Raw genomic sequence first — 55,047 nt, 5'->3', positions numbered from 1 at the left:
GCAGCCACGGCATCCACGCCGAGCCGATCACCTTCGGCCTCAAGCTCGCCCTCATGTATGACGAGTTTGGCCGCGCCATCGAGCGCCTCGAGCAGACCCGCGAACGCGTGCGCGTCGGCAAGCTCAGCGGCGCCGTGGGCACCAATGCCCACCTCGATCCCCGCGTCGAGGCCTACGTGATGGAGCGCCTTCACCTCAAGCCCGCGCCGATTTCCACGCAGGTCGTCCAACGCGACCGCCACGCGGAGTTCATGACCACGCTCGCGCTCATCGCATCGTCGATTGACCGCTGGGCCACCGAGTTCCGACACCTCCAGCGCACCGAGGTCCTCGAGGTCGAAGAATATTTCTCCGCCGGCCAAAAGGGTAGCTCCGCCATGCCGCACAAGCGCAACCCAATCACCGGCGAGAAGCTCACCGGCCTCGCTCGCGTCATTCGCAACAACGCCGGCGCCGCGCTCGAAAACGTCGCCCTCTGGCACGAACGCGACATCAGCCACAGCTCCGTCGAGCGCATCATCCTGCCGGACTCCTGCACGTTGCTCGATTACATGCTCGTCCTGCTCACGAAGCTCGTCGACCGCCTGCTCGTCTATCCCGAGAACATGCGCCGCAACATGGAGCTCACCGGCGGCCTCTACGCCAGTCAGGGCGCGCTGCTTCAGCTCACCGAGAAGGGCCTCGAGCGCAAGGTCGCCTACGAAGCCGTCCAGCGCGCCGCCATGCGCACCTGGGCCGAAAAAATTCCGCTCGCGCAGACTCTGGCCGAGGAGCCCGAAGTGGCCGCCCAGCTCAGTAAGGAAGACGTCGCCGAGGCCTGCGCGCTCGACCATCACTTCAAGCACATCGACGAGAAGTTCCGCGCCGTCGGCCTCGAGCCGTAGGCTTTATCGTTACGATAATTCATCTCGGGCGGCCTCGAAACATTCCAAGGCTTCTTGAAATCCCTCGCGAACATTTAAACAAAACGGCTTTTTTCTTTAAATCTCCACGAGAGATGGAAAGAGTTCTTTAAATGAAGCGGGGATTAAGCGGCCGGTATGAAGTGACCGCCGCGTTCGGCGAGCAGGTGCGGGCTTTCGTTCCGCACCCGCTGCCTCCCGCTCCACCCGTGGATTTGGATGGAGCGCTCGGCGCCTTACTGGACCGTGCAGCCGTCGCCATTGGCCGGCTGGACGGCATTTCGATTGTCCTGCCCGACCCGGACATCTTTCTTTACTCCTACATCCGCAAGGAAGCCGTTCTCTCCTCGATGATCGAGGGCACCCAATCCTCGCTCTCCGACCTGCTTCTCTACGAAATGGACGGCGCTCCCGGGGCATTGACCGAGGACGCCGCCGAGGTTTCCCGCTACGTAGCCGCCTTAGAAAAGGGCCTCCACCTGCTCCGCGAGGGAATGCCCATTTCCCTCCGCCTGCTTCGGGAGATCCATGCCGAACTCCTCGCGCATGGCCGGGGCAGCAACAAGGAACCCGGTGAGTTCAAGCGCAGCCAAAACTGGATCGGCGGCACGCGCCCCGGAAACGCCCGCTTCGTTCCCACACCGCCGGACCTCGTGCTCGAAACGCTTGGCGCCTGGGAAAAATTTCTCCACGACGACCCCGTGCCCACCCGCACCTTGGTGAAGGCCGCCCTCGCCCACGTCCAGTTCGAGACCATCCACCCCTTTCTTGACGGCAATGGCCGACTTGGCCGACTCCTCATCACCTTCCTGCTCTGCTCTGAAGGCGCCCTCCGGCAGCCGCTGCTCTATCTCTCGCTCTACCTCAAACAGCATCGAGCCCGTTATTACGAGCTGCTGCAGGAGGTGCGTCTGAACGGCGATTGGGAGGCATGGCTGGAATTCTTCCTGACCGGTGTTCGCGAAACCGCGGAACAGGCAGCCGCCACCGCCAGCGAGCTGCTCGCGCTTTTCCAGCGGGATCGCCAACGGCTTTACACTGAGGGCGGCTCCGGCGCATCGGTCCTCCGCCTGCACGAGCATCTTCAGCGCCGGCCCATCACGTCCGCTGCCCAAGCCGCCGGGGCCATCCAGGCTTCCATTCCCACGGCAACCAGCGCTCTCCGCAAACTCGAGTCTCTCGGCATTATTCGCGAACTCACGGGTGGCGCCTACCGCCGACTTTATGGATATTCCGCATATCTCGAAATCCTCAACGAAGGCACCGACCCAATCTTCGCATAATCTCATGCTCCTGAAATTTCTTCTGCCGACCAGCATGGTCGTCGCCACGCTCGTCCTTGCCGGCTGCGATAAACTGCCGAAGCCGCTCAAGGCCGCGACGCCGACGCCTGCTCCCACGGCCACGCCGACCCCGACCCCCACACCAACTCCGCCGCCCACTCCCACGCCGACCCCGACCCCGCCGCCCATCGACACCTCGGCGCAGGTTTCCGTGCTCGGTTACCACCGCTTCGAGGCGAAGCCGCGCGATCCGCTCGCCATCACGCCGGAGGCCTTCCGCCAGCAGATGGAGGCCGTGCGGGATTCCGGCATTCCCGTGATCCCGATGGCGGACTTTCTCGCGTGGCGGCGCGGGGAAAAATCCATCCCGCCCAAGGCGATCGTCATCACCATCGACGACGGCTACAACGACACCTACACCCTCGCGTGGCCGATCCTGAAAGAGTTCGGCTATCCGTTCACCTACTACGTCTACATCCGATACATCGGCGCCGGCGGCCGCTCCATCAAGTGGGAGCAGCTCGAGGAAATGCGCGACGCCGGTGTGGATATCGCCAGCCACACCGTCTCGCACGACAACCTCATCAAGCCGAAGGCCAAAAACCTCGCCGGCCAGCCCTACGACGCGTGGCTGCTCAACGAGCTCAAGGGCTCCAAGGAAGAGCTCGAGCAGCGGCTCGGCATCAGCGTCAGGACGCTCGCCTACCCTTACGGCATCCACAACGAGAAGGTCATGGAAGTCGCCCGGGAGGCCGGCTACGAAGCCGCCTTCACGGTAAACGGCCAGAAAGCGCTCCACAGTTCCGCGCCGGAAAATATTGGCCGTTACATCGTCCAGAGCACGATTCCATCCACGTTCACAAACGCCCTGAAATTCGGCGGCTCCAGCGGCACCACGGTCGCCGCCATGGGAAATCCCGCCGCCGCGGCGATGCTCACCGAGCCGATGCAGGGCGCGACGATTTCCGATCCCCGGCCGCTCATCAAAGTGAACCTGCAGACCTTCGGCGCCGTCGATCCGAAGTCCGTCGAGATGCGCATCAGCGGATTTGGCCTCGTGCCGGCGGATTACGATCCCGCCACGCAGCTCCTCACCTACCAGATGCATTCCCGCCTCCGCGAACCCCAGGTCACCGTGATCGTGAGCGGTCGCGCCGGCGGCAAGAAAGCGGTCGCAAGCTGGACCTTCAACTTCGATCCGAACGCAGCCCCCAGCCCGACTCCGGCGGCCACTCCCGCCGCTCCAGCGGCTTCTCCGGCTGCCGCGGACGATGAAGCTGGCCTGCCGCCGATGAAACCCGCGGAGTAAATTCGGACTTTCCTCGCGGTGCGTTTCCAACGAGGGTCGCCGACATGGGCGCAGGCCTCATCGAGTTTTTTCGGCGCAAGCTGGCGGGCGAACCGCCACTGCATCCGATCGATCGCCGCGCGGCCAGGCACTACGTGAAACAACGGCTCGTGCACATCTTCCCGGAGTTGCGCAACGATCCCGAGGCGCTCGAAAAGGCCTACCGGGAACTCGATCTCGAGCCGCGCGCCGGCGTCGGCAAGGGCGGCGCAACCGTCTTCGAGGCCATCATTCCCCGCGACCTGTAAATGATTCCCGCAATCCTCGGCGGACTCGTCCTCCTGGTCGCGCTCTGGCTCATCCTCACCTACAACCGCTTCATCAGCCTGCGGAATACCCAGCGCGAGGCTTGGAGCGGCATCGACGTCCAGCTCCGCAAGCGACACGACCTCGTCCCCCCGCTCGTCGAGTGCGTGCGCGGTTATCAGACGCATGAACGCGGCGCCTTCGAGGCAATCGCCGCCACGCGCGCGACCGGCGCCTCGCCATCCACCGTCGCCGAAAAGGAGAATCGGCTCACCGCCGAACTGCGCGGCCTCTTCGCCGTCGCGGAGCAATATCCCGAACTGAAGGCCGACGCAAATTTTCGCCAGCTCAGCGCGCAACTCGTCACGATCGAGGACGACCTCCAATACGCGCGACGCTACTTCAACGGCGCCGTGCGGGATTTTCGAAACGCGGCGGAGTCGTTTCCGGGCGTGATCGTGGCCCGGACTTTTGGATTCCATCCGGACGAATTCTTCGAAATCGAAACCGCCAGCGAACGCGCCGCGCCCACCGTCAATCTGTGAAATTTCTTTCCGCTCTCTGCGTCCTCGTTCTCGCCATTTCGAGCTCCCTGCAGGCGCAGGAGGAGCGGATCACCGACTTCGCGAGCTCCATCGAGGTGAAAGTCTCGGGCGATCTCGTCGTCACGGAGACCATCACGGTCATCGCCGCGGGAGACCAGATCAAGCGCGGCATCTACCGCGACTTCCCCACGCTTTACCGCAGCTCGCTGGGGCTGAAGCGCAGCGTCGCGTTCGACGTGCTCTCCGTGCGCCGGAACGGACGCGAGGAGCCGTGGCATTCCGAGAAGCGCGGCAACGGCGTGCGCGTTTACATCGGGTCGGCGGACGTGATGGTCACGCCCGGCCCGCACGTTTACACGCTCGCCTACCGCACGAATCACCAGCTCGTGCAGCGGGCGGACTTCGACGAACTCTACTGGAACGTCACCGGCAATGGCTGGGCGTTTCCGATCGATCACGCCGTGGCACGGGTGCAGCTCCCGGCCGGCGCGCGCGTGAAGGAAATCCATGGCTACACCGGCGCTACCGGCGCCCAGGGCAAGGCATGGCGGACGGTCTCGGAATCGGGCTGGAACGCGGTGGTCGAGACGACGCAGCCGCTGGCCGCCAGGGAGGGCTTTACCCTCTCGGTGACGTGGCAGAAGGGCATCGTCGACGCGAACGCGAACCCCGAGGGCATCCTCGAAATCGCGCACGACAATCCCGGCGTCGTGCTCGGGCTTGGCGGGATGGGCCTCGTCTTCATCTACTACGTCATCGCCTGGTTTCTGATCGGCCGGGATCCGCAGCGCGGCGTCATCATTCCGCTCTATCATCCTCCGAAGGGCTTCACCGCCGCCGCCGTGCGCTATCTCGCGGGCATGGGGACCTTCGACAACAAGAGCTTCGCGGGGGCCGTGCTGGAGCTGGCCGTAGCCGGCACGGCGACGATCAGGTGCAGTGCGAAGGACAGATTCTCGCTCGAGAAGCACGTCAAGGGCGCGGCCGTGCTGGCGCCGAGTTTGCGGGCGTTCTACAGTGATCTGCTCGGAACGCGCCAGACGCTGGAGCTGGTGCAATCGCAGCACAAGGTCTTCCAAAAGGCGCGAAACACGCTCCTCACCGGCCTGAAGGCGGAGATTGAAAAGCGCTTTTTTGTGCGGAACTCCGGCTGGTGGCTCGGCGGCCTCGTGCTTTCGCTGGTGCCGGCCGGCGTCGCGCTGATCGATTCCCCCGAAGGTGGCGGCACGCTGTTCATGCTCGTCTGGCTTTCGATCTGGTCCCTGGGCGTGATGGCACTGCTGATCACGGCGGGCACCGCCTGGAAGACCGGCAAGTTTCTCACCGCGCTGCCCATGACGCTGTTTGCGCTCCCGTTCATTGGCGCGTGGTTTTTCGGCGCCTGGCAACTTTACCGGCTGACGTCTCCCTGGGTCCTCGCGGCGTTCGTGCTGGCCTTCGTGCTGAACACCGTTTTCCACCATTTGCTGAAGGCGCCAACGATCGAGGGCCGGCGCGTGATGGACCAGATCGAGGGTTTTCGGCGCTACCTCAGCATCGGTGAACGCGATCGATTGAATCTCGAGAATCCGCCCGAGCGCACTCCGGAGCACTACGAGGCCTTCCTGCCCTTCGCGCTGGCGCTCGACGTCGAGCAGAAGTGGAGCGAGCAGTTTTCCGACGTGCTCGCGAATACCGAGTATCACCCCGAATGGTATCGAGATCGCGCCGACCGGCTTTTCACGCCGGCCGTGTTCGCCTCCACGATGGGCAGCGCGCTGGCAAGCGCCATTGCATCCTCATCGACCTCCCCGGGCTCGAGCTCGGGCAGCGGCGGCGGTGGATCCTCCGGCGGCGGCGGTGGGGGCGGCGGCGGCGGCGGCTGGTAGTCAGCGCGAGAGCGACTTCCAGCTCGGGCAGGTCACGAGGTGATCGTTCCTCAGGCCGACCGCCTGCATGTAGGCGTGACAAATCGTCGTGCCGACAAACTTGAAGCCGCGCCGGAGCAGGTCCTTCGAGAGCGCGTCGGATTCCGGCGTGCGCGTGGCGCCGTCGGCCATCGAGCGCAGGTTTCCCTGGATCGGCCTGCCGTTCACGAAGCGCCAGAGGTAGGCGTCAAAGCTGCCGAACTCCCCACGAATGGCGAGCGTTCCTCGCGCATTGAGCACGGTCGCCCGCACCTTCAGCCGGTTACGGACGATGCCGGGATCGAGCAACGCCGCGGCGACTTCCTCTTCGGTGAAACGCGCCACGCGGGCGGCATCGAAGTCGTGAAAGACGCGGCGATAGTGGGCACGCTTGCGAAGAATCGTGAGCCAGCTCAGGCCGGCCTGCGCACCCTCGAGGATGAGCATCTCGAACAAATGCCGGTCGTCGTGCGACGGCACACCCCATTCCTCGTCGTGGTAACGCACGTAGTCCGCGTCGCCTTCGCACCAGGGACAGCGCGCACTCATGGCTGGAGCAGCTTGCACTCGTTCATCCAGTAGAGGAGATCCCCGGTCCACGGATGGAGCGCGGCGGAATCGGCGGAGCGATGCCCGAGACCCATGCCATGACCGCCCTTTTCGTAGATGTGAAGATCGAACGGCACGTGATGCGCCCTCAGTGCGGACGCAAAAAGAAGGCTGTTTTCGACGGCAACGACCTTGTCTTCGGTGGTGTGCCAGATGAAGCACGGCGGCGTGTCATCGCGAACCTGCTTCTCGTTCGAGAGCAGCTCGACAAGTTCCGGCGAGGGATCCTTGCCGAGAAGATTATCCTTCGATCCCTGATGCGTGAACGGGCCCATCGTGATCACGGCATAGCAGAGGATGCCGAAGTCCGGCCGCGAGCTTTGCTTTTCGATCGGATCGGACGCCGCGGGATTTCCCGCATCGAAGTGCGTGAGCAGCGTGGCGGCAAGATGTCCGCCCGCCGACGAGCCCATGATGCCGATTCTCGCCGGGTCGACATGCCATTCGCCGGCCCGCGCACGAACGGTTCGCACGGCGCGCGCGGCGTCTTCGAGCATCGCCGGGTGGCGATAGCCTTTCGAGCCGAGACGGTATTTCAGCACGAAGGCGTTGATGCCATGCTGATTCAGCCAGCGCGCATAGCCCTCGCCCTCGTGCGAGGAGAGCATGCCGTAACCCCCTCCGGGGCAAACGACAATCGCGGGCCGCGCCGGAGCCGGAGTTTTCGCTGAGGGATGAGGAACCAGGTAGGGCGTGATCGTCGGAACGTCCTCGAGGCGGGTGCCCTTCGCGCCGGGTGCGCCATCGGGCCAGAGTGGAATTTCCGCGTCGGCCATGGCGAGCGGGAGCGGAAGCAAAAGAAGCGCGACGATGCGGGGGAGCATGATGCTCAAACCAATACCCGCCCCTGCGGCCACGGGGCGAGGGCGAAGTGGTGCGCGATCGTCGCGGCGACGTCCATGTAGGTTTCGCCCGGACCGAGCAGCGCCGGCGCCGCGTTCGGCGCGAAAACGGGAACGCGCTCGCGGGTGTGATCCGTCCCTCGCCAGGTCGGGTCGTTGCCGTGATCCGCGGTAATGAGCACGAGGTCGTCGGGCGCGATTCGCGGCAGGAACTTCCCCAGCCACGCATCGAATTCCTCGAGCGCCCCCGCGTAGCCTTCGACGTCGCGGCGGTGGCCGAAGAGCATGTCGAAATCGACGAGATTGGCGAAGACGAGGCCGTCGCGATGTTCGTTCCAAAGGCGATCGATTGCGGCCATGCCATCGACGTTCGACTTCGTGGGATGCGATTCCGTGACGCCGCTGCCCGCAAAGATGTCCGAGATTTTGCCAACGCCACGCACCGGGATGCCGGCGTCGGCGAGCGCGTTCAGGACGGTGGGCGGCGGGATCAGCGAATAGTCGTGGCGATTGGGCGTGCGTTGAAACCGGCCGACCGCGCCGATGAACGGCCGGGCGATCACGCGCCCGATGCGAGCGGCATTCGCGTGGCGCCGGGCGACGTGGCAAATCTCGGAGAGACGCTCGCACGGGACGATGTCTTCGTGCGCGGCGATCTGCAGCACGGAGTCGGCGGAGGTGTAGAGGATCGGCTTGCCGGTCGCGACATGCTCGGCGCCGAGTTCTTCGAGAACCGTCGTGCCGCTGGCCGCGCAGTTGCCGATGAACTCGATCCCGGCGTCGGCCTCGATGGCGCGGACCAACTCCGGCGGGAAGCTCTCGAATGTCGCAAAGGGCTCGGTGATCATCGCACCGGCGAGTTCCCAATGGCCGGTCGTGGTATCCTTGCCGGCGGAGCGTTCGGTGAGTGTGCCGACAGCACCCCGGAGCGGCAACGAACACGGCATCTCTCCACGGGCGATTGCGAGAGCCTGACACAGTCCCAGCGACTTGAGCGTGGGCAGGCGCGTGGCGGGACGCTGCTCGAGAATATGGCCAAGCGTGTTGGCGCCTTCGTCGCCGTAGGCGTCGGCGTCGGGAGCGTGGCCGCAGCCGACGCTGTCGAGCACAAGCAGGAGCGCCCGCGGCACGCTAGACTCCCATGGGATGCCAGGCGGTCTTCATCTCCACGGTATCGAGGATCCAGTAGGGATTTCCCGGGGCGGTTTTCCACTCCTTCGCGGTCAGGAAGTGATCGGCGAATCGCTTGAGGTTCAGCGCGCTGCCGGCCTCCAGCGTCTTTGCCGTGGCGGCATCGCCGGAGCCGTCGATCACGGCATTGACGTCCATGTGCTCGGCGAACTGCGGGGCGAGTTCGGCCCGGAGACCGGTGAGAATATTCACCACGCCGCCGGGCAGGTCGCAGGTCGCGAGGATCTCGGCAAACGTCACCGCGGCCAGCGGATGGCGCTCGGAGGCGAGCACGATGACCGTGTTTCCGGAGAGGATGACCGGCGCGATGAGGCCGACGAGGGCCAGCAGCGAGGGCGCATCCGGCGCGACCGCGCAGACGACGCCGGTTGGCTCGGGGAAGGTGAAATTGAAATGCGGCGAGGCGACGGGATTCACCGCCGAGAAGAGCGGGCCGTATCTGTCGGTCCAGCCGGCATAGTGGACGAGAAGATCGATGGCGGCGGTCACTTCGTCGGCCGCCCCAGCGCCGGTGGCGCGGGCGAGTTCCCCCTCGAGTTCGGCGCGCCGGCATTCGAGCACCTCGGCGGCGCGGTAGAGAATCTGGCCGCGGAGATAGGCGCTGACACCGGCCCATTTCGGCTGCGCGGCGCGGGCTTTCACGACGGCGTCGCGGAAATCCTTGCGCGAGGCGTGGGCGTAGTTGCCGAGAACGGTCACGCCGTCGGCGCCGAGGGCCGGTCGCACCCGGCCGCTTTCGCTGCGGGGAAAGGCACCCCCGATAAAGAGTTTGTAAGTCTTGAGAACGGAGAGGCGCTTGGCTTTCACGGGCGGGAACGGAAAAAGCAGGATACGGGCCGGGGAGGAGGCTGCCGATCAGAAATCACGCGGCATCCGTTCGAACCAGGCGAGCGGGATCACGCCGCAGCGGCGAGCGACTTCGACGATTCGTCACGGCTGACCGCCGCAAGTTTCGAGGCCTTGGCCAGCGCCTTGGCGACGAGCCGCGCCTCGGCCGGGCTCATTTCCCGGGCGTTCTGAACTTCCAGCGAAATGAACCCGGTGAGCGCACTCGTGCGCACGGCAACGAACGGAGCGGTGTCGTCCGCGCCAAACGGGCGAACGGTCACGATGTCGTCGCCAAGCCGCGGATCGTTCGAGCGCTGAATCCAGGGCAGGCGTGTCTCGTTCTCGCGAATGGCGATCGCGTGCGGCTGGAGCGAGGTTTCGTCGGTAATCACCGAACGGAGCAGGAGCTTGCTCTGCTTGAGGGGATTTCGGCCCTTGGCGAGAAAGGACGTGCGCAGCTCGCGACCGTCGTCGGACAGGCGGACATCGTAGCGACCTTTGGCAGTTTCCCCGCGCAGCAGCGTGGAGGTGGCAATTTGAACGCGAAGGGCAGGCACCAGCGCGCTGAGCGCGGGCACGAGAGTCGAGCTGAATGGAATCGGTTTGGGCATGGGAACAGAAGCGCCGAGTGAAAAGCTCACCCGCAAGAATCGTGCATTGTGTGACAAAATCGTCACTTTTTCAAATCGGAAGATGATTTCCGGGCTCCAGACGCAATGAGAGTGTCGGCACTTCGATAATCAATTTTATGGGTGCTGACTTGATTGTTTTGTCCGGAGGCTTAGCATCGAATTATGAAAATGCTGAGTCGCCATTTCCGGGCCGCCACGTTTTTCACCGTTCTCCTCGCCGCGATCGCGGCACCAGGCCCGGCCCGGGCTGGTTGGGAGGATCTGGCCGGCACTTATGCCGGACCCTGGAAGAGCACGGATACCGACGGAAAAAGTTACTCGGGCACGGCTACCGTGAAAATTGTCAGCGGACCGGGAAACAAGGTGACGCTGACGGTGAAGACGACGCTTCTGGGGAATCCCATCAAAGGCTCCGTGAAGTCGAACGCGGCTGGAAAGGCAACTTACGTGGTGAGCAACCCGATCCTCGGCACGGTGACGGGCACGGGCAAAGCGAAGGCTGGCGGCAGCAAGGGCAAGCTCACCGGCACCGCTCCGCTCTACTCGATCGGCACGGCCACGCTCGCGGCGAAGGTGCAGGCGAAGGACGACTCGCTGACGGCCAAGGGCACGCTGGTCCGGGCATTTCCGTTTGCGAGCGCGACCCTCACATTTTCCTTCAGCGGGAAAAAGAAATAGCGCGTCCAGCTTTTAACCGCGGTAGGTCCAGGGGCTTCCATCCGGCTGCCTCGCCTCGGCCAGCAGGGCATCCACCAGCGGACGATCCGGCGAAAGTTCGCAGACGGGATCCGTGCGGGCGGCATCCCCCGCGAGGAGTGCCGCCTGACAGCGACAGCCGCCGAAATCCCGTTCTCGCTCCGGGCAACTCCGGCAGGGTTCGTCCATCCACTCGGTGCCCCGGAACCGATTGAACGCTTCGCTCTCGCGCCAGATCCACGCGAGGCTGTGGGTGCGAACGTTCTCGAAGGCAAGATCGGGAATGGCATTCGCCGCCTGGCAGGGAAGCACGTCGCCGCGAGGGTTCACGGTGATCGAACGCGATCCCCAGCCGTGCAGGCAGGGCTTCGGCCGGCGCTCGTAATAATCGGGCAGCACGTAGACGATCTGCATCCGCCCCGCGAGTCGCGCCGTCTGCCGGCTGGCCGTCTGTTCCGCATGGCGGACCTGTTCGCGCGTGGGCAGCAGCGCGGCGCGATTGCGCCAGGCCCAGCCGTAGAACTGGGTGTTCGCGAGCTCGAGCCGCATCGCGCCGAGAGATTCGGCAAGTTCGATGATGGCTTCCAGTCGGTCGATATTCCGGCGATGCAGGACGACATTCAGCCCGAGCGGAAGGCCGGCCGCGACGACCTCGCGCGCCGCCGCGAGCTTGCGCTGGTGCCCCTTCGCGCCGCCAATCTCGTCGGCCAGCCCGGCCTCGTCGGCCTGGAAGCTGATCTGCACGGTATCCAGCCCTTCCCCGCGCAGTTCCCGCACCCGCTCGCGATCGAGGCCGATCCCACTCGTGATCAGGTTCGAATACATGCCCTCCGCCCGGGCGGCGGAGACCAGGCGAGGCAAATCGTTGTAGAGAAGCGGCTCGCCGCCGGAGAAGCCGACCTGCACGACGCCGAGCTGCGCGGCCTGCGCGAGCACCCGCACCCAGGCCTCGGCGGGCAATTCCTCGGCACGCGCCGCCAGCTCGACGGGGTTCGAGCAATACGGACATCCCAGCGGGCAACGGTGGGTGAGCTCCGCCAGCAATCCGTAGGGGCGCGGCCCGTTCATGCGAGCAGCCCCCTTTCGCGCAATCCCGCAAGGCAGGCGATCACGTCGTCCCGCAGCGCCTCTGGCGGCGCGTCGTATTCCGCGGCGAGCGTCCCGAGGATCTCGTCGATTCGGCGTTGTCCGTCGCAGAGCCGCACGATTGCATCGGCGGTTTCGCTAAGCTCCACCGCGCCTTCCGGATGCAGCAGTATCGGCGCGCCGGTAATGCGGTCGAGCTGATGCCGCACATGCGGCGCGAGCCGGGGGGACGTGGATTCAGGATTCATCGGCAGCAATCGCATCGAGCATGGACCACAGCACGTCGCACTTGAACCGCAGCGCATCCACCGCGCGCCGCTGGAGGTCCGGCGAATCGCACCACCGCAGCGTGAGCGCGAGCGCCTCCTCGGAATCCGTCCGGGCCTGCGTGACGCGGCTCTGGAAATAGGCGAAGGCCCAGTCCGGCACCCAGGTGTAATGCTTGCGAAAAGCCGCCAGCCGCTCCGCCATCAAATCCGGCGCAAACAGCTCCGTGAGCGAGGAGGCGATCGCCACCGGCCACGGCTGCGTGCGCGCAAAGGTCACGTAGGCATCTACGGCGAACCGCACTCCCGGCCGCAGGCTCTCGCCCGCCAGCACGCTCTCCCGCTTCAATCCGCAGCCTTCCGCAAGCCGCAGCCATGCCTCGATGCCCCCCGGGGCTTCGTCTCCGCCGTCATGGTCGGCCAAGCGGTGCCGCCAGATGCGGCGCACATCGCGCTCCGGGCAGTTGCTCAGGATCGCGGCATCCTTCAGCGGGATATTTCGTTGATAATAAAAGCGATTCGCCGCCCAACACCGAATTTCCTCCGGCGAGAGTTCCCCGGCATTCATCCGCACATGAAACGGATGCCGATGGTGATAACCGCTCTCCCCGACCGCGCGCAACGCGGCCAGAAACTCATCGGGGGACATGCCGTGAGACTACGAAATGTTCCCCGTCCTCGGCAATCCGAACGCCGGCCAATTCCACCGCCCGTCGCTCGTCCGAATCCGGCCGCAAAATGGGGTTGGTATTGTTGATGTGGAGGTAAGCCGCGCGCCCTTCGCCGAGGCTGGCCAGCACGGCAAGGCTGCCATCCTCCCCGCCGATCGACACATGGCCCATCGCGGAGGCCATGCGCCCCGTCAACGCGAGCATCTCGTCCTCTGCCCAGAACGTGCCGTCGAACCACACTCGGTCGCATGCCGCCAGCGCCTCACGCAGGGGCGCATCGATTCGCGCGACGTCCGGAAATACGCCGATCGTCACCGCACCGCGCCGAAACAGATACCCGATCGACTGCCCCTCGACCTCCGCGCCGGCATCGTAACGCGGCGCGCCGCCCCCGCTGAGCGGGACCGCTCGCACCTCGAGTCCGGATCCATCCACCGCGCTCCAGTCCTCCGTCGCCAGCGACCATTCGATGCCCGCATAGGCGCCCAGCATCCGGTCCATCGCCAGTCCTCGCTCCAGGCTGGCGCGCACCGCCGACGGGGCCGTCGTCGGCAGGCATCCACCCTCGCGCAACTGAAAAAGGCCGAGCACGTGATCGAGGTCGGCGTTGGTCAGGAACACGCGGCCGACCGGCGATCGCCGCGCGGCGGCATCCTGCGCGACCCGGGGGCGAACGAAGCTCTCCAGCTGTCGCGCGACGTCCGGCGACGCGTTCACCAGATGCCAGTCACGCCCGTTGCCGGAAATCGCGAGCGCACTTTGCAACCGTGCAGCGAGTTTTCCTTCGCGAGCCAGTCGGCAATTCGCACAGGCGCAATTCCACTGCGGAAAACCTCCGCCCGCTGCGGTGCCGAGGACAAGAACCTCCAGCAAAGCGCCAGAATCAGCGAGTGCCCGCGTAAAGCGAAACTTCGAAGAAAATCGGGATGTCCTTGAGCTTGGGGGAGGTCCAGACGCGTTTCGTTTTCATGGCTGGAAGAGACAGTAGGCGATTTTTCCGGACCGCCAACGGATTTCTCCCGGCCCCTTCCCACAAAATTGAAACATCCGTTTGAAACGAATGACTTGGGTGCTACGTTGCGCCAATGGACTCTGAAGACAACAGCCCACGCGCCCGCTTATTGGATGCGGCAGGAGAAGTCTTTGCCGACCGCGGCTACGATGGCGCGACGATTCGCGAGATCACGCGACGGGCGGGGGTCAACGTCGCCGCGGTGAACTACTACTTCCGCGACAAGGACGAACTCTACGCCGCGACCCTGCGCCACGCGCATACCTCCGCCTGCCTCCTTCCCTACGAAGCCGAGACAACCATGACCGCGGAGGAACGCCTGCACCTGTTCGTCGAGAATCTGCTCCGGCGTTTTCTCGATCCGCTGCGACCACGCTGGCACGGGCAGCTGATGGCGCGGGAAATGGCGCAGCCGACGCGCATTTTCGGCGAGCTCATCGAAGAAGCGTTTCGTCCCAAATGCCAGTGGCTCCAGCGCGCTCTACGGGATCTCTGCGGCGATCGTTTCGACGAACAGACTCTCAACTTCGTGGCAACGAGCATCCTCGGTCAGTGCACCTTCTACCGCCAGAATCGCCACGTCATTCAACGTCTCTTCCCCGGGCTGCTCGCCCCCGACGACCTCATCCCGCGCCTCTCACGCCACATCACCGATTTCTCCCTCGCCGCCGTTCGCAACATGAACCCGACTTCCATCCATGAGCACGTCCTCGAAGCTCGCTGACGCCACCGAAATCCCCGTCGCCGCCGAGCCGACCCAAAAGTCCGCCGCCGAGAAGGAAAAACGCGCCAGCTCCCAGCGCCGCTTCATCCTGATCGGCCTCGCCGTCGTCATGGTCGTGGGCGGAATCGCGTTTTACCTCGTCCACCGCGGCAAGGAATCCACCGACGACGCCTTCCTCGACGCGCACATCATCCAGATCAGCCCGCAGATTGCGGAACGCGTGAACCACGTCGCCGTTGCGGACAATCAGTTCGTGAAGAAAGGCGACCTTCTCGTGGAACTCGATTCGCAGAACGAGATCGTCCTGCTCGAGACCGCAAAGGCCAACCTTGCCTCGTCCGAGGCGAAGCTCGTGCAGGCGCAGGCTCAGCTCGAGGCGGCGACCTCCGACCTCGCGCAATCGCGCGCCGACGTGAAGGAAGCGCAGGCCACGGCCGACAACGCCGCGAAGGATCTCACCCGCAACAAAGAGCTGAGGCAAAGCGGCGCGATTGCCCAGCGCGAGTTCGACACCTCGCAGACTCAGGCGCTTTCCTCGAAGGCCGCCTACGACAGCAAGCGGCAGAGCGCCCTCTCCGCCGAGGCGCAGGTCCGTGTCGCCGGCGCGCAGGTCAAGGCCGCCGAGGCCTCCGTCGTGCAGGCGCAGGCAATCATGGATTCGGCCGAACTCCGTCTGTCCTACACGAAGATTTTTGCCCCGGCCGACGGTCGCGTGACGCGCAAGAATGTCGAACCCGGCAGCTATGTGCAGACCGGCGCCGCGTTGCTCGCGGTCGTCCCGCCCGAGACGTGGGTGATCGCGAATTTCAAGGAAACGCAGCTCGACGAGATGCGTCCCGGCCAGCCCGTGGACATTCGCATCGACGCCTATCCATCGCTCGATCTGCACGGTCGCGTGGAGAGCATCCAGTCCGGCACGGGCTCGCGGTTCAGCCTGCTCCCATCGGAAAACGCCACCGGCAATTTTGTGAAGGTCGTCCAGCGCGTTCCCGTGAAGATCGTGTTCACCGACCTGCCGAAGGACGCGCCCGAGTTTTCGCCCGGAATGTCCGTCGTGCCGACCGTGCACGTCGACCAGCCGGGCCGCGCGCAGTAATCGCGTCATGACGGAGCGTCCCGCCGTCAATCCGTGGCTCGTCACCGTCGTCATTTCCATGGCGACGTTCATGGAGGTGCTCGACACCTCCGTGGCGAATGTCTCGCTCAGCCACATTGCCGGCGGGCTCGCCTCCAGCGTGGACGAGGCGAACTGGGTGCTCACCACCTATCTCGTCGCGAATGCCATCATGATGCCGATCAGCGGCTGGCTCGGCACCATCATCGGATTGAAGCGCTATTTCATGATCTGCGTGGCGCTCTTCACGGTCAGCTCGTTCCTGTGCGGCATCGCGCCCAGCCTCGACGCGCTCATCTTCTTCCGCGTGCTCCAGGGCGTCGGCGGCGCGGGCATGGCGCCCGTCGTGCAGGCCATGCTGGCGGATATTTTTCCACCCGAGAAACGCGGCTCCGCCTTCGCCGTATATGGCCTCGCCGTCGTGTTCGCCCCGGCCATCGGCCCCACGCTCGGCGGCTGGATCACCGACAACTACAGCTGGCACTGGATCTTTCTCATCAACATCCCCGTCGGCGTGATCTCGCTCGTCTTCACCTGGGCGCTCGTCCGCGAACCCGAGGCCGCCATCGCCGAGCGGGAGCGCGTGATCAAGGACCGGAATTTCCGCGTCGACTGGCCGGGTTTTGCGCTCACCGTGCTCGGCATCGGGTGCCTCGAGATGTTCGTCGATCGCGGCGAACGCGAGGACTGGTTCTCGTCGAATTTCATCGTGACGATGGCGATCGTTTCCGCGGTCTCGCTCATTGCGCTGGTCATCTGGGAGCTGCGCCATCGGAATCCCATGGTCGACATCGGCCTGCTCAAGGTGCCGAGCTTTCTCGCGGCCTTCATCTCGATGTTCGCGCTCGGTTTCGTGCTCTTCGGCAGCACTGCCCTCCTGCCGCAGGTGCTCCAGAGCCTGCTCGGCTACACGTCGCAGCAATCGGGCATGGCGCTCACCGCCGGCGGCATCGTGATGATCGTGATGATGCCGCTCGTCGGCGGCGTCTTCGTGCGAAAATTTCAGGCCCGCTACCTCGTCGTCGCCGGCCTGCTGATGGAAGCGGCCTCGCTCTTCCACATGGGCCGCACGTTCAACCTCGGCCTGTCGTTCGACGACGCCGTATGGGCGCGCGTTTACCAGACCGTCGGCCTCGCGTTTCTCTTCATTCCCATCATGCAAAGCGCCTACCTGCGCCTGCCCCCGGGGAAAAACGCCAACGCTTCCGCGCTCATCAATCTCGCCCGTAATCTCGGCGGCAGCGTCGGCATCGCCCTCACGAGCACCTTTGTCACGCAGCGCACGCAGTTCCATCAATCGCGCCTCGGCGAGCACGTCTCCGCCTACGACGTGGAAACGCAGAACGTCCTTCAACAACTCAGCTCGACCTTCTCCGCGCACGGCGGCAACGGCCACGACCAGGCGCTCGGCGCGATCTACGCAATGGTGCAGCGCCAGACGGGCATGCTCTCCTACGTCGAAGTCTTCTACCTGCTGGGCGTCGGCGTGCTGCTCATCGTGCCGCTCGCGTTCCTGCTGCCGAAAAACGATCCGCACGCCAGGGCCGGCCCCGACGCCGGAGCCCACTGAGGCCCCTTCTCAGGCGTTCGCCAGCGCGGCGGTTTCCTTGCACGCCCCGTTTTCCGGATTGGTCTCCACGATGTAAACCGCGCGCATCTCCGCGCCGTCGGGAATCGCACCCGTCGCATCGACCGGCACGCTCACTCGCAAGAACTGCTCCACCTCGCCCGCCGGTCCGCGTAAAACGACCGGCCCTGCAGCATGGGCCACGAGGCTTTCCTCGTCATGCTCCAGCATCTGGATTTCAAAGGACGCCACTTCCACGGCTGGTCGGCGAGGTTGCAACGGATCATAAATTCCCAGGCGGAGCTTGCTGAGCACGTGATCGAGGATGGCGGCCTCCGCGGCCTGTTCAAATGCGTCGGACATGGACGAGAAAGGCTTTGCCTCGTGGCGCAAGAAGTTCAAGCGATTTGGCCCTCACCCAGCCCGGAAGAGGGAAAAATTTCCGCAACAATTGCCTTCCCGCTCAAAATTCGGACCACAAAGTCACCCTGATTTTCCCCTTGCCCTTGCCGGGATCGACCGGTAGCGTCTCCCCTCCACCTTTCAGAAGGGGTCTTAGCTCAGTTGGTAGAGCGCCTCAATGGCATTGAGGAGGTCAGCGGTTCGATCCCGCTAGGCTCCACTTCCCCCCCGGTCGACTGTGCTGGTTTGGCCGTGCGAAATTCCTCGGAAAAAGCACAGGGATTCACAATTTCCCTCGGCGCGGAAATTTTCCGGATCGTCGCTGCAAGGTGATTCCCTTTTGCAGGTCACCCCGGAAGTCGGCGAGTGCCTGCTCCGCGAGAACCGCCTGCCACCTCAAAGAAGCCGAGCCACCGCCCGCAGATCGGACACGAAATCGCCGTAGTTTTTCTCGCGGGCAACGTCATCGGGCGCTCGGAGCAACGCCAACGGATGGATCGTTACGACAGCTTTCTCGCAAAACTCCGAAGCCACCACCCTGCCGCGATCACGCAGCACCCGAACGTCCTCCAGATCTCCTGGCTGCTCGCCGACGAAGACGATCTCAGCCCGCGGCGGGCCTTCGCCACGGCGCGCAGCTTCGACCAGTCGCGCGTTTCCGGGCGGCTCGGCTTTCTCGGAGCGGGAGTGTTTACGATTGAGGGCGGTCATTTTTCGGTCGGTGCCCCGGAGCGTGTCGGAACGACCGTGAAATCCACCCCGGAGGCAGCCCGAGGCGAGATCACGTGCGCGTTGTTCGATCATCTCGTCGCTTATTTCAACGATGCCCGCACGGCCGATCCCCAGTCGGTTGATCTCAGATTCCTGCCTCATGGCATTACGGGTTCGACCCTGTTCCTGTCATTGGCCGGCACGCAACGGCCGATCGCCTGCTGCAACGCGATCCTTGTTCGGAAAGTGAAGCGAAAACCCTCCTCCTCTCTCACCTGGCCCAGGCTGTTAGGCGTGGCTGTCGGGAGCGGCGCGGCAACTCTGTTCATCGCCCGGAACTTCTTCGAAACCGAAAGGAAGATCCGTCATCGCATCCATGCGGATTACGGGGTGAACGATGAGGTGTTCGAGCGGGTGATGGGACAATTGATGGGGCCTCCCCTGGTGCCAGGCAACGAGGTGACGATTCTTCAGAATGGAGACGAGATTTTCCCGGCGATGCTGGAAGCGATTCGCGCAGCCAAACGGACAATTACTTTTGAGAATTTCCTCTGGCACGAGGGTCGCGTGGCCAATGCCTTCGCCGAAGCGCTGGCAGAGCGGGCCCGGGCCGGAGTGAACGTGCATATGCTCCAGGATGCTTTCGGATGCAGCGGACTGCACGCCCGGGCAATGAACACGCTGCGGAACTCGCCGGTCGAACTCGAGCTGTTCAGATGGTCCTGGCTCGGCCGGGTCAATTTCCGCACGCACCGCAAGCTCCTCGTGGTGGATGGCCGGGTCGGCTTTCTGGGCGGAACATGCATCTCGGATGCCTGGGAAGGCGATGGCGTGACCTCCGGCCGGTGGCGCGACACGCACTATCGAGTCGAAGGTCCGGCTGTCGCGCAGCTGCAGCAGGCGTTTCTGGACAACTGGATGCAGACACGGGCGCAGGTGCTGCACGGAGAGAAATTTTTCCCGAAGCCGGAACCAAAAGGAACCTTGCGGGCGCAGGCGTTCAAGAGTTCGGCGTCGGAGGGCGCCGACGGGGCCCGGCTGATGTTCCTTCTCTCCATCGCCGCGGCACGAAAGAGCGTTCGCATCGCCAATGCCTTTTTCATTCCCGACGACCTTTGTCGGCGGACTTTGATCGAGGCGCGGGACCGCGGTGTGGAAGTGGATGTGATCGCGCCGGGTGAAGAGAACGACGCCCCTCTTTCCCGGCTTGCAGGGCGCTCCCGCTGGCGCCCTCTGCTCGAGAGCGGAGTGCGTTTGTGGGAATACCAGCCCGCGCGTTTCCACTGCAAATACATGATCGTGGACGATTCCTGGTGCTCGGTCGGCTCGACGAACCTCGACCACCGCTCGCTGCGACTCAACGAGGAGGCCAACCTCAACGTTCTCGATCGCGATTTTGCAGCCAGGCACACCCGAATCTTCGAGGAAGACCTCGGCCGCAGCCGCCCGATCACGCTCGAGGACTGGCGCCAGCGCCCGTGGACGGAAAGAGCGGCGGGAAATCTGGCGGCGCTCGCGCGCACACAAATGTGAGCGCAATCACGACAACGCCCCGATTGCGCGTGGCCAGCTACAACGTGCATGGCTGCGTGGGAACGGACGGTCGCCGGTCAGAGGCGCGCATCGCCGAGGTCATCGCGTCGCTCGACGTGGATATCGTCGGCCTGCAGGAACTCGACCTCAATCGCCGCCGCTCCGCGGGCGTGGACCAGTCGGCGCTGATCGCGGAAAAGCTCGGCTGGAAGTATCACTTTCATCCCGCGATGCGACGCGAGGAGGAGCAATACGGCGACGCGATTTTGAGTCGCTATCCGACGAACCTGCGGCATGCGGCAGCGTTGCCTTGCGCCGCACCATTCTATTGTCGGGAACCGCGAGGGGCGATCTGGGTGGAAGCCGCCACTCCGCTTGGCAAGGTGCACGTCTTCAACACCCACTTGGGCCTTGGCCGGCGGGAGCGGCTGATCCAGGCGCGATTGCTGGCCGGGCCGGGTTGGCTTGCGGAAGTCCCGGCGGGCGAGGCAGTCGTCGCGCTCGGAGATCTCAACAGCCGTCCGGGATCCTCGCCGCACAGACATTTGATGGCCGTGCTGGGAAACCACCATGCGCCGTCGCCGGCGACTTGTCCCGCCAGCTTTCCGTCTTGGTGGCCTGTGCTCGCGCTCGACTATGTTCTCGTCAACGACGCGCTCAGAATCGAAGAAGCCATCGCGGTCCGAAACGCAGTGGCGGTGCGGGCATCCGATCATCTTCCCGTAAGAGCCACGCTCATGGCGGCCCACGCTGGATGCGGGTCAGGATGATATCGGTTTTGTGCGCGAGTGTGACCAAACCTTACGCGCCGGTTTGATCATGCGAGGCCTCCAGCGGCTTGACTACGAGGACTTGTTTTTCCCTCCCGATGCCTTTCCGCCTTTTCGGCCGCCCTTTTTCGCCGGAGCCTTGTTCTCCGTTCTACCACGCCCAGAGCCGCTTTCTTTCCCGCCGCCGCTGGTCTTGTTGACGGTCGCCCAGGCGAGGCTTTCGGCCTCCTTTTTGGACACGCCGCGCTTCTCGTAACCCTCTTCAATGTGCTCGGCCTGGCGCTTCTGCTTGTCCGTGTAACTGGATTTGTCGCCTTCGGCATAATTCGATCAGGGGTTCTTGGAGATTCGCATCGCTCCATCCCGGCGGTCGTGCCGGAACAAAGAAGGCCGTTCAAAGGGATCCGCGGCTCGCCGCCTTCAACCTTTTGAAGCGTCTCTTGCCGTAGTTACCGCCGCGAGTCTTCCGAGTTCCGAAGTATCACTGGACCCGCGAAAGCCATGAGATCGATCTGGAAAGGAGCCATCACCTTCGGCCTCGTCAACATCCCCGTTGCGCTTTACCCCGCGACCCGCCGCGAGGAACTGAAGTTCCGCCTCCTCAGAGTCTCCGACCAGAGCCCCGTGAACTACAAACGCGTCGCTGAGGCCGACGGGAAGGAAGTCCCGTGGGACCAGATCGTGAAGGGCTACGAGTATGAAAAAGGGAAGTTCGTCGTGCTCAAGGAAGAGGATTTCGCCCGGGTGGATATCGAGGCCACGCAGACAGTCGACATCCTCAACTTCGTCTCTCTCGACGAGGTCAATCCCCTGCTCTTCTACAAACCGTATTACATGGAAGCCGGCAAAGGCGGCGACCGCGCCTACGTGCTTCTCCGCGAAGCGCTCGACGAAACCGGAAAGATCGCCATCGCAAAAGTGGTGATCCGCACCCGTCAGCATCTCGCCGCCGTGAAGCCGCAGGAACACGGCCTCATACTCGAGCTCATGCACTTCCCGCAGGAAATCCTCGATGCGTCCGAGTTCAAGTCGCCCGCCGAGAAGGCGCCTTCGAAGCCCGAGATGACCATGGCCAGGCAGCTCATCTCGAGCATGACCGACAAATGGAAGCCGGAGCAATACACGGACGAGTATCGCGACGCGCTCGAGAAGATGATCGAGGACAAGCTCGAGCATGGAGAAAAGACGGCCACGCCATCGAAGAGCCGGGCCAAACCGACCAACGTGATCGACCTGGTTTCCGTGCTTCAGCAGAGCATCGAAAAGACCTCCGGAAGGGCGGCTGCGACGCGAAAACCGGGCAAGAAATCGAGGCCAACCAAGGCACGGAAAAAGGCTGCCTAGCTGTCTTCGTCCGGAATTTGTGATGTCACTCGCCGAATACAAACGAAAACGGGATTTTTCGAAAACGGCCGAGCCGCCGGCATCCAGGCCAAAGAAAGCCGCGCACCGTTTCGTCATTCAAAAGCACGAGGCCACGCGCCTGCATTACGACTTTCGCCTCGAACTCGACGGCACGCTCAAGTCGTGGGCCGTGCCGAAGGGAATCCCCTGCGAGCATGGCGAGAAGCGGCTCGCGATGCATGTCGAGGATCACCCGGTCTCCTACATCGATTTCGAGGGCACGATTCCCCAGGGCCAGTATGGCGGCGGCACGGTCATGGTGTGGGACCGCGGAACCTTCGAGCCCCTGAGCAAATCGCCGTTGAAAGATCTCAAGAAGGGGAAGCTCCACTTCGTCCTGAGCGGCCAGAAGCTTTCCGGCGAATGGTATCTGGTGCGCCTGCGCGACGAGGCCAGCTGGCTGCTCATTCGCGGTGGCGAGGGCATGAAGCCGGTCTCGAGAGAAGCCGACGACACATCGGTGATCTCCGGCAAATCGATGAAAGAGCTGGCGAAGGGAGACCGCGTCTGGAAATCCAGGCCCGCGACTGCGAAGAAGACCGTTTCCACGCCGATCCCGGATTTCATCGAGCCAATGAAAGCTCGCCTCGCCGCTCATGCGCCGAAGGACGATGGCTGGCTCTACGAAATCAAATTCGATGGCTATCGCGCGCTGGCCCTTCGCGGCAGCGATGAAGCCCGACTGCTTTCGCGGAACAACAAAGACTTCGGGGCGAAATTCCCCGAAGTGCTCGAGGCAGTCTCGGCGCTCAAGGTCAAAGATGCCATCATCGACGGCGAGATCGTCGCTCTCGACGAAGAAGGCCGTTCCTCGTTTCAGCTGTTGCAGCAGTTCGAAATGGGCCGCGACAAGCCGCCCCTTTATTATTACGTGTTCGATCTCCTGCGGCTGAACGGGAAGGATCTTTCACGCCTTCCGGTCGAGAAGCGGAAAGCCGCGCTGGAGTCCATCCTTCCAAAGCGCAGCGGGGTGATTCGCTACTCCGCCACTCTGGAAGACGACGCAGTCGCCCTTTTGGAACACGCACGCCAGCTCGGGCTCGAAGGCCTGATCGGAAAACGCAAGGACTCGACTTACGAGGCCGGCTCGCGCAGCGGCGCCTGGATCAAACTCAAACTGCTCCGCGAGCAGGAATTCGTGATCGGTGGCTATACCGAGCCCGAGGGTTCGCGAAAGTTCTTCGGCGCTCTCATAGTGGGCGTTTACCAAAGGAAGAAACTCGTCTTCTGCGGCAAGGTGGGCACGGGATTCTCCCACGTGCTTTTGCGCAGCATGCATGCCGCGATGAAGCGCCTCGCCATTGACGACTGCCCGTTCTCCGACCTGCCCGAGCCGAGAGGCAACCGCTGGGGACAGGCGATCACCAAATCCGAAATGAAGCGCTGCCGCTGGATCGAGCCCAGACTGGTCTGCCAGGTAAAATTCAGCGAGTGGACGCAGGACCACCACCTCCGCCAGCCCGTGTTTCTCGGCCTGCGCGAGGACAAGGATGCCGCCGAGGTCGTGCGGGAAAGGCCGACGGCATGAGGACGCGTTCCACCCTCGACGTCGGCGGGACAAAGGTCGACGTAACCAATCTCGACAAGGTCCTGTATCCCAAAGTCGGATTCACCAAGGGCCAGGTAATCGACTATTACATCCGGATTTCTCCCGTGCTTTTGCCGTATCTCGAGAACCGGCCGATCACCCTCAAACGCTATCCCGACGGCGTGGAGGGATTTTTCTTCTACGAAAAGAAATGTCCCGTCCATCGCCCCAAATGGGTCAAGACCACAAAGGTTCCCAAGACCGAGGGCGGCGAGATCGATTACTGCGTGATGAACGATTTACCCGCACTGGTCTGGGCGGCAAATCTCGCCGATCTGGAATTGCACACGTTCCTCCACGTCGCGCCAAAGATCGAGCGCCCGCAGTTTCTTGCGTTCGATCTCGATCCCGGATCGCCGGCTGACATCGTTCTTTGCTGCAATGTCGGCCTTTGGCTGCAGGATCTTTTCGCCGCGCTGGGCATGGAGAGTTTCCCAAAAACTTCCGGCTCCAAGGGCCTGCAGGTCTACGTGCCGCTCAACACATCGACAACCTACGAAAAAACGAAACCGTTCGCGCACGCGGTCGCGGAATTGCTGGAAGCGAAGGCGCCGGAGCGGGTCGTGTCGCGCATGCAGAAAAGCCTGCGAACTGGCAAGGTTCTCGTCGACTGGAGTCAGAACGACGACAAGAAGACGACGATCAACGTCTACTCACTGCGGGCCAGGGAGCTTCCGACCGTTTCGACTCCGGTGAGCTGGAAAGAAGTCGAAAATGCCGCGAAGAAAAAGAAGCCTCTGTCCTTCACCTCGGATGAAGTGCTCGAGCGGGTGGAAAAGATGGGCGACCTCTTTGCGCCTGTGCTCGAGCTGAAGCAGAGACTGCCCTCCCTCGCGGCCCTGAAGAAGCTGTGACACGACGACTCGGCAGTCGCGACGAAGAAGAACCTTAAATTGGAAGGTCCTCCCGATCGGGAGGGCCTTCCTGCTCTTTTGGAATAATCGAACCGATCAGGCTTTCGGCGGGGTGGCGTCGCCGGTGGTCGCGATGTCTTCCAAGCCCTCCTGCTTGAAAGCGGCCTTCACCTTGTCGAGGTTGTCGCCATCGAGGGTGCGGGCAGCAACGAGGTAGTTTCCCTTGTGCAGTTTCTCGGAGTAGGTCTTTGCCTCATATTCGGGGATGCCCCATCCCACGAGGGCTCCCACCAATCCGCCAGCGGACGCGCCCAGAGCTCCTCCGCCAAGCGCCGCCATGATAGGTCCGGCCGCGATAAAGGGGCCGACACCCGGGATGGCCAGTGCGCCAATTCCAGCGAGCAAACCCAGCACGCCGCCAGTCAGACCGCCCGCGACGGCCCCCGTCGTGGTCCCTTCCGGAGCTTTCGAGGCTTTGACGTGACCGAAGTCATGCGTTCCTTCGGTATCGGGAAGCAGGATGGAGATTTCCGACGACGCGATACCAACTTCATTTTGCAGGCGATTGACCAGGCTCTCGGCCTGGCCGCGGGTTCCGATTCCAACGATGGATTTTGACATGGGGTTTTAGTTTGAGGTTCTGACTTCGAGTTGATTGGTGATGCTCGTTGCACCAGCCATTTTGGCGTGCCCGGCGATCGTCTTCTTTTCCTTCGCGGAATCGACCGGGCCACGCAGCGTGACGGCTCCACTGGCGGTGGTGATGATTTTGCAGTTCGGACCGGCGTTCGCTGCGAAGTTCCAGGAGCTGAGCCGTCGTCAAGCCTGGTCGTGGTGTGGGAACGGCGAACCTGCGATCAGCCCCTTGGATTGTTCATCCCGAACGATCGTCGCGTAGAATCCACCGAGCACCGCGCCCCACACGAGATGCGCGATCACCATGAGGAGGTTCCGCTCGGGAGGATGGCGATGAGCCGGACGGAGAATTCGCAAGAGCGGCAACAGCAGAAAATAGCTGAAGCTCCACACCGCTAACCCGGCGCCGACCCCTTTCACTCCCCACTTCTGTGAGGGGCTGGGAGCCACCGCCGCGTAAGCCACCCCCATCGCGGCTCCATAGGCAAAATGCGAGGCGACAGTGACCAGACTGTCGACATTCCGATCATGAGTCTGGACCGCCTGCGCCGCGATCTCCCGCGGCGGCAGCGGATATTGTTTGGCGGGTGGCAGCCGACGATGCAAAGCGAGCATGGTCGCCGTCATCGGGGCGGTGGCGCTGAAACCACCGATTGCACCGAAGAGAAGCCGGAGCGGAAGATTCATCTTTTCCGAAATCGGATGCCAGCGGATGGAGAGATGTCCGCATCGAGTCGCTTGCCGATATGCTCCAGGGCCGTGCGGGATCTCCTGAGGGACTCGGCCGCCACGCAATCGCGGGGAACCGCGAGTCGATAATTCCGCATGTAGGCGTCATTGGCCGTGTAAAGAACGCAAAGATCCGTGGCGAATCCGGTCAGGATCAGACGTTGAACGCCCAGTTGTTCGAGCAGGACTTCCAGCGACGTGGAATAAAAGCCGGAGTGCATCGGCTTCAGGACGAAATAATCCTCCTCCTCCGGCTTCAGCAATTCCGCCAGAGGTCGGCCGATGCAGTTCGCTTGAAGGCAATGGTCCACCTGCTGCCGAAAATCGGAACGCCACCGTCCGAAATTGTCGTTCACGTAAATGACAGGAATTCCGGCGCGACCGGCCAGGCCCTTCAAGGCGGAGATTTTCTTCGCCGCGGGGAGCGCGGCTCGGAGAAGAGATTTCCCTTCCGGAAAGTCGAGGTCGTTGATGACGTCGATCAGAAGAAGGGCATCGTGCGAACGCGAGAACGCGCCGCCCTTCGCTCGATGGCCTTTTCCGATCATGGAGATTCTTTCTCTCGCGTGCGCTTTTTCGCAGCCGCCTCCGGTGGCGGCAGTTCATCGCCCGCGAGCTTTTCGATGCGCGGCGGGCGTTTCTTCCCGGCGATTGCGAGCGTGGAACGCGGGGCGACGCCCTGTCTTTGGGTGGAGGACTTTTTCATTCCATCACGGTTGGAGGATCACCTTCACGCAGTTGTCCTGCTTCTTGCCAAAGATCTCATAGCCGCGCGCGGCGTCCGTGAGCGGCAGGCGGTGGGTGATGATGTCGTCGAGCTGAATCCTGCCTTCGCGCACCCAATCGATCAGCTCGTCGATGATCGGCTGCACGGTGGCCTGACCGAAATGCATGTGGATGCCCTTGTCGAAGATCTGGCCGAGCGGGAAATTATCGTAGGGCATGCCATAGACGCCGAGCACGCTCACCTGCCCGCCGCGCCGCACGGCGCTGATCGCAGTCTCGAGCACCTTGATGCTGCCGGCCTGGCCGTGGAAGACATTGCTGATCTTGTCGCCCAGAGAACGACGCGCCTCGAGGCCAACCGCGTCGATACAGACGTCCGCGCCCCGGCCGCCAGTCATCTCGCGGATCGCGGCAACCACGTCGGATTTTTCCGCGTTCAGCGTTTCTGACCGTGCCGATTTTTCCGCCATCGCGAGGCGGTAGTCCTCGATGTCAATGCCGATGACTCGTTTCGCTCCAAAGACCCAAGCCACCTTCTGCGCCATCAGCCCGACCGGGCCGCAGCCGAAGACCGCCACAGTGTCCTCCGGCTGGACATTTGCCCACTTCACTCCGCAGTAGCCGGTCGGGAAGATGTCGGTGAGAAACAGCAGCTGGTCGTCGCTGAATTCCTCGGGCGCCTTGCGCGGGCCGACATTGGCGAAAGGCACCCGCACGTATTCGGCCTGACCGCCATCATAGCCTCCGTAAAAATCCGTGTAGCCAAAAAGCGCGCCGCCCTTCTGATCGAAAAGCCCGCCTTCGGGGCCGTATTTCTCGGGATTCGATTCCTCGCAATGACCCGGCAGGTCGTGCTGGCAGAAGAAGCAATGCCCGCAGGCAATGGGGAACGGGATGATGACCCGATCCCCCTTCGCGACCGCGGTCACCTCCGGGCCAGCGTCCTCCACGATGCCCATGAACTCGTGGCCGAGCACCATCGGCCGTTTCTGCGGCAGGAAGCCGTTGTAGATATGCAGGTCGGAGCCGCAGATTGCCGTCGAGGTGACTTTCAAGATCACGTCCTGCGGATGCCGGATGGTCGGATCGGGAACGGTATCCACGCGGATATCGCCGGGTTTGTGAAAAACGGACGCCTTCATTGCATTGGATTCGCGTGCCGCACGTGAGGCGGTTCCGTTTCCCAACATTCATGAACGCCGCTCAGGGTTGTCCCGGTCCCTCCACGGCCAGTCGGGACGGCTCCCGCGCCGGCGCGTCTGAAGAGGGGAAGGGATACGGCTAAGCGCCCTCGCTCGCGCGATCCATGGTCATGCGACTGGTCTTGATCGTTCTCCTCCTGCTTCTCCTCCTCGGCGCGCTCCCTGCCTGGCCCTACAGCACGGGTTGGGGATACTACCCCAGCGGCGGTCTCGGCCTGATCCTGGTGATCGTCCTGATCCTCGCGCTCTTCCGCCGCGGCTGATTATGCGCACCTGGCAAATAGCGGCACTCGGGGGAGCGGCCCTGCTGCTTGGTTCCGGCGTTCTTCGTCGGCGCAAGACGCCCTTGGACGGAAAAGTGGTCGCCATTACCGGCGGATCTCGTGGACTTGGGCTGGAATTGGCTCGGGTCTTCGGATCTCGAGGCGCCCGGCTGGCCTTGATCGCCCGGAACGAAGCCGAGCTGCAACGAGCCGCAGCCGAACTCGGCGAACACGGAATCGAAGTCAGCATCTGGCCAGCCGATCTCACCGAGGGCGACGCCTGCGAAACACTTCCCGAGAAGATCGCCACTCACCACGGCGCAATCGATATCCTCGTCAACAACGCGGGCGAGATCGTCGTTGGACCTTTCGAAACATTCACGCACGACGACTTCCACCGCTCGCTGGCCATCCACCTGTGGGCGCCGTTGCGACTGACGCAGGCAGTGCTTTCCGTTATGAAACGCCAGGGCGGCGGACGCATTGCGAATATCTCATCGATCGGTGGCAAAGTCCCGGTTCCCCATTTGAGTTCGTATTGCGCAGGCAAGTTCGCCCTCGTCGGTCTCTCCGGCGCGCTCCGCGCCGAGTTGAAGAGGGACGGCATCGTTGTGACGACGGTTTGCCCGGGGCTCATGCGGACCGGCTCGCATTGGAACGCAATGTTCAAAGGAAATCGAGAGGCGGAATTTGCGTGGTTCGGTCATGGCGCGAGCCTTCCCGGCGCGTCGATCAGCGCGGTGCGGGCGGCGCGGCAGATCGTTTCCGCGATCCAGCGAGGCGACGCCGATCTCACGATCACCTGGCAGGCTCAGGCAGCCGTCGTGGCTGCCGCGTTGACACCAGCCCTGGTCGCGGCGGCGGAGGCTGTCGTCGCTCGATTGTTGCCCGAAAAGCCGGATGAAGGCGGTTCGGAACTGGCGAGCGGATGGGAAAGTCGCTCACGGTGGATGCCGACATTCCTGACTCGGCTGGGCGACCGGGCGGCGGTTCGAAACAACGAACTGCGTGGGCATTCACCGCCAGCTCGCTAAAAAATCGGCCGCCGTTGCGCCTGCCACGCAGCCCCTCAGCCCGGCAACGGCTAAAGCCTTGCTGGGAGCACCAAAATCAACGCCACACCATCGGTTGCCATGCCCGTGGTCGGTCTTTTCCATGCGAACTCGGAGTGCATGGCGTCGATCTACGATCACCCCGGAACTTACGATCTGGAGCACAGCGGCTCCCAGCCCGACATCGGATTCTTTCAAAGACTGGTGGAGATGTATCGCCCCGCCCGCATTCTGGAATTTGCCTGCGGGAATGGGCGGCTAACGATCCCGATGGCGCAGACCGCGTCCGCCTGGGGCGCCGTTGTTACGGGGGTGGATTCCAGCCATGCGATGCTGGAATCGGCCCGGCGCGCCGAAGATGCCAGTCTCGTCCAATGGAAGGAAGGGGACGTGACATCCGGGAACGCGGACGAGAGATACGATTTCATTTTCTCGGGATGTGGCTCCCTGAGCCATTTGCTCACGATCGAGGAGCAAATTTCCGCATGGAATCATGCGTTCGAATCGCTCGCTCCAGGCGGCCGATTCGTTGTGGCCGAGGTGGCTCCCGATTACCCGACACTGGCCGAGTCCATGCTTTCGCCGAGCCACAGCGTGCTTCGCCTGGACGGCGATTTCGAGGATGAGGATCAGCGGCTGCTTCGCTGCCGCGCGACCCGTTATCAGGCAGACACGCAACGAATGAGCGTTCGTTATTTCTACGATCGTTTTTCGGAGACGGAGAAAGGTGCCCGATTTGTCGACGACTACGAAGCGCACGTGTATTTCCCCAATGAACTCCGGCTGCTTTTCCGCCTGGGGGGATTCGAGATCGAGTCGGAATGGGGAGATTACCACGGAGGTTCGCTGAGCCATCGTTCGCGGACCATCATCCTGTGCGGAGTGCGTGCCGCGTAAGCAGCGCACCCGTCCGAAGGGAAGGCCCAGTCCGATTTCATGGTGATGAAAATGGTTTATCCCCTCCTGGCCAGCGTCTGCATTCTCGCGTTGGCGGCTTGCGATGCGACCTCGGTGACTCTCACCCAGGAAAATCTCGACAAGGTTCAGGATGGAATGACGTCCGCGCAGGTGAAGTCGATTTTGGGCAGTCCCTCGGCATCGAAGGACGAGCCGATCCCGGTCGTCGGTGGCACCAGGACGACCTACACCTACGAAAGCAAGGACGGGGATCGCGTCGTGATTGTGCTCAAGAATGACACCGTTCAATCGAAGGAAGGCACTTTCCCGTCGAAAAAATAATCGGGCATGGCCGCACGCGTCCACATCGGCATCTCCGGATGGACGTATGCGCCATGGCGGGGCGTGTTCTTTCCGAAAGGCCTGCGTCAGAGCGACGAACTCGCGTTTGCCGCGCGCGCCTTTTCGACCATCGAGATCAACGGCACGCACTACTCGCTGCAAAAGCCGGCGTCCTTCCAACGCTGGCGGGACGAAACCCCGGCCGGATTCATTTTCTCGGTCAAGGCGAACCGATACATCACGCACCTCCGACGCCTGCGCAACGTGAAGGTGCCCATGGCAAATTTCTTCGCCTCCGGCCTGCTGGCGTTGAAAGAAAAGCTCGGGCCGATTCTCTGGCAATTCCCGCCGAACTTCCGGTTCCATGCGGAGCTGATGGAGGAGTTTCTTGCGGCACTCCCTCGCGACACGGCGGGCGCGGCCGAACTCGCACATCGGCACGACGATCATCTTCCCGCTCGGGCATGGCTGAAGACCGATCGGAAGCGTCGGTTACGGCATTGCATCGAGGTGCGCCACGAAAGCTTTCTCGTCCCGGAGTTTTTCCAGCTGCTTCGCAAAAACAACGTGGCTTTCGTCTTTGCCGATACCGCCGGCAAATGGCCTTATGTCGAGGAAATCACCACCGACTTCCTCTATCTGCGCCTTCATGGCGATGAGGAACTCTACGTCAGCGGCTACACGGAAAAGGCCTTGCGGGAATGGGCGCGCCGCATCCGACATTGGGTGGAAGGCGAAGCGCGAAAAGACGCGCCGCTTGTCCTGCCGCCGCGCAAGCGCGCCGTCCGCGACATCTTCGTTTATTTCGACAACGACGCGAAAGTGAAGGCGCCGCGCGATGCGAAGCGCCTCGCCGAACTGCTCGGCGTGCAGGCGGAGCGCTAAGGATCGATCTTCTCGAGTCCGCTCTCCGCCGGGCCGGCCATGAGGCCGCCCGAGGACATGAAGCGGGAGCCGTGGCAGGGGCAATCCCAGGTTTTCTCCGCGGCGTTCCAGACCACGAGGCAACCCATGTGAGGGCAGACCGGGGAAAGAATCGTCCGCTTGCCGTGCTCGTCGCAATAAACCGCGCGCTTCCTGCCGTCGATCTTGACGATCGCGCCAGTCGTGCGTTTGACATCCTCCAGCTTCTCCGGAGAGGCGAGACGCTCTTTGAGGAAGTGAAGGGGAAAGTCCTTGTTCTCGCGTAAATACGTCCAGGCCGAGGTGATTTGTTTGCGATGGGGATCGAACAACCCGGCAAAGGGGTTGGCTGCTCCAATGACGCGATCGCGGATGAGCATCGCGGCAAAGGTCCCCAGCGTCATGCCATTGCCGGAGAAACCGGTGGCAAGGAATTGTCTCTCGTCGATCTCGCCGATGAAGGGCAGGCCATCCGGCGTCTCGATGACCTGCCCCGACCATCGATGCGTGACCCGCGCACGCGGGAACTTCTTTCGAAGCTGTTCCTCCAGCCTCGCATAGCAGCCCTCGGTATTGTCCTGCTGCCCGGTTTTGTGGTCTTCCCCGCCAAGAATCATCACGGCGCTTTCATCGTCGCCACGACCGAGGCGCCAATAGTGATAGGGATCGCGCGTGTCCCAGAAAAGCGCGTCCGGCGCGTCGTCGATCCCGGCCGCGATCGCGTAGGTCGAGTAAGCGGCGAGTTTCGTTTGAAAAAGGGCCGCACCAACGGCTCCCCGCTCACCTTGAATCGGGACATGCGTGGCCGCGATCAGGGTTTCGTAGCGGATGACGCCGCGCTCCGTCTGCAGCTCATGCCTGGCCGCGTCCAGGCCATTGGCGGAAGTTTTTGAAAAGACATGACTGCCCGCGCCCGGGATGGCTTTCGCCAGCACGTCCAAATAGCGAAGCGGGTGAAATCTCGCCTGGTTGGCAAAACGGATCGCTGGCCGACCGAACAAGGGATCGGTGCCGCCCCCGTCGACATCGAATCCAAATTCCTTCGCCAATCGCGCGTCCTCTCGCAACGAATCGCTCTCCTCGGGCTTGTCGGTGGCGGCGAAGAGATACCCCGGGGTATCCTGGAAATCGCAATCGATTTCGCGAGCCGTGACGAGCGCCCGAATTTGCTCGATGGCCGCGAGACCCGCTTCCCAAAAGGCGCGGGCGGCGTCATGGCCTATCGTTTTTACGAGCTCGTGAAGCCGCGCGTCCGTGACCATGGTGAGATGCGCAGTCGTGTGCGCGGTTTCCCCGCCGCCGATGCTTTGCTGATCGATGACGGCCACGCGGCAGCCGGCCTCTTTCAACAGATACGCCGTCGTGATGCCCGTAATACCGCCGCCGACCACGAGCACGTCGACGGAGATTTCTCCCCGCAAGGGAGGAAAATCCCCCAAAGGCGATTCGTTCCAGAGGGAATCCTTCTTCACGCCGTCGCTCCTAGTTGGCGGCAACCGGATGCACGCCTTCGGCGAACTCCTCGATCATCTTGCGATTGAACGCGGGGATGTCGTCGGGCTTGCGGCTCGTCACGATACCGTTGTCCACGACGACCTCTTCGTCCACCCATTCGCCACCAGCGTTCTCGACATCGGTGCGGATCGCGGGCCAGGACGTCATGCGCCGACCGTCGGCGACTCCTGCCTCGATCAAGACCCATGGCCCGTGACAAATCGCAGCAATCGGCTTTCCCGCCTCTGCGAATTGCCTGGTGAACTCGACAGCCGCGGGCGTGGAGCGCAGCGTGTCCGGATTGTAAAGACCACCGGGAATCACGAGCCCGTCGAAATCCGCGGCGGCGGCCTCCTCGAGGGTCAGATCCACATCCACCGGCGAGCCTTTGTCCGTGTGATTCATGCCGGTGATCTGGCCGGCCTTGGGAGAAATGATCCGAACTTCCGCCGAGGCCGTTTTCAGAGCTTCCATCGGGCCTTCCAGTTCGACTTGCTCGAATCCATCGGCGGCAAGAACGGCAATTCTTTTGTTGAGAAGAGTTTTGTTCATGAGTTTCGAAGGGATCGCGTCCCATCCGCTCCGCGGTCCCTTTTCAAGCGCCTTTAAGGTGGAAGGAACCATCCGAAGCTCGAAACCCGAATCCTTGTCGTGATGGTCCCCGATACTTCCCACCTCGGTCGCGGTCGCTCTGCCGAGCAGCATGCCCTCCTCCCGGGCACATGGTGCCCGAACAACCCATCGTGTCCGCTACTGATCTACCGGGACACCCTCGAGGGGAGCGGCGAGGAACTGGCCGACCGTTTCGAGGAAACCTTCGAGCGCAACGGCTGGCCGCCCGCCTGGCGATACACGATCTACGATTATCCCCACTATCACAGCACGACCCATGAAGTGATCGGCATCTTCCGCGGCGAAGCGGACGTGCGCTTCGGCGATGACGCGGGATTCACGGCCCGAATCTCGGCCGGCGATGTCGTCGTCATTCCCGCCGGAGTGTCTCATCAGCGTTTGTGGCAGACGGACGACTTTCAAGGCGTCGGCGCCTATCCGCACGGTTGCGATGTGGACGAAGTCCGCAAGGATTCGAAAGTCGCCCTGTCCACTGTCGAAAATGATATCCGCAGAATCGCGATTCCTCCTGACCCGCTAACGGGAGGCCGCAGTCCGCTTGGAGAAATTTGGATTTCGGTCGCCCGCGCCGCCTGACCTCGCGGGCGGCGGATGCTCCGCCGATCCAGGCTGGCTTGTTGGCGTGAAGGCGGCGATCGAACGGATCCGAGGAGCGACTTGATCACCCGCAGTGCGGGCAACCGAGGAAGATTCTCTCGGATGAGCCCTCTCCGCCCGGGGCCAGTCCCCCGTCAGCCGAACGTCGCCTGGCTCTCCTGGAAATTAAGTTCCGGAATGGCGAGCGAATATCCGTCCGCACCGAGGTCGATCTCGAGTTCCCCAAAAACAAAGCCCTCGTGCGGCTGCCCGTCCTTCTCGGCCACCGCGCCCGGAAATGAAAATCGGGTGACCCGTTCGGCCAAGTCACGGAAAGTCGCCGGCCCGGCAGCCGCCACCGAATAGAATTTCGGGAGCAAGGCCGCCGCATCGGCGAGCGCTTCCGTAAACTTCTCCTCGAACTCCTCGTCCGCATAAACGTCTTCGTAGTGCATTCTGCGATCACCATTCGGCGAAATCCCGCGGGACGCAAATAAACGCCTGGCGGTATGACACGGCAGCAGAGGCGACCCTGGCCTTGGCCGATTCCAGAAGACTTTTGACGAGATTCCGCGAATGGCCCCAGGCTGCCTCTTTCAGACTCTCTGCTTTCGTCGACTTTCATTTTCGAATGCCTGAGCCGGGGCTTGTTGACAGCCCCGATATTCGGAAGTAACAACCATCGAACGATGTCGGGAGATCGAAAAATGACTGTGCTGCTCGCGATGATCATCGCGCTCGCTGCGTTCTCCTGGCAGACGGTGGCTTGCCATGTCAAGCATGCGGGCATCGTCCCATGCCACGATCAGGCCGCCGACTCGACGCACCCCGCTGCCGAACCGGACGGTGACTGCTGCCATTCGTCCCCCGAACCCGTCGCTCTGGCGTCGGCTTCAGTAATCGATCTCGGCTATTCGGATTCGGCTTACCACGATCCCTATCGTGGCATTCCGGAGGCGCCGGTCCTGGAGATCGAATACCCGCCACAACTCCTGTCCTGAAATCAGGGCACGCTCGTGCCCTGAACCCGTCCGCAAAACTTCTCCGCCGTCGCGCAGACGTATCCTGCGCACGGATAACCCGCCTCATCGAAGAGGCGCATTTCAGGACACATGAACACCATCTTTTTCAGTTTTCGCAATCTTCTCGTCGTCACTTCACTCAGCCCGCTGATGCTCACCGCCTCCGCTTCGACTTCGTCGAACGCGCTTCCCATCCAGTCTTCGGGCGCGGTTTCGTCGGTCCGTGCCTGCGAATGGGGCGATAAGTTCCTCGTCACTGGCTCCGTCCGCCCGACGTTCAGCTCTGCTGGAAATCACCTCGACGTGCAACTCATCGAAGCGAACGGTCGCGTGATCGTCGAGAATGTCGAGACCATCAAGCTCGGTCATCCGCGAGCCAGCCGGTCACGCCACGGCGCGGATACCTTCGTCACAAGCTTTCCGCTGGCCGCCGCCAGGCAGGCCAGCCGCGTGAAAGTGAATCTCCATACGTCGAGTCACTAAGGCTCTCTCGATGGACAAAGCTCACACAGGGGTGTGGTGCGCCCTGATCTTGCTGGCCAGCTCGATGCTGGCGCGGGCCGAGGTGCGTGCATGGACCCCCGACGAATTGGTCGCTCAGGCCCTGATGAACAACGCGGAACTCAAGTCCTACGAGCACGCCGTCGCCGTTGCCAAAGGGGAGCGAACCCAGGCCGGGGTCTTCAGGAACCCGGAAGTGGCGGTCGAGATCGGCAGCCGCGAAGTCCGCGATTCCGAGAATGTTCTTCAAGGCAACGGCACAACCTTCAGCGCTTCGATCACGCAAACGCTGGAGTTCCCCGGAAAGGGAACGCTGCGGAAGGCCATCGCAAACAGGAACATCCAGATTGCGGAGTTGGGACTGGAGCAGTTTCGCCACGCGCTTGTCGGCAAGGTGCGACTCCTTGCGCTGGAGTATCTCGCCGCGAGCGCGGATAGCACGGTTGCCGAGCAGGTCGGTCGCGAAAGCACCGAGCTTGCCGGCACGTTGAAAGGCAAAAGCCAGGGCGCCCGGCAGACACTGGAGCTGCGGCTCATCAATGGCAACCTCCTCTCGCTTCAGGAAGCGGTGCGAACGGCGGAGGTGCGCCGGGAAACGGCCCGCGCCGAGTTGATCGCCCTGCTTGGCTGGCCGCAAGCACAGCCAATCTCCATTCGCGCCGAGCTGAAGCCTCCGGTGCAGAAGTTCGACACGAGCAAACTCGTCTTTGCGAGCCAGCAAAACAATCCGCTGCTTCGCATCCGCCACGCGGAAGTCGAGCGAGCGGGGAAGCAGCTTGCGGCCACTCGTCTTGAAATCGCACCCGATCTCGCAATCGGACCGTTTTTCAGCCGGGATGTCGCCGGAGAAACGGAAACGAACATCGGGGGAGCGATCACCGCGACGGTTCCGGTCTGGGACTGGAACGTCGGGAACATCGCGAGCGCAAAGGCCCGGCGCGAGCAGGCCCAGACCATGCGCGTGCAGGCCGAGCGCGAGGCCGAGGCCGCCGTCGTGCGGACCTTGCGTATCTACGAGATCACCACTCGTCAGCTAGGCCGCATGCCGCAGGACGCACGGTCCGGCCTCCGTGAAGCGTCATCGCTCGCGAATCAACAATACCGCTCGGGAGCAATCGGCGCGCAGCTCTACCTCGACACCCAGCGCGAGTATGTGAACGCGACCCAAACCTGGAATGTCGCGGTGCTCGAAGCCTGGAAGGCGTTGCTCGACCTCGATCTTTTAACCGGCGGTGGAGCCGTCGGGAAGGAGGCCCCTTGAAATTTCTGCTCACAGCACTCTCCCTCTTCGCCCTCACGTTCCTCGTCGGGTGCGGCAAGCCCAGTTCGGCCGTGGAGGAACCCAACGAAGAAGGTCCCGACCACGGTGCCGAAGGTGGTGAGACCTCCTTCGAGGAAGGCAAGGGCATCCGTCTCGTCGAAGAATCCAAAAAGGCGCTCGGCCTGACGACCGTGGAGGTCGTGACATCGCCCATCCAGCCCGTCGTAAAGCTCACGGCTCAGGTCTACCAAACCGCGGAGGAAACCGTCGGCGCAACCTCCGCTTTGGCGTCGGCAACGGCGGAGCCGGAGATCGCGGAGCAACTCGAAGCCGATGTGCCGGTGACCTTCGATGCAAACGGTCGTTCGCTGGAGGGCTTCGTGCGTTCGATCGATTCGATGCAGCGCGCTACGATTGGCAAGGTAGAGATCCTTCTCGAACTTCCCGATCCGACGCACCGTCTCGCGATCGGCGCCTTCGTGCCGGTCTCGGTCCGGCTGCCCTCGGTCGAGGCGACGGCCGTGCCGCGTTCGGCGGTGCTCGAAACTTCCACGGGAAAATTCGCTTACGTCAGGAACGGCGAATTCTACCTCCGCACCCCGATCACCACAGGCTCCGAAAGCTCGGAACTCATCGAAATCACCGACGGGCTCTATGACGGCGACATCGTCGTTTCGAATCCCGTTGAACCTCTTTACCTCACCGAACTGCGGGCCACCAAAGGCGGCGGCCACTGCCACTGAACCATGATCGAAGGAATCATCGAATTCTCACTGCGGCAGCGCCTCTTCGTGCTGTTCGCCACCGCCGCGCTCCTCGTCGCCGGCGTCTGGGCAGCCTCGCGGCTGCCCATCGACGCCGTGCCGGACATCACGAATGTCCAGGTGCAGATCAACACCGAGGTGAAAGGCCTCGCTCCGGAGGAGATCGAGAAGCTGGTCTCCTATCCGCTGGAAATGGAGATGTTCGGCATCTCCGGCGTGGTCGAGATGCGCTCGCTCTCCAAGACCGGACTGTCTCAGATCACGCTCGTCTTCGAGGAAGGGTCGGACATCTACCGCGCGCGCCAGCTCGTGAGCGAGCGACTCCAGAATGCGGCCGATGATCTGCCGCGAGGCGTCACGCCCAAGCTGGCTCCGATCACGACCGGGCTGGGGGAAATCTTCTACTACGTCGTGGATTACAAATCCGACTTCGCGGAGAAGCCGAAGACCCGCGACGGGCAGCTCATGGAACTGAAGCTCATCCATGACTTCGTGGTGAAGCCGCAACTTCGCTCCGTGCCCGGCATCGCCGAGGTCAACGCCTCCGGCGGCTACGAGAAACAGATCGTTGTCCTGCCGCGCCCGGAGAAGCTCCTCGCGAGCGGCGTGACCTTCGACGAGCTCGCCGGCGTCATCGGCGAGAACGTCGACAACGCGGGTGGCAGCAGCGTGCAGATCGGCGGCGAGCAGATCACGATCCGCGCCGATGGCCGGGTGAAAACGGCGGACGAGATCGGCGATCTGCCGGTGAAGTTCCGCGCCGGCGCGGAGCCGCTCCACGTGCGCGATCTCGCCGAAGTCAGCGTCGGCAAAAACATCCGCACCGGCTCGGCCACGTTCAACGGCCGGGAGGCCGTGCTTGGCGCCACTCTCATGCTTGCCGGCGAGAACAGCCGCGTGGTCGCCCGGCGCGTCGCGGCGAAGCTCGACGAGATTCGTCCCAAGCTCCCGCCGGGAGTCGAAATCACGACGGTCTACGATCGCACCGATCTCGTGGATCGCACCATCGCGACCGTCGAGAAGAACCTTTTCGAAGGCGCGCTATTGGTCATGGCCGTGCTCCTCCTGCTGCTCGGCAACTGGCGCGCGGCGCTCATCGTCTCGACCGCCATCCCGCTCTCCTTCCTCTTCGCCATCACCGGCATGGTGCAAACGCGCCTCTCCGGAAATTTGATGAGCCTTGGAGCCGTGGACTTCGGCCTCATCATCGATGGCGCTGTCGTCATGGTGGAAAACATCGTTCGCCGTCTTGGCCTGCGTCAGCACGAACTCGGCCGCCTGCTCAGTCCGAGCGAGCGCATGCACACCGTGATGAGCGCCGCGAAGGAAGTCGGCCGCCCGACCTTCTTCGGCGTGGCCATCATCACGATCGTCTACATTCCCATTCTCTCCCTCAGCGGCACGGAGGGGAAGATGTTCAAGCCGATGGCGCTCACCGTCATCTACGCGCTGATCGGCGCACTCATCCTCTCGCTCACGCTCATGCCGGTGCTTTGCTCGTATTTCCTGCGCGGAAAGATCATCGAGGAAGACAACTTCGCCACGCGCTGGCTCAAGAGCATCTACCTCCCGGCACTCGAAGCCGCGATCCGGATTCGCTGGATCGTCATCGGCGGCGCGATCGCGCTGTTTATCGCGGCGCTGGCCATCTTCAGCCGGCTCGGCGCCGAATTCATCCCTCAGCTCGATGAAGGCTCGTTCGCAACGCACATGATTCGCACGACCAGCATCGGCCTCGACGCTTCGATTGCCATGCAGGAGAAGGCGGAGAAGGTGCTCATCAGCAGATTCCCGGGGCTCACCCGCACGTTCTCCCGCATCGGCACGTCCGAAGTGGCGACAGACCCGATGGGCGTCAACGTCTCGGACACCTACATCTTCTACAAGCCGTTCGACGAATGGCCGAAGGAAGACGGCAGGACGCCGAGCAAGGACGAAGCGGCCGATCACATGAGCCAGGAGCTGACCGTGCAGGTGCCTGGCCAAGCCTATCTTTTCTCTCAACCGATCGAGATGCGCTTCAACGAGATTCTCGAGGGCACCCGGGCCGACATCGCGGTGAAGGTCTTCGGAGACGACTACGCGGAGATCGAACGCATCGCTTCGGAGGTGCGTGAGTTGCTGGAGAAAGTGCCCGGCGCCGCGGACGTGGAGTTCGACGCGCTCGGCAAAGCTCCGTTGCTGGAAGTCCTTCCGGACCGCAAGGCGATGTCCCGCTACAACGTCCACGCCGCGGAGATGAACGCCGCGGTCGAGAGCGCCATCGCCGGCGGCGAAGCCGGCAGCATCATCGATGGCAACCGTCGCTACCCGATCCTCGTGCGCATGCCCGAAGATCTCCGCAAGCAGATCGGGCAGATGAAAAATCTGCCGCTCCGCACTTCGGACGGCGGCCTGATTACGCTCGGCCAGGTCGCGGAGTTCAAAGTCAGCGAGCGGGTCAACACCATCGCCCGAGAGATGGGACAGCGGCGCGCAGTCGTCATGGTCAACCTTCGAGGGCGGGATGTGGAGAGTTTCGTGAAGGAGGCTCAGGCCAAAGTCGCCAGGGAAGTCAGTCTTCCACCGGGCTACTCGGTCGAGTTCGGCGGCCAGTTCAAGAACCTGCAGGAGGCCCGAGCGCGGCTCGGCATCATCGTTCCGATCGCGCTCACGGTCATCTTCGTGCTGATTTTCGCAGCCTTTGGCAGCATCCGGCAGGCCGCCCTCATCTTCACGGGCATCCCGCTCGCGGTCACCGGCGGCGTGTTCTCGCTGTGGCTTCGAGGAATGCCATTCAGCATTTCCGCAGGAGTCGGATTCATCGCGCTCTCCGGCGTCGCGGTGCTCAACGGCCTCATGATGGTGAGCTATTACAACCAGCTGCGGGAAGCCGGTAAGTCCGTGCGCGATGCCGTGATCGAGGGCTCTTTGACCCGGCTTCGCCCCGTCATGATGACCGCCACGGTCGCCAGCCTCGGCTTCCTGCCCATGGCGCTCGGCAGCGGCGCCGGGGCGGAAGTCCAGAGACCGCTCGCCACCGTCGTCATCGGCGGCATCGTCAGCTCCACGCTGCTCACTCTCGTGGTCCTGCCGATCCTTTACCTCGCCTTCGAAACGTTCGCCGCACGCCGAAAGGAAGCCAGATCATGAAACGACTGCTCGTTCTCTTCGCGTTGAGCGCGGCCATCGCTCGCGCTGAAACTCTCGACGCCCTTGTCCAGGATGCGTTGGCCAGGAATCCCGAGCTGGCCTTCTACGAGCGACAAATCGCCGCTCTCCCGAAACCGCTGGCCGATTCGGCCACGATTCCACAACCGCTCGACTTTCCCGCCCGGGAGCGACTCCGCGCGGCGGTGCTGAACCTCGATGCGCCACTCGCCCGGCTCTACCTCGAGCAGTTCCGCTTCGTCCTCACGAGCGAAGTGCGGCTCAAGGCCATCGAGTATCAATCCGAGACCGAGATATCGACCAATGCGGCCACGCTGGCTCAGCGGACCACCGCGCTCGTGCGCATGCTTGAAAAACGGCCAGCCGCCGGCAATGCCGCGCTCATCGAAGCCCGCATCCTCGAGGGCGCCGCGATCCCATTTGTGAGCGAGGCCGCTCGCGCAAGGGTCGAAGCCCGGCGCCTCCGCATCGAGTTGAATGGCCTGCTCGGACGCAAACCCGACGCCAGGCTGACCGTCGAGAACGCCTTCGTTCTGCCACCGGAAAACAGGCCGATCGAAGGCAAGACCCTGATGGATGACCTGCGAGCCGCCGAGATCGAGCGCGGTTTCTCCGGTCTGGACCCGATTGTCGGACTGGAGTCATTCACGCTCACTCCGTGGTTCGGGCGCGAGGAAAGCGCGGACTCCATGACGGGCTTCACGCGGCCATCCGGCACCGGCGCCTCCTCACCGGGCGAAGCGCGGGCGCGCTTGCTCGATGATGTCCGAGCCAAAATCGTTCGGGAGATCGACCGTCGGGAAGCCGCGAGCGCCGCCGCACGGGAAGTGGCTGCCGCCGTGCCAGAAAAACTTGCCCCCAATCTCAAATCCGCCGCCGAGTTGGCCGACCGCCAGTATCGGGTCGGCGCCATTCCCATCAGCCTCGTCCTCGAGGTGAATCGCGAATCTCTCGGGGCCATCAAAAGCCGAAACGAGGCCTTCCTCCGCGCGTGGCGCAATCACCTCGATCTTGACCTCCTTACCCTCACCTCAAATCCAACGAAGAAATGAAACGAATCCTGCCCATCATCATTGCTACCCTTTCGCTGTCTGTCGCTTTCGCGGCGGACACCCACGATCACAAACCTGCCGCCGGCCCCAGCGGCGGCCGAGTGATCGAGATCGAAGGCGGACACGCGGAATTCTTCATCCAGCCGGACAGGAAAGTGCGGGTCACGATCCTCGACGAAGCGAACAAGCCCATCGCACCCGGCGGGCAACGGATCACCGCAATTGCCGAAGCTCCAGGCGGGAAAGCCCGGCTCACTTTCGGCAGGACTGCGGAGGCTTTCGTCTCCGAGACTGCACTTCCGGACGGGGACGGTTACCGAATCGTGCTTCAGATTCGCGCGACCGAATCGACGAAACCGCAGAACACCCGGATCGATTACAACCCCGCGATTTGCGAAGGGTGCAAACACCCCGAGTATGCCTGCACCTGCACGGGTGAGGGTCACGCCCACTAATGCCGCTCAAAGGCTCAACCTTTGCGACCAGGCAAAGACGCATCGTTCGTGAGGCGGTTGCCCGATACGCGCATCCGTTCACCGCGAGAGACGTCTGCGAAGCCCTCGCCCCGCTTGAGCCCAAGGTTTCGCGGGCCACCGTGTTTCGAGTCATCTCCGCGATGACCTCGGAAGGTCGGGTCCGCGAGATCGTGCTTTTCGATCGAAGGCGTGTTCTGGTCAACGTGTCGGGGGACAGCGCGCTCTGCCTGATGGAATGTTCCGAATGCGGACGCCTTGCCTGTAGCCAGCCGCCCGGATTGACTCGATCCCTCGAGCAGGCCGCAGAAAGCCAGAAGCTCAGACCGCAGAAAGCTGCAATCTACGTCCAGGCGGAATGCGTCGAAAGCCATTGCGCGTATCGGAAGACGTCCTCGAGCCCGTCAAAGCGGCATCAGGATTTCCATTGATTGGCGCAACCAGCGACATGCCACGCACCACAGTCGCGGCGGCAATGGTTGTTGTGTATCAGAGTCTGCCGCCGCCACGCCGGATCGCCGGAAAATTCGTTTCCGCGAGGATTTCCCTTGCGGCGAAGTCCCGCGAAGGCGAGGAGAATGCGGTGCCTCCCCAATTGCAGGAAGAACGCTTTTTCGTGCTACGCGACGGCACTCATCCGTGGACCGGGCCGTATTCGCGATCCGAGCTCGAGACGCCCTCCGGTGAGATCTCTCTCGGCAACCGCGATCTCGTCTGGTCCACGAGGCAGGGCTCCTGGCAGCCCGCCAATCGCGTTTTCAAGAACCCGACCGCCGGCACTCCCGTCGCGCAAACAGCTCCCGCTCTCGGTGACATCCTGCGCAGGATGACGATCGGCGTGGCGGTCATCGCCTCGGCATTCTGGGGGCTTTGCTGGCTCTCGACGGCGCCGCCGGAGGTTGAAGTCGATCCCTTTGTGCAGTTCGATCTCGAGGAAGATTTCGATGTGCCGATCAACGCCATCGACGCCGGCGAAATCGACAATGCCGAGGGGCCTTCTTCCACGCCCGATCTGTCGCCGGAGCCCGGCGAAGACTGGACCGAAAACTCGGGTTAGTGGCCGCTGCGGGTGCGGCCGATCGACTTCTGCAACACGATGAAGAGCAGCAGCAACGCGCCGACGGCGATCTTCGTCCACCAGGAATTCAGATTGCCCTGGAAGGTGATGAGCGTCTGGATGAGACCGAGAATGAGCACGCCCATGAGCGTGCCGGGAATGAACCCGACGCCGCCGGCGAGAAGCGTGCCACCGATGACGACCGCCGCGATGGCGTCGAGCTCCAGACCAACGAACGAGGCGGGATTGCCCGACTGCATGTAGAACGTGGCGACACATCCGCCGAGCGCGGAGAAGAATCCGGCCAGCGCATAGATGCCAATTTTCGTGCGGCCGATCGGCACGCCCATGAGCGCGGCGGAATTTTCATTCGAGCCGATCGCGTAGACATTACGGCCGAATTTCGTAAACACGCACACGAGGGTCGCGAGGATCACCACCACGATGAAGCAGGTGGCGGTGAAGGGGATCGAGACGCGTCCGACGAGCGGAATGGCGAGATCGCGGATGGTGTGGCTGTAGAAGGCGTTCTTGATCGCGAGCGATTCCTCCCGCACCACGAAGGCCATTCCGCGCATGAAGAACATGCCTCCGAGCGTGACGAGGAAAGGCGGCAGCGCGAAAAAATGAATCAGGCTGCCCTGCGCCGCCCCGAAGGCGACCCCGACGACAAGCGCGATGGCGATGGCCCCCAACGGGGCAATGCCCGCGCCGATCAGCGTGGCAATGAGAATGGTGGTAAAGGCGATGACCGCGCCGACGGAGAGGTCGATGCCGCCGGAAAGAATGACGAACGTCGCGCCCACGGCGGCGATGCCAAGGAACGCGTTGTCGCCAAAGAGATTCACGCCGACGCGGAGCGAACCGAAATTCGGATACAGGATGCACCCGATGGCATAGAGAGCGATCATCACGACCGCCGTCGCCAGCAGGGGAATGTATTTGGGATTCAGACGATTCATGCGCTGACCTCCTTCTTGCGGGGCAGCATTCGGGTGAAGAGAGCGCGGGCTCGGTCGCTTTGCAGCAGGCACACCGCGATGATGACGATCGCCTTCGGCACGGGCGCGATGTCGGCGCTGATGTTGCGCGCATACATCGTGGTGGTGAGCGTCTGGATGAGCAGCGCACCCACCAGCGAACCGAGCAGATAGAAACGCCCTCCGGTAAGCGCCGTGCCGCCGACGACGACCGCCAGAATCGCATCGAGTTCGGCGTAAAGGCCGGCGTGATTCGCATCCGCGCTCTTGATTTCCGCCGCGGCGACGAGGCCGGCGAGGGCGGAGCAGAAGCCGAGGAAGACGTAGGTCGTGAACTTGACGAAGCGCGAGTTCACGCCGGCGAAGCGGCTGGCGGTATCGTTATCACCCACGGCTTCGATGAGCAGGCCGAGCGCCGTGCCGCGAGTGAGCGCGGCGGTGACGCCGAGCATCAGGAGCACGAGGATGAAGTTGAAGGGCAGCCCGAGCACGTAGCCGTTCGCAATGAAGACAAGCGTGGGATCCGTGAAGTTGATGATCTGGCCGTCGGTGATGAGCTGCGCGATGCCACGGCCGGCCACCATCAGGATGAGCGTGGCCACGATCGGCTGAATGCCGATGCCGGCGACGAGCGCGCCGTTCCACGCACCGAGCAGCAGGCTGACGCCGATCGCCAGGGCAATCGAGACCGCCGGAGAGCATCCCCAGCTCACGGCGGCCTGCGCGAGAACCGCGCCCGAGACAGCCATGATCGCACCCACGGAGAGATCGACCCCGCCGGTCGCGATGACGAGCGTCATTCCCAGGGCGAGCAGCATCACGGGCACGCCCTGCTTCAGCACGTCGATGCGCGCGCCGTAGAGGTGGCCATCGCGAATCTCCAGGCCGAAGAAGCCGGGCGTGAAGAGCTGGTTGAAAAGGAGCAGCAGGCCAAGGGCGAGCAGCGGCCAGAAAATGCGCTGGCGGCGGGCGACGACAAGCAGCGCAACGAAGACCGGCCAAAAAAGGATGCTGACGAGGCTAAGCATGGGAGGATGCCTCGGCCGCAGGGGCCGCGATCTGGTTCATGATGGCGTGTTCGTTGATCTCTGCGCCGGCGAACTCTCCGACCTTCTTGCGGTCGCGCAGCACGACGACGCGCTGGCTGGTGCGGACGACTTCTTCCAGCTCGGAGCTGATGAAGATGATGGCGAGCCCTTCCTTGCGGAGAGAGTCGATAAGTTTCTCGATCTCCGCCTTGGCCCCGACGTCGATGCCGCGGGTGGGCTCGTCGAGAATGAAGAGGCGCGGCTCGGTCGCCAGCCATCGGCCGAGGAGGACTTTCTGCTGGTTGCCGCCGCTGAGATTCTTGATGAGCTGCTCCGGGCCGGGCGTCTTGATGCGCAGGGCCTTGATGAACCGGTCGGCGAGTTCATCCTGCGTCTTTCGCGACAGCTTCCGCCACGGTCCGCGGCTGGCCTGCAAGGCGAGCACGATGTTCTCGCGAATGGAAAGGTTCGGGATGATGCCGTCTTCCTTGCGGTTTTCCGCCGTGAAGGCAATGCGATGCCCCATCGCGGCCCGGGGCGAGTTGATCTTCACCGATTTGCCATCGATGAAAATCTCGCCGGTTTCCGGCCGGTCGACGCCGAAGATCAATCGGGCCGTTTCCGTGCGACCGGAGCCAAGCAAACCGGCCAGGCCGACCACCTCGCCGGGGCGGACGCTGAGATCGATCGAGGAGACCGAGCCGCGGCGGCCGAGATTTTTGATCGCGAGGAACGGTTCGCCGAGCTGGATGCTCGCGGAGTCCGGATGCTTCTGCTCCAGCGCCTCCACGTCCTTCACGTCCTTGCCGATCATCCGCGCCACGAGCTCGAGGCGGGGCAATTCCTTTGTGAGATACTCGCCGACGAACGTGCCGTTCCGCAGGACGGTGATGCGATCGGTGATCGAATACACCTGATCCATGAAGTGGGTGACGAAGACGATGCCCATGCCCTCGGCGCGCAGCTTGCGCATGACCTTGAAAAGCTCGGCGACCTCGCGTTCGTCGAGACTGGAGGTGGGTTCATCGAGAATCAGCAGCTTCGCATCGACATCCATCGCGCGGGCGAGCGCGACCATCTGCTGGACAGCGATCGAGCAGGAGGAGAGCTGGCGATTGACGTCGAGGTCGAGATCGAGCCGGGCCAGGGCCTGCTTCGCGCGTTTCGTGATGGCGCCCCACTGGATCTTCCCGAAGCGGGTCGGCTGCCGACCGAGACAGATGTTCTCCGCGACCGAGAGGTCGGGAATAAGATTCACTTCCTGATAGACGGTGCTGATGCCTGCCGCCTCGGCGTCGCGAGTGCTCCGCGCGTGAATGGGAACTCCCTCCAGGTGAACCTCTCCGGCATCACGCTCGTAAACGCCGGTCAGCACCTTGATGAGCGTGCTTTTGCCGGCGCCATTCTCCCCCATCAGCGCATGCACTTCCCCGCGGCGGACGGTAAAGTCGACGTCCGAGAGCGCGCGCACTCCGGGGAAACTTTTCGAGAGGCCGCGGACCTCCAAAAGGACGTTTTCGCTCATCAAGGAAGCTCGGTAAGAGGGTCGAAGACCGGCCTAGTATTGGCGCTTCGGCAGTTCAGCCGCGGCCTTCGATTCGTCGAATACGCCCTCCTCCACGACGATGCGCTTCGGCTGCGACTGGTTCTTTGCGGCAGCCTCCACGGCATCGAAGAGCTGGGGCCCGATGAGCGGGTTGCACTCGACGGTGCAGTTCAACTTGCCGGCGACCATGGCTTCGAAGGCGCCTTTCACGCCGTCGACGGAGACAATGATGATGTCCTTGCCGGGCTTGAGGCCGGCTTCCTCGATGGCCTGGATCGCGCCGAGCGCCATGTCGTCGTTGTGCGCGTAGAGGACGGTAATGTCCCTGGCATCGGGGGCCTTGAGGAAGGCGGCCATGACTTCCTTGCCCTTCGCGCGGGTGAATTCACCGCTCTGCGATTTGATGATCTTCATGTCGGGATATTTGGAGATGACCTCCTCGAATCCCTTCTTGCGATCGATGGCCGGCGCGGAACCGGGCGTGCCCACGAGCTCGGCGATCTTCGCCTTGCCGCCGGTCTTTTCCGCGAGCCATTTTCCGGCGCGGCGACCTTCCTCGGTGAAGTCCGAACCAATGAAGGTCACGAAGAGCGAGTCGTCGGTGACGTCGACGGCGCGGTCGGTGAGGATCACCGGAATGCCGGCCTGATGAATCTCCTGCAGGACGGGCTCCCAGCCGGTTTCGACCACCGGGGAAAACGCGATCACGTCCACCCCCTGCGCCACGAAGGAACGCAGGGCCTTGATCTGGTTTTCCTGCTTCTGCTGGGCATCCGAGAAAATGAGTTTCACGCCCCGCTTTTCCGCCTCGGCCTTGATGGAATCGGTATTCGCCGTGCGCCAGGCGCTCTCGGCGCCAATTTGCGAAAATCCGACGGTGAGCGACTCCTTGCCGCCTCCAGCAGCTCCGCCCTCCTTTTTCTGGCAACCAACAGTAAGGAGACAACCAACAGAGAGGAGGGCGAGTGCGGGGAACAGATTTTTCATGGAATTCAGGGAGGGTGATGCTGTGACTGGTTTACGAAAAAGAGTTGGAGAATCGATTCACGATCGGATTTCGCGAGCGGGAATCCGTCGTAGAAAGCGAAACGGCGAAGTCCGCCGACCGCCTGCACTCAGAGGACCGTGACATGTTGCGACTATTTTGTCCCGGGAGATTTTTTGGCAATCGGGCCTCCGCTTGACAGTAAAGCCTTCCGTATCGCGAGCGTCGACAGTCCCGGGAAATGACCGGGGCATCCACGGCGCAAAGTTTGATCCGTCTCATCTTCATTCGGAGGGCGAAAAACCCCACTCGTATCGCGAAGAACAGTCCGCGACAACCTCATTGGCGCCTGCGAGCAGGGGAAGCCTGCAAACGGCATCGCCATCCACCCGCCGGCGAGACATTCTTCCCGCATGTCCACGGACATTCTCACCCTGACGAAGGAGATTCGCGATTTTCGCGACGCGCGCGATTGGCGGCAATTCCACAATCCGAAGGAACTCGCCATCGCGATCACGGCCGAGGCCGGCGAACTCCTCCAGCATTTTGTCTGGCAGAGCCCCGAACAATCCGACCTCCGAATTGTCGAGCGCCGGGCGGAGATCGAATCCGAGATCGCCGACGTGGCGATCCTTCTCTTCGAGCTCGCCGACAACTGCGGCATCGATCTCGCCGCCGCCATGCGGGCCAAGCTCGCCCGCAACGAGGAACGCTACCCGGTGGCCAAGGCAAAAGGGTCGAACCGCAAATACAACGAGCTGTGAGCGACGGCGCCACGCCTCCCGAGCCACACCGTCGCCGTCCGCGCTACGCGGGAAAATATCCGCGTCGGTTCGAACAGAAATACAAGGAACTCGCGCCGGAGAAATATCCCGAGACCGTCGCGAAGGTCATCGCCTCGGGCAAGACACCCGCCGGCGCGCATCTGCCGATCATGGTCGACGAGATCCTCGAAGCGCTCGCCCCAGCGCCCGGCAACGTCTTCGTGGACTGCACCCTCGGCTACGGCGGCCACGCGGGGGCGATTCTCCCCCGGCTCCAGCCCGGCGGCCGATTGATCGGCCTCGATGTCGATCCCCTCGAGCAACCCCGCACGGAGCAGCGCCTGCGCGCCCGGGGATTTGACGAAGCGACGTTCGCCGTTCGTCGCTCGAACTTCGCCGGTCTGCCCAGGGTCATCGCCGCGGAAGGCCTTGCCGGCGTGGATGGCATTCTCGCCGATCTCGGCCTTTCCTCGATGCAGATCGATGCCCCCGCCCGCGGATTTTCCTTCAAGGTTCCCGGTCCGCTCGACATGCGCATGAACCCCGGAAAAGGCCTGCCAGCCTCCGCCCTGCTCGCTCGCATGAGTCCCGGGGCGCTCGCCGAATGCCTGACGGAAAACGCCGACGAGCCCCGCGCGACGCAGCTGGCCGAACGCCTCGCCGGAGGCAACTTTGCGCTGACGACGGAACTCGCGGCCGCCATCCGCCAGACCCTGCCGGCCATTTCCGAAGACGAGCGCGAAAGGACGGTGCGGCGCGTTTTCCAGGCATTGCGGATCGCGGTAAACGAGGAGTTCACGGCCCTCGACACGCTGCTCCGACATCTGCCGGAGTGCCTGAATCCCGGCGGGCGCGTCGCGATCCTCACGTTTCATTCCGGGGAAGATCGTCGCGTGAAAAAGGCCTTCCAGGCCGCGCTGCGCGACGGGCGATTCTCGCGAATCTCGGAGAATGTCGAGCGTCCCAGCGCGGAAGAATGCCGGGCGAATCCCCGCGCCACTTCGGCGAAGCTGCGCTGGGCGATTCGCTAGGTCGGGGCGTCGTTACGCCACGGCCGGCGGCGTCGCCTTGCGTCGGCCCATTGCCCGCACGCCGAAGTAGCCGCAGGCCAGCGCCGCGATCAGCAACGGCACCCCGATAAGCGGTCGGAAAGCCAGCCAGGCCAGGGCGATCGTCACAAAGCTCAGGCCAGCCGCGAGGAAGAACGCGACCAGTCCGGCCCCCGCGCCGACGATGTTCCCGATGAAAGGAATGACGTCGGCGAGCACCGACAGGGGATTCGCAATCAGCACAAGGCCCAGAAACATCATCACAAATCCGGCAAGCCGCAGCAGCCACGTGATGATGGTGTTCTCCTGCTCCGCCGCCGCGAACATGTTCTCCGCGCTCACCGTGCCAGCCTCGAGGAGCTCGATGCTTCCCAAACCCTTCACGGCATACGGCTCGAAGGTCGTCTGAATCTGCCGCGCCAGGATGCTCACCGGGCCTGGCTTCACCACCTCGAAGCTCACCTTCATATCACCGATCGCCGGCTCCCGGGGATTCGCCCCCAGATAAAAACCCTCTCCGGCCACCGCGACAGGAAGTCCGAAATCATGGGAAATCGCCGCCTTGTCTTTCGCCGACACCGCCTGCGGCTGAAAATTGTCGATTCGGGATACCAGACTTTCCGGCAGCGTGAAGGCGCCCACCGTAATCGGATCTGCCACGAATGTCTCCGCGCGCACCGGCCACTCCTTCGGATTCTCGTGCCCCTGCGGCGTATGGAAGGAATCCGAATTCACCGCTCCAGAACTCCACGACTTCGCGTAGGTGTAGGTCGTCACCGTCTCCTCGCCGCCGCCGAGCTTCTTGCGCGTCTCGGATTTCTCATCCTCGCTCCACTGATACATCTCGACCTTGCGACGCAGCTTGATGACCGGCGCGGTCAGCCCAAATTGTTCATCGCTCACGGCCTCCGTAGCCACGAGGTCGCCGGTGACGTGCACCAGCCGGCCATCATTCGCGGCATCGATGAGCGCAGCCGGCACGGAGACCGTTTCGCCGCGACCGACCTGCAGCGTCTTGATCCGCTTGATGGCTCGGCCCTCATTCCACGTCAGCAACGGAAAGGCCGCGAAAAACAGGAACACTCCGACAAGCACGCCGGCAATCGCGCCTCCGAGGCGGGAAAACCAGGATTGGCTCGTAGTCTTCGTGACCGAATCGTTACCCATCCGGCCAAGCAATTCGTTCGACCCCAGGAAGTCAACGCGATTGACGACCCATCAAACTTTCCGTCCCACGAATCTTTTTCGCGAAGAAATGAAAAAAGAGTTTGCATTGGCACGGGCCATGCATACTATTCGCCTTGTTCTGGGGGGAACAGCAGGCCGTCGTGGCATTCGTCGCGGCGGCCTGCATTTTTTTGAAACCGATGTTTGTCTCCGCGCTTTCCTCTCCCGCTCTCTGGCAGCCCTTCCTCACGCACCCGATCTTTCGCGAGTCGCTCGCCTGGATCGCCACCCACGCCGCCTCGGCAGAACCTGGAATCTACGAGCTTGGACAGCCAGGATGGTTCGTGAACGTCCACGGCTACACGACGAAACCCGAGGCGGAATGCGTCTGGGAAAATCATCGGCAGACGATCGACATCCAGTATCTCATCGAAGGCATCGAGGGCATCCGCCTGCTGCCCGTCGCGTCGCTCGGCGAACCCACCCTTTTCAAGGCAGAAAGCGACACGGAAAAATTTGCGCCGCCCACGGAGGTCGGCCACCTGCTGGCCCTTCGCCCCGGTGAGTTCGCCGTGTTTTTTCCCGGGGAGGCCCACTGCCCGAAGATCGCGATCGGCGAGGGAGCTCCGCTCCGGAAGCTGGTCGTGAAAATCCCTGTTCGGCTCATCAGCTAGCGTTTTCATCCCCGCATTCGGCCGCGTCGCCGCGATCTTCGGGCATGAGATACCTCCATGACAAAGCTCGCGCCGGAGCCTGGGGCTGGGTGGCTCTTTGGCTGATCGGCATTCCCGTGCCGGTTCTGCTCATCCTCTTTCTGATTCGAGGCTGCACGTAAGCCGCGAATCATTTCCTCTCCGCGGGGCGGCACTTCATCGCGTCCAAAAGGGCGCGCAGGGCGGCCGGCATTCGGCCACGTTGCCAGATGACGAGAAAATCCCACTTCGCCGACGGATCGGCGATCGAAACGAACGCCACCCCGGGGACGACGATGTCTTTCAAATAGCCGGGCGCCAGCGCCACTGCGCCCTCTCCGCTCACCAGCGAGAACATCTGGGAAATGCTCTCTCCCTGCTGGACGAAGTTGGGACGAAAGCCGGCCTTTCGGCATAGCTGGATAATCCATCGGTCCCGCCCGGGCATGTCCGCTTCGGGTGCCGAAATAAATCGCTCCCCGCGCAAAGCCGCCAGCGAAATACTTCTCCTACCCGCCAGCAAATGATCAGCCGGCAACACCGCGACAACGGGCAGCGTTGCCAGTTTGCGCGTGTAAAACTCCTGCGAGGCCGCCGACCCCTCCTGTCCGGTGAGCGCCAGGTCGATTTCCCCCTTCCGCAACGCGCTGATCTGCTCGCCCGGTGAGAGGTCGAGCAGTTTCACCTTCACCTCGGGATGCGTGCGGCGCAGCGTCGCCAGCGCAGGATTGAGGAAGCTTTGCGCCGCCGAGCCAAGGTAGCCGATGCGAATGAGGTCGCGCTGCCCCCGGGCCAGACGCCGTGCCTCCGCGATCGCGACGTCGTAATCGGCCAGCACCTTCGGCAGCGCGCTGGCGAGCGCATGGCCGGCGTCCGTTGGCCGCACGCCGGCGGCGGTTCGCTCGAACAGGGCTCCGCCGATCTCCGCCTCGAGGACCTGCATCTGCCGCGAGAGGGCGGATTGCGACATGCGGAGACGCGCCGCCGCCCGGTTGAGGCTGCCCTCCTCCATTGCGACAAGAAACGCCCTGAGCTGCCCGAGCATGCCCGCAACATATGCACGACATGCATAACCTCAATGCCAAACCAGCATTATCGCGCCGCCTCGCGGAATCCTACCTTCGCCTCAACCAACACAACCAATGAAAGCACTCACCTACCTGCTCAAAACCGACAATACGCTCTCCACCCTCGTCCTCCGACTCACCCTCGGCGCCGTCTTCTTCCCGCACGGCGCGCAAAAAGTGCTCGGCTGGTTCGGCGGCTACGGCTTCACCGGCACGATGGGCTTCTTCACCGGCACGATGCACATTCCGGCGCTCTTCGCCTTCCTCGCGATCGCTGCGGAGTTTGCGGGTTCGATCGGATTGATTCTCGGTCTCGGCACGCGCATTGCCGCGCTCGGCATCGCCTCCACGATGGTCGTCGCCATTGCCACGGTGCATTCCCAGTTCGGCTTTTTCATGAACTGGACCGGCGCCCAGAAGGGCGAAGGCTTCGAATACCACCTGCTCGCCATCGGCATCGCAATCGCCCTCATCATCCGCGGCGGCGGCCTGCTCTCCGCCGACTCGGCCATCGCCAGGAAATTGAGCTGAACCCAACCGGGGGCGGTCAACCGGCCGCCTCCAACCCACCAAGATCATGAACATCTCCGGCCTCCATCACGTCACCGCGATCGCGAGCGATCCACAGCGCAACCTCGATTTCTACGCCGGCCTGCTCGGCCTGCGCCTCGTGAAACGCACGGTCAATTTCGACGATCCCGGTAGCTACCACTTCTACTTCGGCGACGCCGTGGGCACGCCGGGAACGATTCTCACCTTCTTCCCCTGGCCCCACGCCCGCCGCGGCATCCATGGCTCCGGCGAAACCGAGGCGAATGCGTTCGCCATTCCGGAAAACGCGGTCAGCTACTGGCTCGAGCGCCTGCGCGCCCACCGCGTGAACGCCAGCACATCGGAGCGCTTCGGCGAAACGGTCATCCGTTTTGAAGATCCCGACGGCCTGCCGATCGAGCTCATCGCAACCCCGACCTCCGACCAGATCCAACCCTGGACCGACGGCGGGGTTCCGGCGGAATGCACGATCCGCGGACTGCACGGCATCACCGCGATTTCGCATCACCCCGACGCGACCGCGCAATTGCTCACCGAAACCTTCGGCTATCGACTCACCCAGAAATCGGGCGACCGCACCCGTTTCGAAACGGCCGCTTCCGGCGCACCCGGGACGGTCATCGATCTGCTGGCCCGGCCGGACCTCGGCCCGGCCCGCCCGGCCGCTGGCTCGGTGCATCACATTGCGTTCCGCGCCGCCAACGACGCGCAGCATGTCGCCTGGCAGAACAAGGTCGCCACGCTCGGCTACGGCGTGAGCCCCGTGATGGATCGCACCTATTTCCGCTCGATCTACTTCCGCGAACCCGGCGGCGTGCTCTTCGAAATCGCCACCGACCAGCCCGGCTTCGCCACGGATGAATCCAGGGCCGAACTCGGCACGACCCTGCGCCTGCCCTCGTGGATGGAATCATCCCGTCCACGCATCGAGGACATCCTGCCGAAAATCACCCTGCCCGCAAAAATATGAAACCGACCACTCCACTCGACCGTCCTCACGTTCACGTGCCCGGCCGCTCGGCTCGCACCCTGCTGCTTCTGCACGGCACCGGCGGCACGGAGAACGACCTCCTGCCCCTCGGCCGCTCGCTCGATCCCTCCGCGGCGCTCCTCAGTCCGCGCGGACAGGTCCTCGAGAACGGCATGCCCCGCTTCTTTCGTCGGCTCGCCGAGGGCGTTTTCGACGAGGAAGACCTGATCCGCCGCACCCACGAACTGGCGGTTTTCCTCACCGCCGCCGCGGAGGAATACCAGTTCGATCCGAAGCAACTCCTCGCGGTCGGCTACTCGAACGGCGCAAACATCGCCGGCAGCCTGCTGCTTCTGCACCCCGGCACGCTTGCCGGGGCGGCCCTGTTGCGGCCGATGGTGCCGCTCGTCCCCGAAACGTCTCCGGATCTCGCCGGCACTCCGGTTCTGCTCGCCGCGGGGCATCACGACCCGATCGTGCCCGCAGAAAACACCCGCCGGCTCGCCGCGTTGCTTGCGGAATGCGGAGCGGACGTCACCCTGCGCTTCGAGAACGCCGGCCACGGCCTCACCGAATACGCCGTGGAGACCACGCGCCGCTGGCTCGAGGACCGCTAACCCGCGCCCTCCCGCTCGCGGCGAAACGCGCGGGGCGCGCGTCCGGTCCACTGCTTGAATGCCGCGGAAAATGCCGCCAGCTCGGCATACCCGCACTGCCGCCCGATCTCCTGAATCCCGAGGTCGGTCACGCCCAGCAGATGCTCGGCCCGGGTGCGCCGCGCCTTCCGGAGCCACCGGCCGGGAC

Annotated in this window: 60 protein-coding genes and 1 tRNA gene (1 of these 61 only partly in view); 36 read left to right on the top strand and 25 right to left on the bottom strand. The window is 63.2% G+C overall.

Features of this window, described 5'->3' with window-relative positions; translation table 11 throughout:
- The 6 genes from purB to VIM61_10760 all read left to right on the top strand — a co-directional run.
- Window positions 1–884 carry the 3' portion of an adenylosuccinate lyase gene (gene purB, locus VIM61_10785; protein HEY8900885.1) on the top strand. 415 nt of this gene lie to the left of the window's left edge, so only the last 884 of its 1,299 coding nucleotides appear in the window; its start codon lies off the left edge, out of view; the stop codon is at window positions 882–884.
- 131 nt (window positions 885–1,015) lie between these two features.
- Window positions 1,016–2,185: a Fic family protein gene (locus VIM61_10780; protein ID HEY8900884.1), complete on the top strand. Its 1,170-nt coding sequence runs from the start codon at window positions 1,016–1,018 to the stop codon at window positions 2,183–2,185.
- Window positions 2,186–2,189: 4 nt separating this feature from the next.
- Window positions 2,190–3,494 carry a polysaccharide deacetylase family protein gene (locus tag VIM61_10775; GenBank protein HEY8900883.1) on the top strand — a complete coding sequence of 435 codons (1,305 nt, stop codon included), beginning with the start codon at window positions 2,190–2,192 and terminating at the stop codon, window positions 3,492–3,494.
- 44 nt (window positions 3,495–3,538) lie between these two features.
- Window positions 3,539–3,781 (top strand): hypothetical protein, encoded by a 243-nt coding sequence (locus tag VIM61_10770; protein ID HEY8900882.1) that lies wholly within the window; start codon window positions 3,539–3,541, stop codon window positions 3,779–3,781.
- A complete protein-coding gene (locus VIM61_10765; GenBank protein ID HEY8900881.1) occupies window positions 3,782–4,324 on the top strand; it encodes a LemA family protein in 543 nt (180 codons plus the stop codon).
- Window positions 4,321–6,192, top strand: coding sequence for a DUF2207 domain-containing protein (locus VIM61_10760; protein ID HEY8900880.1), 1,872 nt, complete (start codon window positions 4,321–4,323; stop codon window positions 6,190–6,192). Before VIM61_10765 ends, VIM61_10760 begins: the two co-directional genes overlap by 4 nt.
- Here the strand turns inward: VIM61_10760 and VIM61_10755 are convergent, their stop codons facing one another.
- The 5 genes from VIM61_10755 to VIM61_10735 form a co-directional block, all read right to left on the bottom strand.
- Window positions 6,193–6,759, bottom strand: a complete 567-nt coding sequence (locus VIM61_10755) for a DNA-3-methyladenine glycosylase I (protein HEY8900879.1) — start codon at window positions 6,757–6,759, stop codon at window positions 6,193–6,195.
- The gene (locus tag VIM61_10750) at window positions 6,756–7,643 is read right to left on the bottom strand and encodes an alpha/beta hydrolase (protein HEY8900878.1); all 888 of its coding nucleotides are present in this window, start codon (window positions 7,641–7,643) and stop codon (window positions 6,756–6,758) included. Before VIM61_10750 ends, VIM61_10755 begins: the two co-directional genes overlap by 4 nt.
- 5 nt (window positions 7,644–7,648) lie before the next feature.
- A complete protein-coding gene (locus VIM61_10745; GenBank protein HEY8900877.1) occupies window positions 7,649–8,791 on the bottom strand; it encodes a phosphopentomutase in 1,143 nt (380 codons plus the stop codon).
- A 1-nt stretch (window position 8,792) separates the two neighbouring features.
- Window positions 8,793–9,659: an aldehyde dehydrogenase family protein gene (locus VIM61_10740; GenBank protein ID HEY8900876.1), complete on the bottom strand. Its 867-nt coding sequence runs from the start codon at window positions 9,657–9,659 to the stop codon at window positions 8,793–8,795.
- Between the two features lie 89 nt (window positions 9,660–9,748).
- Entirely contained in the window at window positions 9,749–10,291 is a 543-nt protein-coding gene (locus tag VIM61_10735) for a hypothetical protein (GenBank protein HEY8900875.1), read from the bottom strand.
- Window positions 10,292–10,474: 183 nt separating this feature from the next.
- Here VIM61_10735 and VIM61_10730 point away from each other — a divergent pair, with 183 nt between their 5' ends.
- The gene (locus VIM61_10730) at window positions 10,475–10,990 is read left to right on the top strand and encodes a hypothetical protein (protein HEY8900874.1); all 516 of its coding nucleotides are present in this window, start codon (window positions 10,475–10,477) and stop codon (window positions 10,988–10,990) included.
- A 12-nt stretch (window positions 10,991–11,002) separates the two neighbouring features.
- On the opposite strand, the gene pqqE is transcribed toward VIM61_10730, so the two are convergent.
- The 4 genes from pqqE to VIM61_10710 are packed head-to-tail and all read right to left on the bottom strand — an operon-like array spanning window position 11,003 to window position 13,796.
- Window positions 11,003–12,076, bottom strand: a complete 1,074-nt coding sequence (pqqE, locus tag VIM61_10725) for a pyrroloquinoline quinone biosynthesis protein PqqE (GenBank protein HEY8900873.1) — start codon at window positions 12,074–12,076, stop codon at window positions 11,003–11,005.
- The gene (pqqD, locus tag VIM61_10720) at window positions 12,073–12,342 is read right to left on the bottom strand and encodes a pyrroloquinoline quinone biosynthesis peptide chaperone PqqD (GenBank protein ID HEY8900872.1); all 270 of its coding nucleotides are present in this window, start codon (window positions 12,340–12,342) and stop codon (window positions 12,073–12,075) included. Before pqqD ends, pqqE begins: the two co-directional genes overlap by 4 nt.
- Entirely contained in the window at window positions 12,332–13,009 is a 678-nt protein-coding gene (gene pqqC / locus VIM61_10715) for a pyrroloquinoline-quinone synthase PqqC (protein HEY8900871.1), read from the bottom strand. The genes pqqD and pqqC overlap by 11 nt, the downstream gene beginning before the upstream one ends.
- Window positions 12,996–13,796 (bottom strand): MBL fold metallo-hydrolase, encoded by an 801-nt coding sequence (locus VIM61_10710; protein ID HEY8900870.1) that lies wholly within the window; start codon window positions 13,794–13,796, stop codon window positions 12,996–12,998. The genes pqqC and VIM61_10710 overlap by 14 nt, the downstream gene beginning before the upstream one ends.
- 320 nt (window positions 13,797–14,116) lie before the next feature.
- Between VIM61_10710 and VIM61_10705 the strand changes: the two genes are divergently transcribed.
- From VIM61_10705 to VIM61_10695, 3 genes are read left to right on the top strand one after another with little or no spacing between them, the layout of a single operon-like run.
- The gene (locus VIM61_10705; protein HEY8900869.1) at window positions 14,117–14,767 is read left to right on the top strand and encodes a CerR family C-terminal domain-containing protein; all 651 of its coding nucleotides are present in this window, start codon (window positions 14,117–14,119) and stop codon (window positions 14,765–14,767) included.
- Window positions 14,742–15,863 carry an HlyD family secretion protein gene (locus VIM61_10700; GenBank protein ID HEY8900868.1) on the top strand — a complete coding sequence of 374 codons (1,122 nt, stop codon included), beginning with the start codon at window positions 14,742–14,744 and terminating at the stop codon, window positions 15,861–15,863. Before VIM61_10705 ends, VIM61_10700 begins: the two co-directional genes overlap by 26 nt.
- A 7-nt stretch (window positions 15,864–15,870) precedes the next feature.
- Complete coding sequence (locus VIM61_10695) at window positions 15,871–17,451, top strand: DHA2 family efflux MFS transporter permease subunit (GenBank protein ID HEY8900867.1); 1,581 nt, start codon at window positions 15,871–15,873, stop codon at window positions 17,449–17,451.
- Between the two features lie 9 nt (window positions 17,452–17,460).
- On the opposite strand, the gene VIM61_10690 is transcribed toward VIM61_10695, so the two are convergent.
- Entirely contained in the window at window positions 17,461–17,811 is a 351-nt protein-coding gene (locus tag VIM61_10690) for a hypothetical protein (GenBank protein HEY8900866.1), read from the bottom strand.
- 186 nt (window positions 17,812–17,997) lie between these two features.
- Here VIM61_10690 and VIM61_10685 point away from each other — a divergent pair.
- A tRNA-Ala gene (locus VIM61_10685) sits at window positions 17,998–18,070 on the top strand.
- 176 nt (window positions 18,071–18,246) lie between these two features.
- On the opposite strand, the gene VIM61_10680 is transcribed toward VIM61_10685, so the two are convergent.
- Window positions 18,247–18,561, bottom strand: a complete 315-nt coding sequence (locus VIM61_10680; protein ID HEY8900865.1) for a hypothetical protein — start codon at window positions 18,559–18,561, stop codon at window positions 18,247–18,249.
- Window positions 18,562–18,597: 36 nt separating this feature from the next.
- Between VIM61_10680 and VIM61_10675 the strand changes: the two genes are divergently transcribed.
- From VIM61_10675 to ligD (VIM61_10655), 5 genes are all read left to right on the top strand, one after another.
- Window positions 18,598–20,094 carry a phospholipase D-like domain-containing protein gene (locus VIM61_10675; GenBank protein HEY8900864.1) on the top strand — a complete coding sequence of 499 codons (1,497 nt, stop codon included), beginning with the start codon at window positions 18,598–18,600 and terminating at the stop codon, window positions 20,092–20,094.
- A gap of 29 nt (window positions 20,095–20,123) precedes the next feature.
- A complete protein-coding gene (locus VIM61_10670; protein HEY8900863.1) occupies window positions 20,124–20,864 on the top strand; it encodes an endonuclease/exonuclease/phosphatase family protein in 741 nt (246 codons plus the stop codon).
- Window positions 20,865–21,365: 501 nt separating this feature from the next.
- Window positions 21,366–22,208 (top strand): Ku protein, encoded by an 843-nt coding sequence (locus tag VIM61_10665; protein HEY8900862.1) that lies wholly within the window; start codon window positions 21,366–21,368, stop codon window positions 22,206–22,208.
- 22 nt (window positions 22,209–22,230) lie between these two features.
- Window positions 22,231–23,796: a non-homologous end-joining DNA ligase gene (gene ligD / locus VIM61_10660; GenBank protein ID HEY8900861.1), complete on the top strand. Its 1,566-nt coding sequence runs from the start codon at window positions 22,231–22,233 to the stop codon at window positions 23,794–23,796.
- A complete protein-coding gene (gene ligD / locus VIM61_10655) occupies window positions 23,793–24,710 on the top strand; it encodes a non-homologous end-joining DNA ligase (GenBank protein ID HEY8900860.1) in 918 nt (305 codons plus the stop codon). The genes ligD (VIM61_10660) and ligD (VIM61_10655) overlap by 4 nt, the downstream gene beginning before the upstream one ends.
- A gap of 96 nt (window positions 24,711–24,806) precedes the next feature.
- Here ligD (VIM61_10655) and VIM61_10650 read toward each other — a convergent pair whose 3' ends face one another.
- From VIM61_10650 to VIM61_10635, 4 genes are all read right to left on the bottom strand, one after another.
- Complete coding sequence (locus VIM61_10650) at window positions 24,807–25,331, bottom strand: hypothetical protein (protein HEY8900859.1); 525 nt, start codon at window positions 25,329–25,331, stop codon at window positions 24,807–24,809.
- A 198-nt stretch (window positions 25,332–25,529) separates the two neighbouring features.
- Window positions 25,530–26,033 (bottom strand): DUF1440 domain-containing protein, encoded by a 504-nt coding sequence (locus tag VIM61_10645; GenBank protein ID HEY8900858.1) that lies wholly within the window; start codon window positions 26,031–26,033, stop codon window positions 25,530–25,532.
- Complete coding sequence (locus VIM61_10640) at window positions 26,030–26,623, bottom strand: isochorismatase family cysteine hydrolase (protein HEY8900857.1); 594 nt, start codon at window positions 26,621–26,623, stop codon at window positions 26,030–26,032. The genes VIM61_10645 and VIM61_10640 overlap by 4 nt, the downstream gene beginning before the upstream one ends.
- Window positions 26,624–26,785: 162 nt before the next feature.
- Window positions 26,786–27,943, bottom strand: a complete 1,158-nt coding sequence (locus VIM61_10635; protein ID HEY8900856.1) for a zinc-dependent alcohol dehydrogenase — start codon at window positions 27,941–27,943, stop codon at window positions 26,786–26,788.
- Window positions 27,944–28,113: 170 nt separating this feature from the next.
- Here VIM61_10635 and VIM61_10630 point away from each other — a divergent pair, with 170 nt between their 5' ends.
- From VIM61_10630 to VIM61_10610, 5 genes are all read left to right on the top strand, one after another.
- A complete protein-coding gene (locus tag VIM61_10630; protein HEY8900855.1) occupies window positions 28,114–28,266 on the top strand; it encodes a DUF3309 domain-containing protein in 153 nt (50 codons plus the stop codon).
- A 2-nt stretch (window positions 28,267–28,268) separates the two neighbouring features.
- A complete protein-coding gene (locus VIM61_10625; GenBank protein HEY8900854.1) occupies window positions 28,269–29,300 on the top strand; it encodes an SDR family oxidoreductase in 1,032 nt (343 codons plus the stop codon).
- A 99-nt stretch (window positions 29,301–29,399) separates the two neighbouring features.
- Window positions 29,400–30,215: a class I SAM-dependent methyltransferase gene (locus tag VIM61_10620; protein HEY8900853.1), complete on the top strand. Its 816-nt coding sequence runs from the start codon at window positions 29,400–29,402 to the stop codon at window positions 30,213–30,215.
- A gap of 51 nt (window positions 30,216–30,266) precedes the next feature.
- The gene (gene bamE / locus VIM61_10615) at window positions 30,267–30,557 is read left to right on the top strand and encodes an outer membrane protein assembly factor BamE (protein HEY8900852.1); all 291 of its coding nucleotides are present in this window, start codon (window positions 30,267–30,269) and stop codon (window positions 30,555–30,557) included.
- A 6-nt stretch (window positions 30,558–30,563) separates the two neighbouring features.
- Complete coding sequence (locus VIM61_10610; protein ID HEY8900851.1) at window positions 30,564–31,442, top strand: DUF72 domain-containing protein; 879 nt, start codon at window positions 30,564–30,566, stop codon at window positions 31,440–31,442.
- Here the strand turns inward: VIM61_10610 and VIM61_10605 are convergent.
- Window positions 31,439–32,881 carry an FAD-dependent oxidoreductase gene (locus VIM61_10605; GenBank protein HEY8900850.1) on the bottom strand — a complete coding sequence of 481 codons (1,443 nt, stop codon included), beginning with the start codon at window positions 32,879–32,881 and terminating at the stop codon, window positions 31,439–31,441. The two genes, VIM61_10610 and VIM61_10605, sit on opposite strands and share 4 nt — an antisense overlap.
- A 61-nt stretch (window positions 32,882–32,942) precedes the next feature.
- On the bottom strand, window positions 32,943–33,506 hold the full coding sequence (locus VIM61_10600) for a type 1 glutamine amidotransferase domain-containing protein (GenBank protein ID HEY8900849.1): 564 nt from the start codon (window positions 33,504–33,506) through the stop codon (window positions 32,943–32,945).
- A 102-nt stretch (window positions 33,507–33,608) separates the two neighbouring features.
- Between VIM61_10600 and VIM61_10595 the strand changes: the two genes are divergently transcribed.
- Window positions 33,609–34,163, top strand: coding sequence for a cupin domain-containing protein (locus VIM61_10595; GenBank protein ID HEY8900848.1), 555 nt, complete (start codon window positions 33,609–33,611; stop codon window positions 34,161–34,163).
- 155 nt (window positions 34,164–34,318) lie between these two features.
- Here VIM61_10595 and VIM61_10590 read toward each other — a convergent pair whose 3' ends face one another.
- Complete coding sequence (locus tag VIM61_10590) at window positions 34,319–34,618, bottom strand: hypothetical protein (protein HEY8900847.1); 300 nt, start codon at window positions 34,616–34,618, stop codon at window positions 34,319–34,321.
- A gap of 252 nt (window positions 34,619–34,870) precedes the next feature.
- On the opposite strand from VIM61_10590, the gene VIM61_10585 reads away from it, so the two are divergent.
- The 8 genes from VIM61_10585 to VIM61_10550 all read left to right on the top strand — a co-directional run bounded on the left by VIM61_10585 (window position 34,871) and on the right by VIM61_10550 (window position 43,443).
- Window positions 34,871–35,164 carry a hypothetical protein gene (locus tag VIM61_10585; protein ID HEY8900846.1) on the top strand — a complete coding sequence of 98 codons (294 nt, stop codon included), beginning with the start codon at window positions 34,871–34,873 and terminating at the stop codon, window positions 35,162–35,164.
- Window positions 35,165–35,275: 111 nt separating this feature from the next.
- Entirely contained in the window at window positions 35,276–35,668 is a 393-nt protein-coding gene (locus VIM61_10580; GenBank protein ID HEY8900845.1) for a hypothetical protein, read from the top strand.
- Between the two features lie 10 nt (window positions 35,669–35,678).
- Window positions 35,679–36,947 carry a TolC family protein gene (locus VIM61_10575; GenBank protein ID HEY8900844.1) on the top strand — a complete coding sequence of 423 codons (1,269 nt, stop codon included), beginning with the start codon at window positions 35,679–35,681 and terminating at the stop codon, window positions 36,945–36,947.
- Window positions 36,944–37,690: a hypothetical protein gene (locus tag VIM61_10570; GenBank protein HEY8900843.1), complete on the top strand. Its 747-nt coding sequence runs from the start codon at window positions 36,944–36,946 to the stop codon at window positions 37,688–37,690. The genes VIM61_10575 and VIM61_10570 overlap by 4 nt, the downstream gene beginning before the upstream one ends.
- Window positions 37,691–37,693: 3 nt before the next feature.
- Complete coding sequence (locus VIM61_10565; protein HEY8900842.1) at window positions 37,694–40,843, top strand: CusA/CzcA family heavy metal efflux RND transporter; 3,150 nt, start codon at window positions 37,694–37,696, stop codon at window positions 40,841–40,843.
- Complete coding sequence (locus VIM61_10560; protein HEY8900841.1) at window positions 40,840–41,913, top strand: hypothetical protein; 1,074 nt, start codon at window positions 40,840–40,842, stop codon at window positions 41,911–41,913. Before VIM61_10565 ends, VIM61_10560 begins: the two co-directional genes overlap by 4 nt.
- A complete protein-coding gene (locus tag VIM61_10555; protein ID HEY8900840.1) occupies window positions 41,910–42,368 on the top strand; it encodes a hypothetical protein in 459 nt (152 codons plus the stop codon). The genes VIM61_10560 and VIM61_10555 overlap by 4 nt, the downstream gene beginning before the upstream one ends.
- Window positions 42,369–42,834: 466 nt before the next feature.
- Window positions 42,835–43,443 (top strand): hypothetical protein, encoded by a 609-nt coding sequence (locus VIM61_10550; protein HEY8900839.1) that lies wholly within the window; start codon window positions 42,835–42,837, stop codon window positions 43,441–43,443.
- Here the strand turns inward: VIM61_10550 and yjfF are convergent.
- From yjfF to VIM61_10530, 4 genes are read right to left on the bottom strand one after another with little or no spacing between them, the layout of a single operon-like run.
- Window positions 43,440–44,405: a galactofuranose ABC transporter, permease protein YjfF gene (gene yjfF / locus VIM61_10545; GenBank protein HEY8900838.1), complete on the bottom strand. Its 966-nt coding sequence runs from the start codon at window positions 44,403–44,405 to the stop codon at window positions 43,440–43,442. The two genes, VIM61_10550 and yjfF, sit on opposite strands and share 4 nt — an antisense overlap.
- Window positions 44,402–45,451, bottom strand: a complete 1,050-nt coding sequence (locus tag VIM61_10540; GenBank protein ID HEY8900837.1) for an ABC transporter permease — start codon at window positions 45,449–45,451, stop codon at window positions 44,402–44,404. The genes yjfF and VIM61_10540 overlap by 4 nt, the downstream gene beginning before the upstream one ends.
- Complete coding sequence (locus VIM61_10535) at window positions 45,444–46,976, bottom strand: sugar ABC transporter ATP-binding protein (protein HEY8900836.1); 1,533 nt, start codon at window positions 46,974–46,976, stop codon at window positions 45,444–45,446. The genes VIM61_10540 and VIM61_10535 overlap by 8 nt, the downstream gene beginning before the upstream one ends.
- Window positions 46,977–47,009: 33 nt before the next feature.
- Window positions 47,010–47,984 (bottom strand): ABC transporter substrate-binding protein, encoded by a 975-nt coding sequence (locus tag VIM61_10530; protein HEY8900835.1) that lies wholly within the window; start codon window positions 47,982–47,984, stop codon window positions 47,010–47,012.
- A 411-nt stretch (window positions 47,985–48,395) separates the two neighbouring features.
- Between VIM61_10530 and VIM61_10525 the strand changes: the two genes are divergently transcribed.
- Entirely contained in the window at window positions 48,396–48,746 is a 351-nt protein-coding gene (locus VIM61_10525; protein ID HEY8900834.1) for a nucleotide pyrophosphohydrolase, read from the top strand.
- Complete coding sequence (rsmH, locus tag VIM61_10520) at window positions 48,743–49,777, top strand: 16S rRNA (cytosine(1402)-N(4))-methyltransferase RsmH (protein HEY8900833.1); 1,035 nt, start codon at window positions 48,743–48,745, stop codon at window positions 49,775–49,777. The genes VIM61_10525 and rsmH overlap by 4 nt, the downstream gene beginning before the upstream one ends.
- Before the next feature lie 12 nt (window positions 49,778–49,789).
- Here the strand turns inward: rsmH and VIM61_10515 are convergent, their stop codons facing one another.
- Complete coding sequence (locus VIM61_10515) at window positions 49,790–50,962, bottom strand: TMEM43 family protein (protein ID HEY8900832.1); 1,173 nt, start codon at window positions 50,960–50,962, stop codon at window positions 49,790–49,792.
- Window positions 50,963–51,096: 134 nt separating this feature from the next.
- Between VIM61_10515 and VIM61_10510 the strand changes: the two genes are divergently transcribed.
- Window positions 51,097–51,636 (top strand): YhcH/YjgK/YiaL family protein, encoded by a 540-nt coding sequence (locus VIM61_10510; protein HEY8900831.1) that lies wholly within the window; start codon window positions 51,097–51,099, stop codon window positions 51,634–51,636.
- A gap of 169 nt (window positions 51,637–51,805) precedes the next feature.
- Here the strand turns inward: VIM61_10510 and VIM61_10505 are convergent, their stop codons facing one another.
- The gene (locus tag VIM61_10505; protein HEY8900830.1) at window positions 51,806–52,699 is read right to left on the bottom strand and encodes a LysR family transcriptional regulator; all 894 of its coding nucleotides are present in this window, start codon (window positions 52,697–52,699) and stop codon (window positions 51,806–51,808) included.
- 97 nt (window positions 52,700–52,796) lie between these two features.
- Here VIM61_10505 and VIM61_10500 point away from each other — a divergent pair, with 97 nt between their 5' ends.
- From VIM61_10500 to VIM61_10490, 3 genes are read left to right on the top strand one after another with little or no spacing between them, the layout of a single operon-like run.
- A complete protein-coding gene (locus VIM61_10500) occupies window positions 52,797–53,252 on the top strand; it encodes a DoxX family protein (protein HEY8900829.1) in 456 nt (151 codons plus the stop codon).
- A gap of 46 nt (window positions 53,253–53,298) precedes the next feature.
- The gene (locus tag VIM61_10495) at window positions 53,299–54,243 is read left to right on the top strand and encodes a ring-cleaving dioxygenase (protein HEY8900828.1); all 945 of its coding nucleotides are present in this window, start codon (window positions 53,299–53,301) and stop codon (window positions 54,241–54,243) included.
- Complete coding sequence (locus VIM61_10490; protein HEY8900827.1) at window positions 54,240–54,860, top strand: alpha/beta hydrolase; 621 nt, start codon at window positions 54,240–54,242, stop codon at window positions 54,858–54,860. Before VIM61_10495 ends, VIM61_10490 begins: the two co-directional genes overlap by 4 nt.
- Here the strand turns inward: VIM61_10490 and VIM61_10485 are convergent.
- Window positions 54,857–55,047 (bottom strand): helix-turn-helix domain-containing protein (locus VIM61_10485; GenBank protein HEY8900826.1); only part of this gene is annotated, 191 nt, incomplete at its 5' end. The genes VIM61_10490 and VIM61_10485 overlap by 4 nt on opposite strands.

The sequence above is a fragment of the Chthoniobacterales bacterium genome (assembly GCA_036569045.1).
In the GTDB taxonomy this organism is placed as follows: domain Bacteria; phylum Verrucomicrobiota; class Verrucomicrobiia; order Chthoniobacterales; family JAATET01; genus JAATET01.
This window is presented reverse-complemented; position numbering and strand designations above follow the sequence as displayed.

Excerpts from the sequence above, each read along its gene's own strand:
- VIM61_10735 (HEY8900875.1), bottom strand. The coding sequence starts at position 10,291 with ATGCCCAAACCGATTCCATTCAGCTCGACTCTCGTGCCCGCGCTCAGC.
- pqqE (HEY8900873.1), bottom strand. The coding sequence starts at position 12,076 with ATGAACGGGCCGCGCCCCTACGGATTGCTGGCGGAGCTCACCCACCGT.
- VIM61_10550 (HEY8900839.1), top strand. The coding sequence starts at position 42,835 with ATGCCACGCACCACAGTCGCGGCGGCAATGGTTGTTGTGTATCAGAGT.
- VIM61_10630 (HEY8900855.1), top strand. The coding sequence starts at position 28,114 with ATGCGACTGGTCTTGATCGTTCTCCTCCTGCTTCTCCTCCTCGGCGCG.
- VIM61_10495 (HEY8900828.1), top strand. The coding sequence starts at position 53,299 with ATGAACATCTCCGGCCTCCATCACGTCACCGCGATCGCGAGCGATCCA.
- VIM61_10500 (HEY8900829.1), top strand. The coding sequence starts at position 52,797 with ATGAAAGCACTCACCTACCTGCTCAAAACCGACAATACGCTCTCCACC.
- VIM61_10665 (HEY8900862.1), top strand. The coding sequence starts at position 21,366 with ATGAGATCGATCTGGAAAGGAGCCATCACCTTCGGCCTCGTCAACATC.
- VIM61_10600 (HEY8900849.1), bottom strand. The coding sequence starts at position 33,506 with ATGAACAAAACTCTTCTCAACAAAAGAATTGCCGTTCTTGCCGCCGAT.
- VIM61_10780 (HEY8900884.1), top strand. The coding sequence starts at position 1,016 with ATGAAGCGGGGATTAAGCGGCCGGTATGAAGTGACCGCCGCGTTCGGC.
- VIM61_10695 (HEY8900867.1), top strand. The coding sequence starts at position 15,871 with ATGACGGAGCGTCCCGCCGTCAATCCGTGGCTCGTCACCGTCGTCATT.
- VIM61_10750 (HEY8900878.1), bottom strand. The coding sequence starts at position 7,643 with ATGCTCCCCCGCATCGTCGCGCTTCTTTTGCTTCCGCTCCCGCTCGCC.
- VIM61_10755 (HEY8900879.1), bottom strand. The coding sequence starts at position 6,759 with ATGAGTGCGCGCTGTCCCTGGTGCGAAGGCGACGCGGACTACGTGCGT.
- VIM61_10590 (HEY8900847.1), bottom strand. The coding sequence starts at position 34,618 with ATGCACTACGAAGACGTTTATGCGGACGAGGAGTTCGAGGAGAAGTTT.
- VIM61_10620 (HEY8900853.1), top strand. The coding sequence starts at position 29,400 with ATGCCCGTGGTCGGTCTTTTCCATGCGAACTCGGAGTGCATGGCGTCG.
- VIM61_10775 (HEY8900883.1), top strand. The coding sequence starts at position 2,190 with ATGCTCCTGAAATTTCTTCTGCCGACCAGCATGGTCGTCGCCACGCTC.
- VIM61_10580 (HEY8900845.1), top strand. The coding sequence starts at position 35,276 with ATGAACACCATCTTTTTCAGTTTTCGCAATCTTCTCGTCGTCACTTCA.
- VIM61_10610 (HEY8900851.1), top strand. The coding sequence starts at position 30,564 with ATGGCCGCACGCGTCCACATCGGCATCTCCGGATGGACGTATGCGCCA.
- VIM61_10540 (HEY8900837.1), bottom strand. The coding sequence starts at position 45,451 with ATGCTTAGCCTCGTCAGCATCCTTTTTTGGCCGGTCTTCGTTGCGCTG.
- VIM61_10505 (HEY8900830.1), bottom strand. The coding sequence starts at position 52,699 with ATGCTCGGGCAGCTCAGGGCGTTTCTTGTCGCAATGGAGGAGGGCAGC.
- VIM61_10560 (HEY8900841.1), top strand. The coding sequence starts at position 40,840 with ATGAAACGACTGCTCGTTCTCTTCGCGTTGAGCGCGGCCATCGCTCGC.
- VIM61_10535 (HEY8900836.1), bottom strand. The coding sequence starts at position 46,976 with ATGAGCGAAAACGTCCTTTTGGAGGTCCGCGGCCTCTCGAAAAGTTTC.
- VIM61_10585 (HEY8900846.1), top strand. The coding sequence starts at position 34,871 with ATGACTGTGCTGCTCGCGATGATCATCGCGCTCGCTGCGTTCTCCTGG.
- VIM61_10730 (HEY8900874.1), top strand. The coding sequence starts at position 10,475 with ATGAAAATGCTGAGTCGCCATTTCCGGGCCGCCACGTTTTTCACCGTT.
- VIM61_10555 (HEY8900840.1), top strand. The coding sequence starts at position 41,910 with ATGAAACGAATCCTGCCCATCATCATTGCTACCCTTTCGCTGTCTGTC.
- VIM61_10680 (HEY8900865.1), bottom strand. The coding sequence starts at position 18,561 with ATGACCGCCCTCAATCGTAAACACTCCCGCTCCGAGAAAGCCGAGCCG.
- VIM61_10525 (HEY8900834.1), top strand. The coding sequence starts at position 48,396 with ATGTCCACGGACATTCTCACCCTGACGAAGGAGATTCGCGATTTTCGC.
- VIM61_10530 (HEY8900835.1), bottom strand. The coding sequence starts at position 47,984 with ATGAAAAATCTGTTCCCCGCACTCGCCCTCCTCTCTGTTGGTTGTCTC.
- VIM61_10640 (HEY8900857.1), bottom strand. The coding sequence starts at position 26,623 with ATGATCGGAAAAGGCCATCGAGCGAAGGGCGGCGCGTTCTCGCGTTCG.
- ligD (HEY8900860.1), top strand. The coding sequence starts at position 23,793 with ATGAGGACGCGTTCCACCCTCGACGTCGGCGGGACAAAGGTCGACGTA.
- VIM61_10765 (HEY8900881.1), top strand. The coding sequence starts at position 3,782 with ATGATTCCCGCAATCCTCGGCGGACTCGTCCTCCTGGTCGCGCTCTGG.
- VIM61_10625 (HEY8900854.1), top strand. The coding sequence starts at position 28,269 with ATGCGCACCTGGCAAATAGCGGCACTCGGGGGAGCGGCCCTGCTGCTT.
- pqqD (HEY8900872.1), bottom strand. The coding sequence starts at position 12,342 with ATGAATCCTGAATCCACGTCCCCCCGGCTCGCGCCGCATGTGCGGCAT.
- VIM61_10650 (HEY8900859.1), bottom strand. The coding sequence starts at position 25,331 with ATGTCAAAATCCATCGTTGGAATCGGAACCCGCGGCCAGGCCGAGAGC.
- VIM61_10515 (HEY8900832.1), bottom strand. The coding sequence starts at position 50,962 with ATGGGTAACGATTCGGTCACGAAGACTACGAGCCAATCCTGGTTTTCC.
- VIM61_10645 (HEY8900858.1), bottom strand. The coding sequence starts at position 26,033 with ATGAATCTTCCGCTCCGGCTTCTCTTCGGTGCAATCGGTGGTTTCAGC.
- VIM61_10700 (HEY8900868.1), top strand. The coding sequence starts at position 14,742 with ATGAGCACGTCCTCGAAGCTCGCTGACGCCACCGAAATCCCCGTCGCC.
- VIM61_10705 (HEY8900869.1), top strand. The coding sequence starts at position 14,117 with ATGGACTCTGAAGACAACAGCCCACGCGCCCGCTTATTGGATGCGGCA.
- VIM61_10490 (HEY8900827.1), top strand. The coding sequence starts at position 54,240 with ATGAAACCGACCACTCCACTCGACCGTCCTCACGTTCACGTGCCCGGC.
- VIM61_10575 (HEY8900844.1), top strand. The coding sequence starts at position 35,679 with ATGGACAAAGCTCACACAGGGGTGTGGTGCGCCCTGATCTTGCTGGCC.
- VIM61_10565 (HEY8900842.1), top strand. The coding sequence starts at position 37,694 with ATGATCGAAGGAATCATCGAATTCTCACTGCGGCAGCGCCTCTTCGTG.
- VIM61_10690 (HEY8900866.1), bottom strand. The coding sequence starts at position 17,811 with ATGTCCGACGCATTTGAACAGGCCGCGGAGGCCGCCATCCTCGATCAC.
- VIM61_10635 (HEY8900856.1), bottom strand. The coding sequence starts at position 27,943 with ATGAAGGCGTCCGTTTTTCACAAACCCGGCGATATCCGCGTGGATACC.
- VIM61_10595 (HEY8900848.1), top strand. The coding sequence starts at position 33,609 with ATGGTCCCCGATACTTCCCACCTCGGTCGCGGTCGCTCTGCCGAGCAG.
- bamE (HEY8900852.1), top strand. The coding sequence starts at position 30,267 with ATGGTTTATCCCCTCCTGGCCAGCGTCTGCATTCTCGCGTTGGCGGCT.
- yjfF (HEY8900838.1), bottom strand. The coding sequence starts at position 44,405 with ATGAATCGTCTGAATCCCAAATACATTCCCCTGCTGGCGACGGCGGTC.
- ligD (HEY8900861.1), top strand. The coding sequence starts at position 22,231 with ATGTCACTCGCCGAATACAAACGAAAACGGGATTTTTCGAAAACGGCC.
- VIM61_10770 (HEY8900882.1), top strand. The coding sequence starts at position 3,539 with ATGGGCGCAGGCCTCATCGAGTTTTTTCGGCGCAAGCTGGCGGGCGAA.
- pqqC (HEY8900871.1), bottom strand. The coding sequence starts at position 13,009 with ATGTCCCCCGATGAGTTTCTGGCCGCGTTGCGCGCGGTCGGGGAGAGC.